47 protein-coding genes, 3 tRNA genes and 1 pseudogene (1 of these 51 running past the window's edge) are annotated in these 57671 nt (G+C 43.6%); 7 read left to right on the top strand and 44 right to left on the bottom strand.

Annotation, left to right across the window (positions count from 1 at the left end):
• Positions 1-15 precede the first annotated feature (15 nt).
• From GSF08_RS09060 to GSF08_RS09035, 6 genes are all read right to left on the bottom strand, one after another.
• The gene (locus GSF08_RS09060; RefSeq protein WP_160625480.1) at positions 16-483 is read right to left on the bottom strand and encodes a hypothetical protein; all 468 of its coding nucleotides are present in this window, start codon (positions 481-483) and stop codon (positions 16-18) included.
• 50 nt (positions 484-533) lie between these two features.
• Complete coding sequence (locus GSF08_RS09055; RefSeq protein ID WP_160625479.1) at positions 534-1301, bottom strand: HAD family hydrolase; 768 nt, start codon at positions 1299-1301, stop codon at positions 534-536.
• A 643-nt stretch (positions 1302-1944) separates the two neighbouring features.
• Complete coding sequence (locus GSF08_RS09050; protein ID WP_160625478.1) at positions 1945-3093, bottom strand: DHHW family protein; 1149 nt, start codon at positions 3091-3093, stop codon at positions 1945-1947.
• An 11-nt stretch (positions 3094-3104) separates the two neighbouring features.
• Complete coding sequence (locus tag GSF08_RS09045) at positions 3105-4502, bottom strand: MBOAT family O-acyltransferase (protein WP_160625477.1); 1398 nt, start codon at positions 4500-4502, stop codon at positions 3105-3107.
• 14 nt (positions 4503-4516) lie between these two features.
• Positions 4517-4993 (bottom strand): DUF4358 domain-containing protein, encoded by a 477-nt coding sequence (locus tag GSF08_RS09040; RefSeq protein WP_160625476.1) that lies wholly within the window; start codon positions 4991-4993, stop codon positions 4517-4519.
• Positions 4990-5754, bottom strand: coding sequence for a GDSL-type esterase/lipase family protein (locus GSF08_RS09035; protein WP_160625475.1), 765 nt, complete (start codon positions 5752-5754; stop codon positions 4990-4992). Before GSF08_RS09035 ends, GSF08_RS09040 begins: the two co-directional genes overlap by 4 nt.
• Before the next feature lie 164 nt (positions 5755-5918).
• On the opposite strand from GSF08_RS09035, the gene GSF08_RS09030 reads away from it, so the two are divergent.
• Positions 5919-6494, top strand: a complete 576-nt coding sequence (locus GSF08_RS09030) for an N-acetylmuramoyl-L-alanine amidase family protein (RefSeq protein ID WP_160625474.1) — start codon at positions 5919-5921, stop codon at positions 6492-6494.
• 12 nt (positions 6495-6506) lie between these two features.
• Here GSF08_RS09030 and GSF08_RS09025 read toward each other — a convergent pair whose 3' ends face one another.
• The 4 genes from GSF08_RS09025 to deoC all read right to left on the bottom strand — a co-directional run bounded on the left by GSF08_RS09025 (position 6507) and on the right by deoC (position 10298).
• Positions 6507-7844, bottom strand: a complete 1338-nt coding sequence (locus tag GSF08_RS09025) for a hemolysin family protein (RefSeq protein WP_160625473.1) — start codon at positions 7842-7844, stop codon at positions 6507-6509.
• Between the two features lie 73 nt (positions 7845-7917).
• Complete coding sequence (locus tag GSF08_RS09020) at positions 7918-9219, bottom strand: EAL domain-containing protein (protein ID WP_160625472.1); 1302 nt, start codon at positions 9217-9219, stop codon at positions 7918-7920.
• Positions 9220-9446: 227 nt separating this feature from the next.
• Positions 9447-9522: transfer RNA gene (locus GSF08_RS09015), tRNA-Asn, on the bottom strand.
• A 113-nt stretch (positions 9523-9635) separates the two neighbouring features.
• Positions 9636-10298: a deoxyribose-phosphate aldolase gene (gene deoC, locus GSF08_RS09010; RefSeq protein ID WP_160625471.1), complete on the bottom strand. Its 663-nt coding sequence runs from the start codon at positions 10296-10298 to the stop codon at positions 9636-9638.
• A 532-nt stretch (positions 10299-10830) separates the two neighbouring features.
• On the opposite strand from deoC, the gene GSF08_RS09005 reads away from it, so the two are divergent.
• Positions 10831-11790: a type II CAAX endopeptidase family protein gene (locus tag GSF08_RS09005; RefSeq protein ID WP_160625470.1), complete on the top strand. Its 960-nt coding sequence runs from the start codon at positions 10831-10833 to the stop codon at positions 11788-11790.
• A gap of 112 nt (positions 11791-11902) precedes the next feature.
• Here the strand turns inward: GSF08_RS09005 and GSF08_RS09000 are convergent, their stop codons facing one another.
• Genes GSF08_RS09000 through GSF08_RS08990 form a run of 3 tightly spaced genes read right to left on the bottom strand, consistent with a single transcriptional unit; the run spans position 11903 to position 14610 of the window.
• Complete coding sequence (locus GSF08_RS09000) at positions 11903-13135, bottom strand: hypothetical protein (protein ID WP_160625469.1); 1233 nt, start codon at positions 13133-13135, stop codon at positions 11903-11905.
• Positions 13128-13562 carry a hypothetical protein gene (locus GSF08_RS08995; protein WP_160625468.1) on the bottom strand — a complete coding sequence of 145 codons (435 nt, stop codon included), beginning with the start codon at positions 13560-13562 and terminating at the stop codon, positions 13128-13130. The genes GSF08_RS09000 and GSF08_RS08995 overlap by 8 nt, the downstream gene beginning before the upstream one ends.
• Position 13563: 1 nt before the next feature.
• Positions 13564-14610 carry a DUF6709 family protein gene (locus GSF08_RS08990; protein ID WP_160625467.1) on the bottom strand — a complete coding sequence of 349 codons (1047 nt, stop codon included), beginning with the start codon at positions 14608-14610 and terminating at the stop codon, positions 13564-13566.
• Between the two features lie 156 nt (positions 14611-14766).
• Between GSF08_RS08990 and GSF08_RS08985 the strand changes: the two genes are divergently transcribed.
• Positions 14767-15339, top strand: coding sequence for a hypothetical protein (locus GSF08_RS08985; protein WP_160625466.1), 573 nt, complete (start codon positions 14767-14769; stop codon positions 15337-15339).
• A gap of 353 nt (positions 15340-15692) precedes the next feature.
• On the opposite strand, the gene GSF08_RS08980 is transcribed toward GSF08_RS08985, so the two are convergent.
• The 3 genes from GSF08_RS08980 to GSF08_RS08970 all read right to left on the bottom strand — a co-directional run bounded on the left by GSF08_RS08980 (position 15693) and on the right by GSF08_RS08970 (position 16686).
• Positions 15693-15768: transfer RNA gene (locus tag GSF08_RS08980), tRNA-Ala, on the bottom strand.
• A 17-nt stretch (positions 15769-15785) separates the two neighbouring features.
• Positions 15786-15862, bottom strand: a tRNA-Ile gene (locus tag GSF08_RS08975).
• A gap of 134 nt (positions 15863-15996) precedes the next feature.
• Positions 15997-16686, bottom strand: coding sequence for an N-acetylmuramoyl-L-alanine amidase (locus tag GSF08_RS08970; RefSeq protein WP_160625465.1), 690 nt, complete (start codon positions 16684-16686; stop codon positions 15997-15999).
• 271 nt (positions 16687-16957) lie between these two features.
• Between GSF08_RS08970 and GSF08_RS08965 the strand changes: the two genes are divergently transcribed.
• A complete protein-coding gene (locus GSF08_RS08965) occupies positions 16958-17611 on the top strand; it encodes a putative ABC transporter permease (protein WP_160625464.1) in 654 nt (217 codons plus the stop codon).
• A gap of 374 nt (positions 17612-17985) precedes the next feature.
• Here the strand turns inward: GSF08_RS08965 and GSF08_RS08960 are convergent, their stop codons facing one another.
• The 13 genes and pseudogenes from GSF08_RS08960 to GSF08_RS08890 all read right to left on the bottom strand — a co-directional run bounded on the left by GSF08_RS08960 (position 17986) and on the right by GSF08_RS08890 (position 33667).
• On the bottom strand, positions 17986-18708 hold the full coding sequence (locus tag GSF08_RS08960; protein WP_160625463.1) for an ABC transporter permease: 723 nt from the start codon (positions 18706-18708) through the stop codon (positions 17986-17988).
• A complete protein-coding gene (locus GSF08_RS08955) occupies positions 18701-19414 on the bottom strand; it encodes an ABC transporter ATP-binding protein (protein ID WP_160625462.1) in 714 nt (237 codons plus the stop codon). Before GSF08_RS08955 ends, GSF08_RS08960 begins: the two co-directional genes overlap by 8 nt.
• A 299-nt stretch (positions 19415-19713) precedes the next feature.
• Positions 19714-21504, bottom strand: a complete 1791-nt coding sequence (locus GSF08_RS08950) for a putative bifunctional diguanylate cyclase/phosphodiesterase (protein WP_160625461.1) — start codon at positions 21502-21504, stop codon at positions 19714-19716.
• 195 nt (positions 21505-21699) lie between these two features.
• Positions 21700-23547 carry a tRNA guanosine(34) transglycosylase Tgt gene (gene tgt, locus GSF08_RS08945; protein ID WP_160625460.1) on the bottom strand — a complete coding sequence of 616 codons (1848 nt, stop codon included), beginning with the start codon at positions 23545-23547 and terminating at the stop codon, positions 21700-21702.
• A 405-nt stretch (positions 23548-23952) separates the two neighbouring features.
• Positions 23953-26193, bottom strand: a complete 2241-nt coding sequence (locus GSF08_RS08940; RefSeq protein ID WP_249806036.1) for a bifunctional diguanylate cyclase/phosphodiesterase — start codon at positions 26191-26193, stop codon at positions 23953-23955.
• 429 nt (positions 26194-26622) lie between these two features.
• Positions 26623-27549, bottom strand: coding sequence for a hypothetical protein (locus tag GSF08_RS08935; RefSeq protein ID WP_160625459.1), 927 nt, complete (start codon positions 27547-27549; stop codon positions 26623-26625).
• 389 nt (positions 27550-27938) lie between these two features.
• Positions 27939-28496: a GNAT family N-acetyltransferase gene (locus tag GSF08_RS08930; protein WP_249806034.1), complete on the bottom strand. Its 558-nt coding sequence runs from the start codon at positions 28494-28496 to the stop codon at positions 27939-27941.
• A gap of 75 nt (positions 28497-28571) precedes the next feature.
• Positions 28572-28946: a hypothetical protein gene (locus GSF08_RS08925; protein WP_160625457.1), complete on the bottom strand. Its 375-nt coding sequence runs from the start codon at positions 28944-28946 to the stop codon at positions 28572-28574.
• 96 nt (positions 28947-29042) lie between these two features.
• Positions 29043-29346, bottom strand: a pseudogene (locus tag GSF08_RS11770) (imm68 putative immunity domain-containing protein).
• Between the two features lie 478 nt (positions 29347-29824).
• Positions 29825-31036, bottom strand: a complete 1212-nt coding sequence (locus GSF08_RS08910; RefSeq protein WP_118482290.1) for a tyrosine-type recombinase/integrase — start codon at positions 31034-31036, stop codon at positions 29825-29827.
• Positions 31037-31184: 148 nt separating this feature from the next.
• The gene (locus GSF08_RS08905) at positions 31185-32402 is read right to left on the bottom strand and encodes a tyrosine-type recombinase/integrase (RefSeq protein WP_055224659.1); all 1218 of its coding nucleotides are present in this window, start codon (positions 32400-32402) and stop codon (positions 31185-31187) included.
• 84 nt (positions 32403-32486) lie between these two features.
• Positions 32487-32717, bottom strand: a complete 231-nt coding sequence (locus tag GSF08_RS08900; protein WP_008728422.1) for a helix-turn-helix domain-containing protein — start codon at positions 32715-32717, stop codon at positions 32487-32489.
• Between the two features lie 536 nt (positions 32718-33253).
• Positions 33254-33667, bottom strand: a complete 414-nt coding sequence (locus GSF08_RS08890) for a sigma-70 family RNA polymerase sigma factor (RefSeq protein WP_015518833.1) — start codon at positions 33665-33667, stop codon at positions 33254-33256.
• 218 nt (positions 33668-33885) lie between these two features.
• On the opposite strand from GSF08_RS08890, the gene GSF08_RS11560 reads away from it, so the two are divergent.
• Positions 33886-34047, top strand: a complete 162-nt coding sequence (locus GSF08_RS11560; protein ID WP_015529866.1) for a hypothetical protein — start codon at positions 33886-33888, stop codon at positions 34045-34047.
• Positions 34048-34153: 106 nt separating this feature from the next.
• Here GSF08_RS11560 and GSF08_RS08880 read toward each other — a convergent pair whose 3' ends face one another.
• The 7 genes from GSF08_RS08880 to GSF08_RS08845 all read right to left on the bottom strand — a co-directional run bounded on the left by GSF08_RS08880 (position 34154) and on the right by GSF08_RS08845 (position 41991).
• A complete protein-coding gene (locus GSF08_RS08880; RefSeq protein ID WP_110104174.1) occupies positions 34154-34519 on the bottom strand; it encodes a metal-dependent transcriptional regulator in 366 nt (121 codons plus the stop codon).
• Between the two features lie 17 nt (positions 34520-34536).
• Entirely contained in the window at positions 34537-36288 is a 1752-nt protein-coding gene (locus tag GSF08_RS08875) for an ABC transporter ATP-binding protein (RefSeq protein WP_015518830.1), read from the bottom strand.
• On the bottom strand, positions 36281-38062 hold the full coding sequence (locus tag GSF08_RS08870) for an ABC transporter ATP-binding protein (protein WP_160625455.1): 1782 nt from the start codon (positions 38060-38062) through the stop codon (positions 36281-36283). The genes GSF08_RS08875 and GSF08_RS08870 overlap by 8 nt, the downstream gene beginning before the upstream one ends.
• Positions 38063-38183: 121 nt before the next feature.
• Positions 38184-39041, bottom strand: a complete 858-nt coding sequence (locus tag GSF08_RS08865) for an AraC family transcriptional regulator (RefSeq protein WP_182429159.1) — start codon at positions 39039-39041, stop codon at positions 38184-38186.
• A gap of 94 nt (positions 39042-39135) precedes the next feature.
• The gene (locus tag GSF08_RS08855) at positions 39136-40671 is read right to left on the bottom strand and encodes an ABC transporter ATP-binding protein (RefSeq protein ID WP_044907623.1); all 1536 of its coding nucleotides are present in this window, start codon (positions 40669-40671) and stop codon (positions 39136-39138) included.
• 4 nt (positions 40672-40675) lie between these two features.
• Positions 40676-41413, bottom strand: a complete 738-nt coding sequence (locus GSF08_RS08850) for an energy-coupling factor transporter transmembrane component T (protein WP_015529861.1) — start codon at positions 41411-41413, stop codon at positions 40676-40678.
• On the bottom strand, positions 41413-41991 hold the full coding sequence (locus GSF08_RS08845; protein ID WP_008728410.1) for an MptD family putative ECF transporter S component: 579 nt from the start codon (positions 41989-41991) through the stop codon (positions 41413-41415). The genes GSF08_RS08850 and GSF08_RS08845 overlap by 1 nt, the downstream gene beginning before the upstream one ends.
• A gap of 710 nt (positions 41992-42701) precedes the next feature.
• Between GSF08_RS08845 and GSF08_RS08835 the strand changes: the two genes are divergently transcribed.
• Positions 42702-43058 carry a helix-turn-helix domain-containing protein gene (locus GSF08_RS08835; RefSeq protein ID WP_008728409.1) on the top strand — a complete coding sequence of 119 codons (357 nt, stop codon included), beginning with the start codon at positions 42702-42704 and terminating at the stop codon, positions 43056-43058.
• Between the two features lie 222 nt (positions 43059-43280).
• Here the strand turns inward: GSF08_RS08835 and GSF08_RS08825 are convergent, their stop codons facing one another.
• Positions 43281-44693 carry a relaxase/mobilization nuclease domain-containing protein gene (locus tag GSF08_RS08825; protein ID WP_118482291.1) on the bottom strand — a complete coding sequence of 471 codons (1413 nt, stop codon included), beginning with the start codon at positions 44691-44693 and terminating at the stop codon, positions 43281-43283.
• 126 nt (positions 44694-44819) lie between these two features.
• Between GSF08_RS08825 and GSF08_RS08820 the strand changes: the two genes are divergently transcribed.
• Positions 44820-46232, top strand: coding sequence for an ATP-binding protein (locus tag GSF08_RS08820; protein WP_117960373.1), 1413 nt, complete (start codon positions 44820-44822; stop codon positions 46230-46232).
• Between the two features lie 74 nt (positions 46233-46306).
• On the opposite strand, the gene GSF08_RS08815 is transcribed toward GSF08_RS08820, so the two are convergent.
• From GSF08_RS08815 to GSF08_RS08785, 7 genes are all read right to left on the bottom strand, one after another.
• A complete protein-coding gene (locus GSF08_RS08815; protein ID WP_008817075.1) occupies positions 46307-46606 on the bottom strand; it encodes a CD1845 family protein in 300 nt (99 codons plus the stop codon).
• Positions 46603-46905, bottom strand: a complete 303-nt coding sequence (locus tag GSF08_RS08810; RefSeq protein ID WP_117960375.1) for a hypothetical protein — start codon at positions 46903-46905, stop codon at positions 46603-46605. The genes GSF08_RS08815 and GSF08_RS08810 overlap by 4 nt, the downstream gene beginning before the upstream one ends.
• A gap of 151 nt (positions 46906-47056) precedes the next feature.
• Positions 47057-47395, bottom strand: coding sequence for a plasmid mobilization protein (locus GSF08_RS08805; RefSeq protein ID WP_160625454.1), 339 nt, complete (start codon positions 47393-47395; stop codon positions 47057-47059).
• Positions 47396-47397: 2 nt separating this feature from the next.
• Entirely contained in the window at positions 47398-48204 is an 807-nt protein-coding gene (locus GSF08_RS08800) for a DUF3848 domain-containing protein (RefSeq protein ID WP_117960377.1), read from the bottom strand.
• Between the two features lies 1 nt (position 48205).
• Entirely contained in the window at positions 48206-56995 is an 8790-nt protein-coding gene (locus GSF08_RS08795; RefSeq protein WP_160625453.1) for an SNF2-related protein, read from the bottom strand.
• A gap of 78 nt (positions 56996-57073) precedes the next feature.
• Positions 57074-57289, bottom strand: a complete 216-nt coding sequence (locus GSF08_RS08790) for a transposon-transfer assisting family protein (RefSeq protein WP_002576226.1) — start codon at positions 57287-57289, stop codon at positions 57074-57076.
• 1 nt (position 57290) lies between these two features.
• On the bottom strand, positions 57291-57671 hold the end of the coding sequence (locus tag GSF08_RS08785; protein WP_160625452.1) for an LPD28 domain-containing protein. Its footprint extends 2988 nt past the window's final position; 381 of the gene's 3369 nt are visible here — the last part of the coding sequence; its start codon lies off the right edge, out of view; its stop codon occupies positions 57291-57293.

Below are 57671 nucleotides of genomic sequence, written 5' to 3'. Positions count from 1 at the left end.
ACAAAAAAAGAAGGGTCATTTCCCTTCTGTCAGCTTACCGTTTGAAATCTTCAACGGAACCTTTACCTCAATGTCATAATGATTTTTCTGCGAGTTCTCTTTAATCAGCGCCTCAATCGAAACAGTAAGATTATTCTGATCCAACGTTGCATCATTCGCTGTGATTTTCACATCCTTATCTTTGGTGCTCACTTTAAAGATATCGTTGTATTCTTTCGTTTTTGTACCTGTAAACACAACTTTATCTGATTCTGTATTCACATCCAGGTTCATTGAAAAGGAAATACAGCGATCCTTCTTGGTTTTATAGCTCTTATTGATATGTACGCGATAACCGCTGCTCTGCTCCTTGATCTCAGTAACTGCTTTTACCGCACATTGCTGGGGAGCGGTTTTCCCTGAATAGATTTTCACATATGCAACACCCATGATTACACAAAGAACTGCGATCAATGCCGCCAATCCTAAATTTTCTTTTTTCATATCATCAGCCTCTTCTTTTTATTAGTATATCATACTTCAAACACGATGTATCAGATCCAACCAAAATGCCGGCAAGCTTTTTCAATTCCATCATTGTCACAGTCTGCAGTTACATAATCAGCAAGCTCTTTCAGCTCATCAATAGCATTTCCCATCGCGATCTTAAACGGTGCCTGCTGAAACATTTTGCGGTCGTTAAAGCCATCCCCAAATACTACAACATCACTTTCCGGTGCTTGGATCAGTTTCATCATTTTGCGGATACCGTGATATTTATTATCCGGTTCAATGATCAAAAATTGATTATTATAGCGCATGTATCCAATACCATTCATAGAAGACAAACGATATTCTTCTGATGGCGGCAAAGCAACAAAGATTCGCCGCAGCACTCCGCAGTGATGATAATCAAGTTCCGGTTTTACCTGCACCTCCATAAACATAGAAAAATCTCCTGCCTGCTTGATAAAAGCATCATTGGGGGTATAGCGAATACGGCTGTCCTGGTTGGAATAAGCAAAACCGATGCCCTTTTCCTGAGCTTCCTCACAGACACGGATCAGCGCTTTTTGATTCATGGGTTCATAATTCAATATTTCATTGTTCACACAAACTGCATTACCGCCCTCGCACACCATGTGGCTGATGCCGATTTCGTCAGCAAACTCCTGTGCTCGAAAGTGAGCGCGTCCGGTGGTGATTGCGATGAAATGACCATTGGCTTCAAGCTGTCGCAGCGTCCGCCGAGTGGAATCATAAATCCTACCCTGTTCACCGGTTAAGGTTCCATCAATATCAAAAAAAAGATATTTCTTCATAATTCCTCCAAAATTCTCATTCATTATACCATTCACCGATAAAAAGAAAAAGAGTGCGTACCCTCTTATCCGATTGATTCCTCTGTTAACCATTCGATCCTCCCCAAGTGCCTACCTAAAGCATCCTTAGAAAAAAAGAATCGTATCTTTTGGATACGGTTGTCAGAACACTGATAATAGTACATACTATGAGCACACCATCAATGTAATCATTACAGCTCTCAGAATGATCATTCCAACACCACATACTTGGCTCATTGAATAAACGAAGAGATATTTCACGATTTTCATCGGCCTGCATTACATGCGAAGCTATCCCTTCCTCATCTAATTTTCGGTTTTTCCCGATCCATCGAAGCCATTGATTGTCATCAACCACATACAAAATACACAGGATCATCATCTATGTATTAATATAAAACTTATCCTTTCTGCAAAAAGGTAATGCCCAACGCAATCAAAAGCAGCAGGATGATCAATTTCCAGATCCATGAACTATTGTCCTTCTTCATAATCCATTCTCCTTTCTGTAATCATAGCAAAAGAATCTTAAAAAAGACCGCTAACATTCATAAGAAAAACAAAAGATAAAAACATACTGCCTTTATATCAGCAGTATGTTTATTTTAATCAATTCCCGGCATTATTTACTTCTCAGCAATACATCCAGTGATGTATCCTGATAAAACGTATTCGCATTATAAAGAAACAATACCTCCTGTATTCCCTGATCCTTCATCAACTGATGAATATCACCGGCATAATAACGGGGATCAACCACTACAATACGGCTGTAATAAGGCGTTAGAAATGGAATAAAGCAATTCGCATACGAATCTTTAAAGATCAGCAGCGTTTTATCAACTGCCGATGTGGTATTGATTTCCATCAACGGATGATTCCCGCCGAAGAATACAGCGTACTGGTCTTTTGTCTTTAGCTTCTCCTGATCATAAAAGGTAGCGCTTTTCTGCTGTTCTTCCACATAAGCAATCGTACTTTTATCTTCGTTATTATTAGTGACGTACATATATATTTCATCTGGATCCTTGCTGTAATAGGAGCTTCGCGATGCCAGCGTTCCGTAAAAATTCCGACTGATCAAATAGGGTTCAAAGCTATGATTCTTTGTATCCAGTTTATTCTGTTTTGCAAATTCTTCAAATACATAATGTGCTGCCATGGATGTCCAGTGATGATCACTACGGTAATATAAATACTTATCATGCTGTTTTTGAAGCGGTGCGACTGCATCTATCCAAGTGTATCCTTTTAATTCTTGGCTAGTCTTTTTCATCATTTTCAACTGGTTTTGATCCGATAGATGAGCTGGCAGCTTTTCCGGCAGAATTGCCGCTGCATTTGGAATCAGCAGCATTTGGAATTTTACATCCGGATAAGCCGCCGCAAATTCATTCATCGCCCTTACAGTTTGATTACGCGATTTTGCAGGAAGCGGTTGAAATGGTTCAAACAGTGAACCATCTGATCCCTTATAGACATGATTCAATTCTTTTCGTCCAAGTGCGAGTTCTGCATCCGTTTTCAATTTCACCCAGCTGTCACGGGCGATAAATTGGTCATTCGCATATGAATTGTAATCTTTCATGAAGGATCCGTCCAAATAAGCATCCAGACTCCAGGAGGGCCGCTGTGCCAGATTGCGATTCTCGGTATCTGAGAAAACAGTATCCGCACGAAACAGCGATGCCAGCGAAGCGATGACAAGGATTGCGGCAAAGCTAATCGCCATCAGAATATTAAAGAAAAAGTGACTTTTCGTGTCTTTCATCGGCTCACCTCCTAAAACTGTGCATACAGAAATGTCTGATATGTCTGTCCCATCATATACGCTAAAGAGAGGGCAAACATCGCAAGATAAAGAATATTCAGGGCGATTGCTCCCCCATAGTTCTGTTTCAGACGCCGTGCAATATTTTCACCCAGCGGCAGCACAAACAGAACGCCCAGAATCAGAAGAATCAAGTTATTTGATAGCAACCACCAGGTCTGCTCATCAACAAGAAGATTTCCCTGCATGAAGAACATTGATTTCAAATATGCAAGCGCACTGCTTACATCCGGTGATGCAAAGATTACCCAGCTGATGATCACCAGGAATGCGGTGATCAGCCATTGTATTATTACCGGCAGTTTTTTCATCGCACTGCTGAAGACATATTTCTCAAGAATCAGCAGGACTCCGTAATAGAGGCCCCAGACAATAAAAGTCCAATTTGCTCCGTGCCAGAAGCCGGTCAGCATCCATACGATCATAATATTGCGAATATGCTTACCTTTTGATACGCGGTTGCCGCCAAGCGGAATATAGATATAATCCCGAAACCAGCTGCTCAAAGAAATATGCCAGCGCCGCCAGAACATCGTAATGCTGGTAGACAGATACGGTCTTTGAAAGTTTTCCATCAAGCGGATTCCCATCATTTTGGCCAGTCCAATCGCCATATCCGTATAACCGCTGAAGTCATAATAAATCTGCAGGGTATAGGCCAAAGCACCGATCCATGCTGTAACAAGCGAAAGATCAGACGGACTGCCGGACTGGACATTTGTCCATATGATTCCCAATGCATCAGCCAGTAAAACCTTTTTCGCAAGTCCTTTTAGAAATCGCTCTGCTCCCTCACCAAATGAAAATACATTCGGAGTCGGATGCTCCAGATCTTCAACCATGTTCGCATAGCGGTCAATCGGGCCCATTATTAATTTAGGAAAAAAGGTTGCATATGCAGAAAACGTAAGGATATTCGTGGATGCCTTCACCTTGCCCCAATACACATCCAACAGATAGGATAGCATCATAAAGGTATAGAATGAAATGCCCAACGGCATTGGCAAAGTTTTATATGTCCAGGAGGCATGCAGTAAGGATCGCAGCGTATCAAGGAAAAAGCCGTAATATTTCATATAGAGAAGTGCAAAGACATGAATTGCAATCGCTTGAAAAAGGATCCTGCGGCGTACTTTCGGCCGCTCGCTTTGGTCGATCTTTTTCGCTGCCCAATAACAATATCCAACGGAGACCATCAACAGTATCACATAAAGCGGTTCTCCCCATGCATAAAACAGTAAACTGCCGATTGTCAGAATCAGCAGCTTGCCCTTGCGGGGACAGATCAAATACCCAATTAAAAACAATGGCAGAAACAGAAAGAGAAATGGAATTGTTTGAAATGTCATCACATCATCCCTCCCTAAAGTGCATCCTGGAATATCTGCTTCCAGGTATCTGCCTGTTTGGATACCGCATAGAACAGGTATCCCTTTTTAATGACCAATTTATGTTTGTTTAGTAATTCAGTCTGATTCGTTCCATAACCGTTGAAGTTTTTCAGCTGTGTAGCCAGTCGGGCTTCTACGGCTTTGCGAAAAACAGCTCCGTCATCACCGGTTTTCAGTTTAATAATAAGGAGCTCATCTACATCCATCATCGACTTCGGCGTATATAGGATGAAGCCTTCCGTATCCTTTACACTGATGTCATAATATCGTTTCAGTCCATTGGCATCCTGCTTATTCATGGTTTCTGACTTGATCAGTTTGGTAATCGCCGCTTCCATCGTCTTACAGTCGGTACGGCTGTCACCACTGTAAAAAGGATAATACAGAAGCCCTAATATCAGCAGTACAAGCAGCACCTGTCGAATACGTCTCATAATTTCCTGATTCATAGCCCAGCCACCTCCGCCATATGATCCAGCCATAATGGGAAATATGCAAATAACGGATGAATGCCGTCAGGATTATAGCCAATCCCGTTTTCTGTTAGGATCGATGCATTATCAATATAAGTGACCCCAAGATCCGTACACATCTGCTTCAGAGCCGCATTAAAATTCGGCCAACCGGCATTTTCCGGTACTCGATTAATAGCATTCTGCATAATTGGCAATATCGCATTGACATAGATTTTTGTATTGGGAAGCGCGGTTTTCAGTTTTTGAATTGCCGCAGTATATTCTGAGATAAACAACGGAGTATTCTGACGAAAGTATTGTAAATCATTCATACCGTATTCCATGAAAATATAAGAAGGCGCCAAATTGATCACTTTTTGAATATCCTCATCAATCGTATCTACATTGCGTCCTCGTGAGGCAATCACCTGAATGTTGGTCAACAATTGATAGTCCACAAGTCCGGCTGCAATCGAATCGCCCATAATTACCGAATTAGAAAATACATCTACATAGTTGCGGGGCTGATTGGGATTTTTCGCTTCCTCGGCTTTGCGGCGCAGCCGCTTCAATTCCGCCTGCTGAGCATTAACCGCCTGGCTGACCGTATCCAGATTCTGGGTAGAAAGAGCCGCCAATTTTGCCCGCCCGGTTTTCAGCAGCTTCTCCTTTTTCTGATCGCCGCTATTTTGGCAGCCGCTTAATAGCATCACTGTACAGCAAATAATCAGAGCCTTTTTATATACTTTCTTCATCTTTTTCCTCGATTCATATTCCGTTATATCACATATATTTTATCATAACGTTTTACTTATAGAAATAATCATATATGTAAATTTTTCTAAAGATTTAATAATGGCTGTCAAATACCCATTCCATCCCATTCCAAGTGCATAGACTATTCCTGGGTGATAACATTATGGCAATACGCATATTTATCGATCAGGGACACAATCCCGGTACGATCAACGCCGGTGCTGAAGCAAATGGTCTTGAAGAACAGGATGTAACCTACTGGACCGGTTTTCTGCTGGCTAAATTTTTACGATTCGATCCTCGCTTTGAAGTACGGCTGTCCCGCAATGATCCAAACGAGGTCATCGGCACATCCGCAACAACCAGTTTGCAGCAGCGGGTGACAATGGCAAATCAATGGCCGGCCGACTACTTCATTAGTATCCACGCAAATTACAATGTTAATCCAAATGTCAACGGTTCCGAAGTTTATGTGTACCGGCGTGACAGTGATGCATTCTATCTGGGAGAGGATGTGCTGGACAGTATCGTACAGTATGTCGGTACCCGCGATAACTTCGTCCGCGTCAATCCTGCTCTGTACGTGCTGCGCGCGACAGCGATGCCAGCCATTCTGGTAGAGCTTGGATATCTGACAAATACCGCTGACGCACAGCTGCTTCGAGATGATAAATTCGGTTTTGCTTATGCGATCTATATCGGACTGCTGCGTTTCTTTGATTTACCTTGTCTCAACTAAAAAAACAGCGGATTAATCTGCTGTTTCTTTTGTTTGCGGTGATATATATAATTTGATACGGCCCACTCGCTTATCCTTGAATTCTTCGATCTTGAAGGTTAGATTATCCCATTCTACGAGTTTTTCCTCACCCTCTTCCGGCATTTCACCCAATTGATCAATCAAGAAGCCGCCGATCGTATCCAGATCGTCCAGCGGAATCTGGAGATGCAGCTCTTCATCAATATCATCAATCATCATCGAACCATCCAGAATATACGTATTCTCATCTATTCGCTTAATCTGGGGATCTTCACCATCATCGTATTCATCGGCTATCTCACCAACGATTTCTTCAATCAAATCCTCCAGCGTTACAATACCGGAAAAGCCTCCGTACTCATCCACCAAAATCGCAATATGCTGATGTTCCCGCTGCAAAGAGATAAAGAGCTCATCGACTTTTTTACTTTCCAGCGCGAAGTATGGTTTACGCAGAATTTTACGGATATCAACATGATCAAACCCATTTTCGCGAGCCTGAACCGTGAAGTCCTTCATATGCAGAATACCGATGATATGATCGATGGAATCCTGATAAACCGGAATACGGGTATAATGCATTTCCATTAATTCATCCATATAATCAGTAAGCGGATCATCAATATCGATACAGAACACTTCCGTTCGCGGTGTCATGACCGCTTCTGCCTGCGTATCGTCAAATTCAAAAATACTATTGATCATTTCCGTTTCTGTCTCATTGAAAACGCCCTTTTCCTGACCGGAGATCACCATGGAACGAATCTCCTCACGCGATAAGGATTCCTCAATATTTTCATCCTTGATGCCGATTAAGCGCAGCACAAATGCCGTTGACCAGGACAGCAGCTTGATAAAGGGTGATACGACCTTACTGATAAATACAATCGGACCGGCAACCGCCATAGCGATTCCCTCAGCTTTTTGAAGGGCAATTCGCTTCGGCACAAGCTCTCCGAGAATCAGCGTGATAAAGGATAACAATATCGTAACGACAACCATCGCTACCGATTCACCAAATGGAATGCCCCAGCTTTTCAGCATGGCACCTAACTGAATGGAAATACCGGTCGCAGCACTTGCCGAGTTAAAAAAACCAGCCAGCGTAATCGCTACCTGAATTGTCGACAAAAAGCTCGTAGGCTCCTGCAACAAACGCTCTACAAGTTTTGCTTTCTTATTACCCTCTTCACTTAAGTGATGGATCTTCGTCTTATTGACGGAAACGATCGCCATTTCACTTGCCGCAAAATATGCATTGATCATTATCAAAACAGCGATCAAAATAAATTGAAATATGATTGAAGTCTGACTGGGGCCAGCATCCATAAATTTAAACAACTCCTTTTTGTATTATAAATTGATTCACATTTTAGCAGATTATATGATATTTGTAAAGCTTTTAAGAGTTTTCATCAAGCAATGCTTCAAATTCGCCGATCGGCATTGGTTTATAGAAATAAAATCCCTGAATTTGATCACAGCCGCAAGCATCCAGAAAATCTGCATGCTCCTTCGTTTCCACACCCTCTGCAATGACCTTCATGCCCAATGATTTGATTAGCCGAACCACCGTTTGTATAATCAGCTTACTGTCACCATTCAGATTCGGAACGAAAAACTGCCGATCCAGCTTGACACTATCCAGATTAGCATTTAATAAAACTGTAAAGGAAGAATAGCCGTTTCCAAAATCATCGAGTGAACAGCTGAATCCGGCACTTCTCAGTTGAGCGACAACTTCCTTCATCTTAGCGGTATCGTCCAGTGTGATCGTCTCCATCAATTCGAAAACGATCAAATCACGAGGGATTTGATATTTATCCAAAATATCCGTATAATCCTTGATCAGATTTGAATCATAGAAGTGCGGCTTTGATAAATTAAAGCTGATCGGTACAACCGGCTTATTCGCTTTAATTCGTCCATCCAGCATACGGCACACCAAATCAAATACATCCATGTCGACTAATACGATATAGGCATTCTCATTCAGGATCGGTAAAAAATCAGCGACCGGCACCAGCTTTCCGTCTTGACCATACCATCGCACCAGAGCCTCCGCACCGACAATTTGATGTGTATGCGCATCTACCTTCGGCTGTAAAAACGAAATAAATTCATAATTCTTATAGGCCTCAGCGGTGCGGATCTCCAGATCACAGCGAGCTTGATAATCTTTCAGAAAATGCTGATCATACACTTCATAGCTAAAGCTTCGCCGATGCAGACCCTCACAGGATATCCGGCACAGATTCGCACATTCCACTGCTTCATCAAAGCTAGAATCCTCATAGTCCAAAGCGTAAATACCATAAGATGCGAAAATATTACGATAAATGCGCGGATCACGTTTGATCCGATAAATTATATCCGTCAATTCCTCGATCCGATCGTTTTCGAATTCCTGCAAATTACTATATTTCATCAGCAGCAGGAACGAATCGGCATAGACATGGCCAATCCATTCGTCCTTATCCAGGTATTCAGCAACTGCCTGATAGACTGTTTTCAGTATTTCATTTCCTGCCTTACGGCCATATAAAATATTAAAAAGCCGGAAGCTTTTTATATTCATGGCGATCAGCATATACTTCGATTCATGCGAGTGGCAGCGCAAATTTTCATATCGATCCTGAATCCATTTTTCATTATATCCGTTTACTAAGGAATCATAATAGGCATCGTTTATTTTCTCATACATATTGTTCGCTCCCTGCGTCTTTAGCTTTCTTGATTATACCATTGTGTAAACAATAAAGATAGGTGACTGCACTTCCGTTGTTACTGCGCTAAAATCATACATCATCTTATTTGGTTTGTCATTTTGCGAAGTACATCATGCATTCCCCTGCCTGCAATACCTTATCGCTATTTAATTGGTTTTAAATAATAAGAAAAAAGCCCGCTGAACGGGCTTGCTTCAATAAATGGCGCCTAAAACAGGACTCGAACCTGTGACCTGTCGGTTAACAGCCGAATGCTCTACCAACTGAGCTATTTAGGCAAGTGCTTAATTATACTATCATAAACTCTTTTTTTATTCAATATCTTTTCATGAAAAAAGTAGGAGAAATTTTAGATTGAAAAAAGTCCATCCCTCTGGAATGGACTAACTGTTTAATAGGTTCCTTCTGACTCCTCACGGTTCATGAGCTTTACCCCGGCACTGGTACCAATACGGTCAGCTCCTGCTTCTATCATCTTTTCCATATCTTCATATGTACGAACCCCACCGGCTGCTTTCACCAGGCAATGCCCCTTTACCGCTTCCTTCATCCGCTTTACATCTTCCGGATTAGCTCCCGATGTAGAAAAGCCGGTTGATGTTTTCACAAAGGTCGCTTTCGCTGCCGCGCACAATTCACACGCTTTTACGATCTCTTCCTTTGTTAACAGACAGTTTTCCAGAATTACCTTGACACAGACACCCTTTGCCGCTTCAACTACCGCCTCGACATCCTTTTGTACAGCATCATAATGTCCTGCTTTCATCTCACCGATGTTTAAGACCATATCCACTTCCTCAGCGCCATTCGCGATCGCATCCTTAGTTTCGAATGCTTTCACCGCAGAAGTGGCTGCTCCTAACGGAAAGCCAATGACCGTGCACACCTTTACCTCGGTTCCGCGCAATGCCTCTGCACATGTCTTCACCCAATAAGGATTGACACATACGGAAGCAAAGTCATATTCTTTTGCTTCTTCACAGAGCTTTAAAATCTGATCCTGCGTGGATTCAGGCTTCAACAGCGTATGATCGATATATTTTTCAAGTCTCATAAAATGCCTCCTGTTTATCTATTTCTAAGTATATCATATTTTCGTCATATGCAAGAATTGTTTCGAATACTTTAAATATTTTCAAATCGATCTGTTATCTAAAATAGATCATTCCTTTTGACGGTAATTGTAATTTATTTCCGTCATTTTACTTTAGTCTATTCATTCAAAATCAGCAGATGCTTCTGATGGATGTTTTCAGCTATGCAGCTCGGTGATGATATAATCTCATTCATCCTGTATTAATCCTGATAGAAATTATCAAAATCAGCCTTAATGAATGCGGAAATCTGCGGAATCTCGAATTTCGCTTGGATATTTATATAAATTCTATGTCACAGTAAAACCAGCCGTTTGATACAAGTTTTGATCATAGCTGTTTCACATACAACAGGAACACATCATTACCTAATTGAGATGTAATTTGTACGCTCTATAATTCTTCATAAAATCATTTCGTTTACAAAGCTTGTGCGTTATAATAGTACATAGGGCTTCATACCCATACATTTACCATAAAAGGAGCGAGAATATGCTTTCAGAATTTTTTAAACAGCCTTTCCCGATGATTGAAGAAGCAAAAAAAGCCAAGCGCAAACCGAATATATTTATGTTGATCATATTCTGTATCTTGATCTATCTGGTGTGTTCGCTAATCGGCTCATTATTTCTATTCATCTATGTTGCATTGGTTGCATCAAGTTCCGGACTTCCGGATTCTACGCTGCTGTCAGAGGACTTCAATATGCTGTCCCTGCTGTCAGCGGATGAGATAAATATCGTATCGTTAATGATTACAGCGGCTGTTATTGCGGGATTTTTGTTATTCTGCCGCTATTATGAAAAACGGTATTTTACATCAATGGGTTTCACCCGCAAACATGCGGTATCTCAATATTTAATCGGATTAGGTATCGGAGCTGCTTTGATGATTGTGGTGGTGGCGTTGCTTTCGGTAACCGGATCACTGACATTTGCCAGTATATCTTGGTCGGTTCTGCCGGTGGTTCTGCTTACTTTCATAGCGTATATGATTCAGGGAGCAAGTGAGGAGATCATGCTGAGAGGATTTCTCATGACCTCCATTGCGGCACGTACGAACAAAGTGATCATTGGCGTAGTAGTAAATACGGTGATCTTTGCACTGCTGCATCTCGGCAACCCCAATATTGGTCCGATTTCCTTCATCAATCTTCTGTTATTCGGTACATTTATGTCTCTGTATGTATTAAAAACCAAAAATTTATGGGGCGCTTGTGCGCTGCATACCATGTGGAATTTCATGCAAGGGTCTGTATTCGGCATTTCGGTTAGTGGAAATGATGTTGCCAGCAGCATTTTCCACTTTACCGCTAATAAGGATTTATGGTTCTTAAACGGCGGAGCGTTTGGAACAGAAGGCGGACTGATCGTTACAGTAATTCTGGGCGCAGCGTTAGCCGGTTTAATTGGGTGGATACAAAAAGATTCAAAACAATCATTCAGCAATTAACTGCATTTTTCAAGCATGTAAACAATAAGCAAAGCATATAAAAAAGACCGATTTTTGCATAATGTGAAGACCGGTCTTTTTGTATTTGATATGTATGAAGATTATGCTTATATTATTCTAAAACTGCATCCAATAGCTCCTTTAAATAGGATTCATCCTGTGAGGCACGCTTTCCTAGTTCACTGTTTGACCAAACATGACCGATTTTCTGTAAATACGCATAGTGAAGTGGCATCGCCTGTTCACATCGCTTAATGAACGCCGAAGAAAAGCGATGCGGTTTAGAGAGAACCGACAGATAGATCAGCAGCATACAGTTGTCGATGACCATGGTTTTTGTTCCTGCATCACAAGTTACATCATTCATCAGCTGTTCCGTATAGGAAAGCAGCTGACAGATCGGCTGATCCAGCAGTACATTCTCATCCAACATAGAGTAAAGGGTTTGATGATGGTGTTGATGATCCTCTTCAATATCCTGAAGATCATCACCTAACTGAAGCATAAATCCATACTGCATACAAAAGCGCAGCTGCTTCTGATCCATATCGCCGCAAACCAAATATCCGTCTGCAACCACGCTGGCCGCACCCTTTTCGATGCTGATACGGAGCAGCTCTGATTGAGACATGGAATCCGTTTGCTGAGTCAAGCTTTGAATTTGCCCTTCCATAATCAAATACAGGCTTTCATACACAACCGGATATCGATTGCGATCATATACACTTTCAATCGCACTAATAAGTCTGAACACCTTTTGTTCATATTCGTTAACAGCACAGATTTTTTCTCCTTTTAAGCGTGCGTAAAAATGTCGATTAAAGCTTTGCTTATCAGCTTGCGTAAGCATTTCATCATCCAGCAGATTATCGGTATAAGGATACAGCATACTATAACCAAAGATCGCTTTTGAATAACGTACTTCCTTACAAAACAGCAGCTGCAGCACCGCACAGATCCAAACGTTGCGCATTGCCTGACCAATATCGGAAAGCGACAGTAACGGATCAAATTCTCTGGCTGCTCGGATAAAGGCTATGCTGACCTGCAAAAGCTGATTCTTGATCTGATGATCCATATGTGATGTAACCAAGAGTGTATCGTTATCTAACAGTAACTGTATGAGTTTGTTCCGCTGCTTTTGCCAGCTTCGGCGAGGTATTTTATGATATTGATTTAAAAACTGATAGACTTTCTGAAGGCCTTGATCCATCAGCATTTCCTGTTTCAGCCGTTGCTCCTCACTTATTGAGGACATTCTCGGTATGTCTTTTGAACAAGCCTCCCAATCCGTTTTCAAATCTGCGGTCATCGCCATAAAGCGAGCACGCAGGTTATTATTCATGCCGAGGCTCCCCATGTTCCTTCAAAGCAGGATGAAGCAGATACATTAGACTGGTGATCACAAGCATGACATAAAACAAAATTAAGAAATAATAAGCAAACTGAAAACCGCTGCTGATTGCGCGCATAGTCGTATGAATCACACCGAAGGTCATCGCTCCATTTGCCAAAAACAGTATTGTAAAGCCATACAGAGCATAGCGGCCCCATTTTCTTTCGCGCCGTAAGCCATATAGGATAACTCCGGTAAACAGTGTTCGAACCAGTATTCCGGCTAGATAATATGTAATTGGCGAAGCCCAGCTGTCCAGCAGAAAGGAAATTTCAGCATAGACCTGATACAGACCATAGCACTCAAAGGCGGCATATAAGAGAAAGGAGATTCCAAGGGCACTTACAAGCAGCTGATTCCAATTTTTATTCTTCATGTTAATTCTCCTTTTTCTTTTCAAATTGCTTTCGCATCATAGTTTCCTGACGGTTTTGATTCACCTGTTTCATCAGATCATAGAAATTACGTCGTACTTTGCGAGCAATTTCACGCTGATACCCGCAGATCGCATACGGTGCTTTTTCAGCCAGACTCAGCATCACCTCATCAACCATTTTATTCATCAGCTTAATCTGGTAGCATCTCCGGTTACTGTCATACAAAACCAGCCGCGTTTTTTTAGACGACAACGGTTTTTGATAATACCAAATGATCTGTTCATATTTAATTGGGATAATAACTCGATGAAATTTGCCTCGCTGTACATAAAGACAATTCCGTCCAGCCAGCGCACCCGGTACCTGCCGATCATCCGTTATTTCATAATCCATAATTTCTTTTTCCCGACGGCTGCTTTCCTCATACAAAACCATACTGATACGCAAGCTGCTGTAACGATAAATACGGTATCCAATTCCAATCAGCATAAGCACCGCAAGTGCGATGAGGCCCAAGATGAGATACAGTGTTGATACTGAAATATCTCCCGCATAACCGATTTCCATTAAATAGGGTGAGATCACAGTTGTCATATGCCGTCCGCTCTGAACATAACCGGCGTTCTTCAGATATTGAAAAGATACTTCACGCAGCTTGGATGATATGGGGATCAAGCGGCCTTTTCCCCGATACAGCTGTTCATAGTCACCAGTTACTGTCACGAAGAAAGAATCGTCCAATCGTACCAGATAGGTTGTTCCTGCTGCATCTATCGGACCTAAGATATCATTTTGATCAACGATAAAGGTACGATTCCGCATACTATTACTGCGGATCCAGGAAGATATTCCCCATGCCTGAAAATCTCCGCCGGCCAGCGTACGAATTTCTGCATCTGCCTGTGACAGCGGTTCAGCATTCAGATATCCTTTCCCTTTATGATTGATAAACAGAAAAGATGGTATGCATATAAACAGTGCCGCAAGCAGATACCACAGCACGCAGAGCTGTAATCGATGCCGGTAATGTTTCATCAAACGCCCCATACAAACCGCTCCTTTCCGATAAATATGGTAATATTATAGCATATATTATTTAATTCTTACCGCTCGGCGAACGGTAAATGTTGCCTCCTTATCCATTCATTGACAATCTATTCCAGCTGCGCTATAGTGTAACCGTATGTCAGAAAGGATGATATCATGATACAGCTTTACAACCACCAGAAAGACGGCAAAGATATTACTATCGCCATATCCAAGAATCTTAATTTTTTACTTTACATATATCGATATTATGATTTGCGGCATAAAAAACCCAAGGAATTTAAACAGCTGAACTGCGATACCGAAGGACTCATTTCCACTGCGTTCTTTCATCTGCGCGGCATCACTTTGTGGAATCAAATACTATTCGCTTTAAGCGATGCGAGTCATCCTCTGGAAGCTGATGAAAACAATTGGTATGAGGAAAGCTATGATTTTAGCGCTCTCTTCTCCCAGTTAAACACCTATCAAGCTGTGAAAAAAGCATTTCAGCGGTGGTGGGAACAGGAGGGTGAAGCCGGCCTGTCTTCCATGGAAGAACAAATATCCTCCATGCTGGCGGATTTCCCTTTCCAAAATCTCGACCAGGATCATTTTCTGTTTCTGCCGGTCTATGAACAATATGCCGACTCTCTTACCTGGGGGAATGAACAACTCGCTATCATCAGTCCCGATGATATCAAAGATCCAAAAAAGATCATGGATCATTTAACCTTCATGAGTAAATAAAAACCAGAAGTACACTTTATCCGATATGAAATTACATTTGTTTTATAAGTATAGCAATTGGTTAATCCAACTATTTCATAATTAATGAAGTCTTAAAAGAGCGATGAATACAGAAAGATCACATCGCTCTTTTTATGCGTTTATAAGTAGGTTATAGCTATATTTAGTACATAATTGGGAATACATCAGGATCAAACTAGGGAATGTATCAAGTATTTTACACAATAGAATATAGGATTTCGAATATTGAGTATCCATTACTGCTTTGGGATGCAAATAAATTTTCTGAACCTTTCCAACAAAAAAACGAACCGTTTTATATTTCAATCAAAACAGTTCGTCTATTTGATATATGGTGGAGCTTATCGGGATCGAACCGATGACCTCCTGCGTGCAAAACAGGCGCTCTCCCAACTGAGCTAAAACCCCATGTATATTAAATTCGATGGTGGGCCTGAATGGACTTGAACCAACGACCTCACCCTTATCAGGGGTGCGCTCTAACCACCTGAGCTACAGGCCCATTTCCATCGAATGCCTACTTATAATACCATGAGGACAAAGCTCTGTCAACGATTTTTCATATGATTTTATTTACTTTTTTTAAATATTTCTACCTTTTCAATAACCATTCTTAATTCTCTAAAAAATAAGGCACTATTGATCAAGAATCTGAAGATATTCACGGATACTTACATACAAAACATTCGCTACTTTCTTCTGATACTCTTTCTGTAAAAGGTTCTTTCGATCAATAGGATTCGATAAGAAACCGCACTCAACCAATACCCCCAGTTTATCTGTTTCATTCAGGATATAATAATCTCCCGCTTTCGGTAACATCTTAGCTTTGGTTATCTCCTTAAAATGATTCTGAATCATATTAGCAAGCTTTTCACCTGCCTGATCGCCCTTACGAAAAAATACCTGCGTCCCGCGTACTGCCGAACTAGGATATGCGTTTAAATGGATGCTGACGAACAGGTCAATCTGCTTGTCATTGATCATATTGACTCGTTTCTTCATATCATCACGCTTGCGGTTTTTCACCCCATCACTGGCCAGATCATAAGCACCGTCCCGCGTCAATATCACTGAAGCTCCTGCTTCCTCCAGCATCTTCTTAGTCTGCTTGGCTATCGCTAAATTAATCGTCTGTTCCTTGGCATCTTCGGTACGCGCACCATCGTCTTTACCGCCATGCCCCGGATCTAATACGATACGAACTCCTGACAGCGGATGAAACAATTTTACTTCCAGAGAGTCTTTCATTTCAACTAGCTGCGGACGAAACAATAATCCCAATGCTATACATGAGCAGAAAACTGATGCCATTATCTTTTTCATATTATCACCAGTAAAGTATATGAATCAAAATTGAAAAAAAGCCATGATTCTAAAATCCGGTGCATTTCATCACTTCCCGAATCTCTCCCGTTAAACCCACCCCTTCATAATATCAATCATATACAAGCCAAGTCTATTATTTCTGCCTGCACTTTAGAAATATTTAAAAGAAACATCGGCTGTCGCGAATAATAATTATCATTTATGGATACTTCGATAGACACCCGTTTTTAAAATACTATATGTTATAATAAAATGGAAAGGAGAAGTTATGGAAAAGAAAATTTTCGCTAAGGGGTACTGCTTTTCAAAGATATTTATATTTTTTCTACTTGGCTGTTTGATTGGCACATATTATGAAGAAATGCTGTGGTTTTTTAAACATCATACATTTTCTACCCGTCAGGGTTTGATTTATGGACCCTTCAGTCCAATATATGGTGTCGGTACTGCCATATTCGTTATCTTGTTAGGAAAGCACAACGAAACTCGTTCCGTTTGGAAAACATTGCTGTATTCCTCTTTGATCGGAGGGTTAACTGAATTCATGACCAGTTGGATCGCCGAAGTTTGTTTTGGGGTTGAATTTTGGAATTATAATCATTACTTTTTAAATATTCTGGGCAGAACAACTATACCGTTTATGATTGGATGGGGAATTGGAGGAACAATCCTGATGAAAGGAATTTATCCATATCTTTCTAAATGGATCGAGAAGCTTCCTTATCGTTATGCACAGCCAGTATTTGTTATAGTATTTCTTTTCATTCTCGCCGATACAATTCTTACTTATACGGCCTTTGCACGGATGGCGCTGCGAGAGCAGAATATAAAGCCGTATACTTGGATAGGTGAATGGATAGATGATACATATGATAATGCTTTTATGGCAGATACATTCCCAGTAATGCAGGCAAACAAGTAACTGAGAGATCATAAAAATAACCATAGTAAGATAAACCCTATCGTTTTTGTCAGAAATGAAAAGGGTTCCTTTTTATTTTTTAAATAGATACAGGGTTCAAAGTTATTTTCAAAGATAATCATAAGGCATTTATAAGGAGCACTCAAAATACTTTTTAGAATAAACGAAATATTCATTTAAGTACAGAATTTATATATACACATTTCCTGCAAAGAACAAATATATGATATTTTATTGATGATGCTAATAAATAGATCAAATTATAAACGGGTAATAAAAAAGGATTGATATCTGTTAGCAACAGATCAATCCCCTACTCTTCATTTTTCAGGAAGAATGTTTTATTAAAATAAATTTACGCTCATAATGAAGTTTTATTTAATCTCTGATTTTTTAAATTTCATACAAGCAAACATCAGCAATAGCAGGGCCAACAATAATTGTCCGCATAGGATCAGATAATCATTACTGCTCATGGCAAAATTATTAATGTCATTCTCAACTGCAGATAAAGAAAGTCCATCTATGATTCTTATTTTGGTAAGTGAGGCTAGTCCCGCAAAAATTGCGCCATCTAAAAAATACAGGATCGTAGAAAGAATAATTGTTGACTTTGAACTTCTTAACAAGCTGGCAATTACAAATGAAAAAGTATTAAAAATTAATACTACAACTATCTGCAAGGCAATATTGATGAACAACTGCTGCATAACAACACCATTAGAACCAAAACCTTTGAAATAACCACAGATAATGATTGTAATAATGGCGTCCACTAATAAAAGCAGGATTGTCGTAAGCATCGATGTAATATATTTTCCAAAGAAAATTTGATTTCTTGAAACACCGCTAGATACAATATTTTTCATTGTTTTCAGTTGATAGTCATCACAAACGATTGACGCGGTTGCCACAGCCGCAAAGACTGGGATCAAAAAGGTAAAGCTTCCCATCTGTGTTAAAGCGCTCACTGCATCTGCCGAGGTTTCTGACATATAATTAAGTCCGCCATAGATTGCAACACTGATCAGCATCAACAAGATGAACCCCATATTATGCCGCAGTTTATATAACTCGGTTCGTATAATTTTACTCATTATCTTCACCTCCGACAAGCTCCACAAAATAACTTTCCAGATCGATATGTTTACTCTCAATTTCTTCCCGGGTCAAACGGTTTACCAATTTTCCTTCGACCAGAAAAGCATAATCTGTTGCGATTTTCTCCATCTCGCCCAATATGTGACTAGAAAGCAAGATGGTAGAACCCTGCTTATTCATTTCCACAAGGGTATTTCTCACTTCCTTGATTGCGATCGGATCAAGTCCGTTTATCGGTTCATCAAGAATCAGCAGTTCCGGATTGCCCAAAATAGCGCAGGCAATTCCCAACTTTTGACGCATGCCCAAAGACAGTGATTTTACTTTACTATTCTTCTTTGATTCCAAACCGACAGCTTTCAGTTTATGATTGATTTCATTATGCATATTCGACAATCCAATCAGCATACCGCGTATTTTCATGTTTTCATATACACTCATGTTTTCATAAAATGTTGGAGTCTCAATCAGTGAACCGGTTTTACAGCGCGCATTCGTAAGATTTATTGAAAGAAGCTCGATTTCTCCCTTTGTCGGCTCACACAACCCAAGCAGCTGACGCATAAGTGTAGTTTTCCCAGCGCCGTTTCTGCCGATCAAACCGCAAATAGCACCCTTTTTCACAATAAAATCAATGTTATCGTTCGCCTTGAAACCATGGTATTCCTTTGTTAAATGTTTTGTAATAATCGCATTTTCCATGTTTCTCATGATCTGTACTTGGTATTCATACAGATTCCTATCCTCCTTTTTTATCAATAAGATATATTAGTGATTAAATCCACATCTATATTATATCATAATTAATAATTATATATTGATGAAAGTGTTATTTTTATTATAATGTATTATTAATAATCGTTTTATCGCAATGACAATAGACTTTTCAGATTAGAAATGATATAAACTCAAAGCATATTTCTGAAATTCCAGTATCAATCTTCGGCATGATATCAGGTATGAAAAAACTATCTATTCTGTCCAAATAGATAGTTTACGTTTTAACCGGCCGTTTTGTGTTTTTGAAGATATTTTTCAGAAAAGGCTTCTGCCGGGATCGGTTTTGATATGTAATAGCCTTGTCCCAGCTGACAGCGTACCGCTCTTAATAATTCTACGTCTGCTTCTGTTTCTACACCTTCGCATATTACCCTCATATGCAGAGTAGCGGCCAACTCAACAATCAGTTTAATAATTTTCTTTTTCTTGTCATTTTGTTCTTCCAGGAATGCCCGGTCAATTTTCAAAATATCTACCTGCATCGCGGTCAACAGATTCAAAGAAGAATAACCGCTTCCAAAATCATCCATCGAAATTAGGAAACCATCATTGCTTAAACGTCTCAGGATGGTTAAAATCGTATGGGACAAACCATTGAACGCACTTTCCGTGATTTCAATTTCAATGCAGCTAACAGGTATTTGATAGGCGTTGATCACAGCGTGTAAATGTTCATAAAAATCCTTGTGATGAATAGATACTCGTGAAAAATTGACAGAAATTGTGAAATCAAAGCATTGGTTTCGCTGTAGAAATTCACAAGTGCGCTCCAGCATATAAAAATCTAAATCGTATATATAGCCGTTTTTCTCAAACAAAGAAATAAACGTATCCGGATATATAATACGTCCATCCTGCATGTGCCACCGCATCAAAGATTCCGCACCTGTGATCTTCAGTGTATCTATTTCAAATTTGGGCTGTAAGTAAAGCCGAAATTCATTTTGTTTCAGGGCTGTATGCATTTGCTTTATAAAGAGACTCTCCTGAAGCAGTCGGTTTAAGAGTTCTTGGTTATACCAAATAATATTACCTCTGCCAAGAGCTTTGGCATTTTTATGAGCTAATATTACGTTGTCAATCATATCCTGTATCGGTACCTCATTCTTTACTTCATAAGCTCCGAATGTAAAACTCAGATCATCGGCAATATCTAACTCAATTTTTTGCTTGACCATTTGTTTCATAATATTCTGAAGCTGATCCACAATGGTTTCTTCAAATTCAGCTAAAAGAAAGAAGCAGTCGCTGTTATCCCTTGCACAGACACCGCGATTCTGTATAAATTCAACCATTGCATCAGCTACTCCGATCAAAATTTGATCACCACACGTATATCCATAGGTACCATTCAGATACTTAAAATCATCAATATCAAAATAGAGCAGTACATACTTCTGCTTATGTGTTGCAATCAACCGTTGTACGCCGAGTTCAAAGGCGGTACGATTCGGCAGCCTTGTCAGTTTATCAATATACATGACTTTTCTGATTTCTTTCTGTTTAGAACGGTACCAGAAAATGAATGATGAACTTGTTATGATAATAAAAGAAAGAAATAGAAGCGTTGATTGAATTAATTTCTGATCCGATACATGCTGTGCGGTATTGACCATTTCATCGGCTTTGTCAAAATAATCCTGACTTAGCTCATAAAGTCTGAGCGCAGCCTGCGGATCATCCATTTTCTGAATATTCTGCTTCATTTCATTCCAAATAGCCGCCATCTCAGTCAGTTGATTCTGATATGCGGTATTATCAATTTTCATCAGTCCATTAGGTCCTTTGCCGGTTTGCAGTTCAATCATGATCGTATCCAAATGATCCAGCAGCTTTTCATCATGAACACCATGCAGCTCTTCTTTGACAAGCTTCTGAGTTCCGCCCCGCACGATTCCACTGTAATTAATAACCTTGGCATAGCCGGCATTTTGATTCAATGAAAAAACCAATAGAATGATTGCCACCGTCCAAATACACATATATATCATTATGCTGTATTTCTGCTTCATAAAATACCCCTTAATTACTATTTATCTGCAGATTGTAATTAAAATCATTTTACATCTTTTTCATAAAAATGTATAGGGCAGCTGATTCGGTAAAATTGCTTGCAATCACTTATTTATTGCGATCTGGTAAATTATTAAACAGAAAAAGAAAAAGTCCTTTCATTCAGGACTTAGATTGTCATGATTTTGGCAGGATTATGTTTCTGATTTCCTACCATAATAATTTAAAAGAAATTCGTCACGGTATGCTTCGAAATTACCTTGGATAACCGCTTCCCTTGCTTCCTCCGTTAATCGGATGATGAAGCGCAGGTTGTGCTGGGAAGCTAAATTATAATAAATCTGACGCTCGGCGTTGTCCTGCGATTTCATAAGAGCGCGCAGCTTGCCGCGCGTCCATCCAGCTCTGCAGGTCGGACAGTCACAAGTATCATCCAGCTTCTCACTACTGTCCGCAAATTTATTCAGATTGAAATTTCCATATTTCGTATAGATCTTGCCGTGCCTTGCTTCTCGCGTGGGCGCTACACAATCGAAGGTATCCGCTCCCATTTCTATACCGATTAAAATATCATCCGGGTGAGAAAGTCCCAGCAGATGACGCGGCTTATTTTCCGGAAGCTCTTCACAGCACCATTTTAAGATTTCACCGAGATTTTCCTTTAGGAAGGCTCCGCCAAGACCATAGCCGTCGAAATCCATCTTTGCCATCTTCTTGGCTGTTGAACGACGCAGATCTTCCCAGCGGCCACCTTGCAGAACACCGTATAGCGACTGGTGATAACCGAGCTTATCGCAGTGCTTTTTATGTTCCTTGATACTGCGTTCAGCCCAGCGTTCAGTACGCTCCAACGCTTCCACATTGTATTCATAGCTGTCTGCAAGTGAAGTCAATTCATCGTAAGCCATATGGATATCAGCACCGATTCGGCACTGAATCTGCATAGATTCTTCCGGACCGATAAAATCATCCTGATCCGTAAAGGGATCATGAAACTGAACACCGTCTTCACTTACATGGGCCAAACGATCCTTAGGATCAGCATTCACAACGTTCTTTTCCCGATCCATGCTTACGACTTTCCCGCATCCGGAACCAAGTGACATCACCTGAAATCCTCCTGAATCAGTGAGCGTTGGGCCATTCCATCCTGACCATTCCGCCAGACCGCCCTGCTTTTCGATTTCATAAGAGATATTACGAAGATGATAGCCATTGCTTAACATTGCCTGGGCATGAATATTCTTTAAATCATCCATAGGCACAAAACGGACTTCCCCTTTCGTCCCTACTGACATAAAGGCCGGGGTCTTGATATCACCATGGGGAGTGTGAATGATTCCCGCTCGCCCAAGCTTACCGGGAATACGTTTTGTTATTTCAAAAGAGAAGGTATTGTTATTCTTATAATCTTTCATTTTCAACCGCAGCTTTCTGGCAATGATAGCTTCTAGTGGAGACAGGACAATTTCAAATCCGATTCCCAATAGATAAGCAAATCCCGCTTGCGCCAAAAACTCATGAAAAGGCAATACCCCGATAAATGCAATCGTTTCAAAAATACCGGAATCGATAATATGGGCAAATGCTGATGAGCCGAGTGCCCGGGCTATAAAGCTCGAGGAAAAGATCCCCTTGCTGTTCTTCATTTTAGTGAAAATATAGTTATTAAACAGGTTGGAGCACACATAAGCAACCAAAGATCCAATGATAATACGCGGAGTAAATCCCAGAACACGAGCATAAGCACTCTGCATATCCCAGCCTGGGTATGCTGGTAAAGCAATCACTATGTAGAAGGCAAGAATAGCGATGATATTGACTAAAAAGCCTGCAAGAATGATATTATTGGCAGTTTTCTTACCATAAAATTCAACGATCAGATCTCCGACGATATAAGTTATGGCAAAAACAACAACACCGCCATCCACCGCTACACCAAAAAAGTCCCACAGCTTAACAGCTGCGAGATTTGAAATTAATAAGACTCCCGCTGATAAAGCGGTAAAGTAAATAAGCATTTTCTGTTTAAAATTTGTCATGGAGATATTATAACACAAATCATTATTCTATCCAGTACCTAGTTTTACATTTTTCTGCTGTCCTCTAGCAAAATCTTATAAAAAATTGAATGACCGATTTTTATGTCATAATTCTTCTTTTACAATTACAAACTTCATATTTAGCAGACAGGAATACTTAACCTATATTAAGCCGTACAAACCGCGCTTCAACAGGAGAAAAAACAAGAAACTATATTCAAGACTTCACATCAGCTTGATCGTTTATGTTAATAGCCTTTATATTATATTCTAAATGCTTCTGAATTTAAAAAGCCCTGTAAAACAGGGCATATTGGGAATTAAATTTTTATTAATTCATATAAACACCGCCTGATCAAACAGGCAATAAAGAATAAACAAAACCCATAGAAAATCATTGATACCTTAAAACAATTTAGGGTTATCTTTATATTTACTTTCAAAATCACTGATAGGCATCGGTTTATCAAATACATATCCTTGAACAATATCACACGCCATTTCTTTCAGCTGTTCGACTTGAGGGATTGTTTCAACACCTTCCGCAACCGTATCAATCGTCAGCTTTTTTGCTAATCCGATAACCGACTGAATGATTTTATCCCCTCGATCCGTCTGTTCACAATTAAAGAAAATGCGGTCAATTTTTAAAATATCAACAGGGATTTCTTTCAGAACGTTTAATGATGAATAACCACTTCCAAAATCATCCATGGAACAGCGATAGCCCATCGCATGTATTTCATCAATAACCCCTTTTAGAATTTGTAAATTCTCAAATACAACCGTTTCCGTGATTTCTAATTCTATATATTCACTCGGTATTCGATATTGTTCTTGTATTTTTTTATATTCCTTTAGAAAATCCTTAAAATGAAGATGATTTCTTGATAAATTAACCGATATTGGAATAATATATCGGTTTTCATCGATCCATTTACGTAAGGTTTGACAAACCTTCTCAAATACATACAAATCCAACTTTATTATAAAACCGGTTTTTTCAAATAACGGTATGAATTCATCCGGATAAATCATTTCTTTATTCGGTCTGATCCAACGTACCAAAGCCTCAGCACCAACTACATTTCCGTTTTCTAAACTTACTTTAGGTTGTAAGTAAACAGAGAATTCATCATTATTTAATGCACTTTCCATGGAATCCTTCATTTCTTTTTCTTTCCGCATTTTTACACGAATGACATCATTATAAAATACATTCGACCATAAGAAATGTTTTTCTTTTTCCTGATTGTTTTTACGCGCTGTATTTGCAAAATCTTTTAGTTTAACTATGGAGGTTTCCTGTTCTTCTGTGACATAGCAGCCGCATTCAATATTTATATAATACGGAGAGCTCTTTTTATCGTTAAATTGATTGATATCATTCGCAACAACAGAAATAAATCTGCTTATTTCTGTTTTATCGGCTCGCTTAATAAGAATATCAAAATTATCATCATTATCACGGCAGGCATATTCACCTTCATGAAGATTTTTCAGGATACAATCATAAACATGCTTGAGAACTTTATCACCTTGCTTACTGCCAAAAGAGTCATTTATGAGTTTAAATCCCTTTATATCTAAAATAAGAAATGAAAAGGGCTGACGAAGCGAGAAAATGTTTTTAGAATCCAGCATAAACTTTGCCCGTGTGCTCCCTTCTGTAACCGGGTCAACATAAGCAATTTTCGATATTTCTCGATTTTTATTATTAGAAATTCTAAGCGTAATTAGAAGATAAACTGCAGATAAAAAAATGGTTGTACCAGCAATCAAAAGGATCGCAAAATTAATTCCTTCTTTCAGCTGGGCAGTTTGTATATCCGGCGGTACGATTGAAATTAAATACCATGATGAATCTGGAATCGGCATATAGGTAATTGCCCTAGTCTCATTGCCTATTTCGAATTTCAAACTTCCTTTTTTTCCGTCCGCAATTTCCGCTTTGACTATCTCAATATTTTTACCTTTCTCTATTTTTGTATTTTTCTGCATATCTTGAAACAAATTATCATCTTTTAACAATGCATTTTTATTGCCGGAATGCAATATATAATTACCATCTTCATCAATGACGTGGGAAAATCCGATACCCTTAAAAGTATCTGTGTTTAATAATAATTTCATTTTAGAAACCGGAACATATCCGGCAATCGTCGTATAATTTGAATGACCTGAAATCGGTGAGGTATATAATACTCCTTCTTCATCGTCAAGTTTCAATAATTTCCCGCTCACACTTTTTTTGTTCATTCGCACATCATTAATAAAGGGTAATAAAGAAATATCTATGTCATCGTGATTTTTCACATGAAGGACTTCATTTTTATCAATAAACCCTATCCATTCAAACGGACTATCTGAAGTAACATTATCTATTACACCTTCAACATCGGATATTAAATCTAAGTTGTCCGCAATATACGAAAGAGAATTTTGGTTAAACAAAATTCTCTGGTTAATTTTATAGGAAGTTTGTAAAGAAATTTCCTCAAGGTAATTATCAACGTCATCCTCAAGCATATGATTACCTTGCACCCGAATGAATACAGAAACCGCCCCAATAATGATAATGATTGCAAATAAAAACACTAATAAAAACCGTTTTTGTTTTTTATTATTATAGATATGCTCCTTCATTTCTATCCTCCGGTATATCTGTTCGATATACAGACCTTAATTATATGTGATTACATTATAATATATTAAAAGGCTGAAAACAATTAACAAAATTTATATAAAGCATTTTTTTAATTATGATAATTTTTTTACTTACACATTATAAATAAAGATACGGTTTAGAAATAATGTTATGCTTACCTAAATAATGCAAATTTAACAAAGCACTACTATAAAAGGATGATGTGGAGATTACAAACAAGCTATCAGGAGTGTTATAAGTAACAGAAAACGGAAATAATTGATATACTATACAGATAATTTTATGGCATCCTTCATCAGATTAAGCGAATTTAAATCGTCAATTTCAGTCTGTAGTCTTACCTAGATATCATTACTTAGCCCTATACAAGTGTAGGACATGTTCTGACGTGTTCATCCTTTTGAATGTCATTCATGAATATTGATACTGTCTGAACAAAATTCCTGATAAAATTTTATATTCTTAATGATCCAATCAGATTTCCACCAGTTTTTACTGATGTGCCATTCTTCCGGATAACGATCCCATGTCCAATTGATATTCCACGTTCCATCACTATTTTGATTATTGGAAATGAATTCACACTCAAATTCACATATATCTTTATTCATCATATAAAACTCACTGCTTTTCGTCTTTATAAATTGTGACTGCTTACAGATATATTCTGTTTTCCATTTTTCTGTATCATATTCAATCATATATGTAATCTGCTGTTGTAATAATGAACAAAATTCCTGCATATCAATCAAATCCCGAATAGCTGCTTCTTTTAAATATTCATATAGATTTACAAAACAAGTAGCAGTAGACATCGAATCGGTAGGAAATATCTGTTTAAAATAAAGATATGCCTCTTTAGCAAGCCGGCAAGCCAACGAATAGAGCGGATCGCTTACCTCGGTGAATGTTAATAGAAAACCGATCAAGCTAGCAGTTGGGTTATAAGGCACGCTCTGGGTTGGCTGATAATCCCACCAAGCAGCATGCGGATAATCATTATTGGAAGTGATCGTATTAAACCATGTATGGCCATCAAAATTATCACCTGATCCTAAATATCGTAATATACCTTGTATAATCGGGTGATTCTTATTTTTTAATTTGATCTCACTGATGATTTCGGTGGCAACCCATGTTTGTATCGGGGAAGAATTGGGATTCCAACTGTCCGGTTCTAAAGCATGAGCAAAACCGCCATCTTCATTTTGATATTCAGCTAAAGCTTTTAAAACATCTTCCTGACTGCCATTTTCAAACAAAAATTTCCATCTGGCAATATCAAGTGGTCTGGCATTTCTATATACAAAATTTCTCGCTATTTGATAATTCATAATTTTCATCCCTTTATTTTCTTTTTCATAGGTCAAATTATATCAGCAAATCTATCGATACAAATATATCACAAAAACAGAAAATGGAACAGAATATTATAAGTTATCATCTTTGACCTTTTGGGATCAATGATCTGTGCACCGTTGTGCACCGTTTGGACATATCTTGTGTACTCCTATCTTATCAAAAGAACCATTTACCATGCGTATCTTTCATCATCAAAATACAAATAAAAAGCAAAAAACCCATAAAATGGGGCTTTCGTGAGTGTACGTGAGTGTAGAAAGTATGTTCTTTCTATCTCTTTGTTAATTTGCACTTGCATCATTTTACTAAGTTCAGACCATTCTTTATTCATATTCAATATCCTCACAAATTCTAAGTTTGTCTACAGTGTTCTGTATGTGTACACATCAACAGATACTAACTTTTGACCACCCCAATTTTTTTCTTGTATTGTATAATTCTCTTTAACAAATCCATTATTTAATAATATTTTTGATGAATATATATTATTTGGCATAACGAAAGCATTAAGTGTTGTAATTCCAATTTCATTTACTAAATAATCAACCATTAGTTTCAATGTATTTGTTGCTATTTTCTTGTTCCAATAATCTTCGTTCACTTTATAACCTATTGTTATTTTGTTTTCCCTTTTTTTGTAATCGAACATTTCTGCTAAGCCTATCAATCTATTAGGATCGTCCTTTAAATAAATCCCTGCAATTATTAGTTTTTTCTTTTCAAAATCTCTTTTGCCAAGATTTTTAATTGCAGTCTCTAATGCTTTGTTGCTTTTTCTATACAGAAATGGTGGTATAAATCTATATATATTGTCATTATTGCTAATCTGTGCTAACGCTTCAACATCACTTAATTCCATTTTTTTAATAATTATTTTATCATTTTCCAAATATGGAAATATTTCAAATAACTCTTTCATCATAACCTCCCTATAAATTTTTCCTGTTTAATAAACTGGGATTTGAAGCACTATAGAGTATCCTCAATTTACATACTACATCTGAAATGCCGTTATCCAAAAACATATTCCGGCCATAAGTGAAACCGGAGTCATAACATATTTTTCTTTCTTACTTTTTGAAATCATATTCATAATAGTATTCAAAGATAGGTAAGCTGCAAAGAAGAAGCAAATACATTTAGTAACCTCAAAAGACAACCATAAGGAAATAAAACCTCCGGCTTGCAAAACGATTATCATTGCAAAAATTTGGACAGCAAACGAAATGACTGCCATAACTCTAAATTTCTTAGGTAAGATTTTATGTTGTCCACCCATTGTAAATTCGCCCAAAGGCAAACCACAAGCAACAAGAACTGTCATAATTGCTATAACTCCAAATAAAACTGCACCTAATATTGAAATCATATATCAATATTCTCCCTTCACAAAATACAAGAAATTTCAGTTACAAACTCTGATCTGTTTAACTCCCTATTAAATAAAAATTTATTCACACAGTTCCTAGCAGATACTTTCATAGTCCTGTGCCATTTCTTGCATATCATCATCTTCTGGAATTATTTCATGGAGATCATAAGATAGCGGATTTTTAACAAAGTCATTCAGTATTTGTTTATGGCTTTTTTTCTTCTTTAGTGAAAGTAATACGGACAATATTTCCTTTTTCATCGTTCAACAGTTCCCCCAAAGACACACTGCCATTCACAGAACACTCCAACATTAAGGCAGCTAAATCGGTAAACAAGTTAATCGCAAAATCGAACTCATGTGTTCTGCCATCATGATCTTTGTACCCAAGTTCTATCTCTGATACTTCTCAATAAAATCATCCCTTTTATTCATAAAACCACCTTTTCTTATGGTCAAATTATATCATATCTACTTATCACTTTCAGTAACTATTTGTATCAAACCGATATTTAAATTTCATAAGTTTTTAGAAGTAAAAGTTACGCTAAAAATTACGCCAAATCCTGCGTAAAAATTCTAGATTTGCTACCTATTTGCTACCTAATTAGAACCACCGCATCACTTATGTTCACTCATCCGCACTCATGCAAACAACAAAAAACCCCATAAAATGGGGCTTTCGTGAGTGTACATAGTTGTACGTAAGTGCAGAAATCTGATGTTTTCTATCGTTTTGAGTACTGAGGAGCTCTACGAGCTGCTTTCAAGCCGTATTGCGCGAGTTTTTGAGCTGTTTTCCCTTGATACTCCGGGCTTTTCCGGCTTTCTGCCTCTCAGTTATCCGGTGTGCGGACCATAAAAAACGGCCTTTTTCATTCAGCAATAGCCTGATGAAACGCACCATTTACTACCCCAAATAACTCCTCTGGTTTATTATACTTCACTTTTGCATAGATGTCCATAGTTGTTTTGCTGTTTTCGTGTCCGGCAAGGTATTGTACTGTCTTTGGATCAACGCCCGCATAGAGAAGATTGGTAATGTAAGTGTGCCGCAGCTGATGCGGGGTTACATCAAAGTCCAGCGTATATTTGATTTTGGGTTGATTCTTCTGGGTCATACCCAGCGTTGGAGTAACCGTATATTTGATACTCTCCCCATTTACATACTTATAATAGTTCCGGGGCTTAGTGGAGCGGACAACGACATACTGCCACACTCTTTGGAACTGCGAGGCAGCCAGTGGCTCTCCTTTGCTGTCAGCGATCACATAATCTGATATGGAATTTTCTTTCGTTTCTCTCAGACAATCTACCAAACACTTCGGTATCGGAATATCCCTTTTTGCCGCTGGAGTCTTTAGCACCGTAGAAACCACGGGTCTGTTATGCTCTGTACGCCATGCCCGCCTCACCGATAGATAAGGTGTATCCTCGTCCAGAAATACACAATCCCATTGCAGTGCAAGAATTTCTTCCCGACGCAGACCGGAATACAAACCGAGCATAATAAACAAATATGGAGGAAGCCCCTTGACTGTATCCAGAAGCACGGCTACCTGCTGATCTGTCAATGCCTCCTTCTTTTTTGTCGGTTTTCCGCCTTTACCGGATATTCCCGCACAGGGATTGTGTTCAAGAATTTGGTTTCTCTCTGCCGCATAAAAAATGCACTTGAGCAGCATATTGACCTTATTGTATAAGCCTTCCGATTTCTTTGACAATGGAACAAGAGCCAGCCGAATATCGTCAGCAGTCACTTCTTCCATATACATCTCTCCCAAAGGTTTGATGATATAGTTTGTCATATCCCTCGTATAACCTCTGAGTGTAGACGCAGACACCTTTGCCGACTGCATCAGCAGCCACTTCTCGCCATACTCGGCTACTGTCGGGTGCTGCCGGTGAAAGATAATTTCTTCTACCTGCTTCCGGGCCTCTAACTGCTTCTCATACAATTCTTCACAAGTAGCGGCATACAAACTCAACTCTTTGCCATCTGCATCCGTAATCCTGGTTCTGTAATACTGAATTCCTTTCAATGTAATGGTCCCATACTTCGGGATCTGTGTTTTCTTTTTTGCCATCTTTGATCGTCCTTTCTTGATAATGTGTAGTTTCCGTATCTACACTCTCTTTTTATCAGAAAGCCTCGATTTAATCAAAGATACGGCTGATGTAAAACAAAGAGCGAGACATCCTTGCCTCGCTCCTGCTTTACTTCCTGTTTTATTATTACTGTGCTGCGTCCCAGCTTGCAAACGCGCAACTCATTGATCTGACCAGCTCATCTGGTCTGTTGTACTTAACCTTTGCATAAATGTCCATGGTAATCTTGCTGCTTTCATGGCCTGCCAGGTATTGAACCGTTTTGGGATCTACCGATGCATGAATGAGATTGGTAATGTAAGTATGCCGCAGCTGATGGGGTGTTACTTCAAAGTCCAGACTGTAAACCACTTTTCCGTTATGAGCAGCCTTTTCTCCCAAGACAGGTGTGACAGTATGCTTTACTCTTTTTCCATCTTCATACCGATAATAGCTCCGCTCCTTGACCGTCCTCGTAACAATATACTGCCAAAGTCGCTTAAACTGCGTGTAGGACAGCGGTTCGCCGTCCCGGTTTGAAACCACATACTCCGAAGTCGATGTTTCCTTTGCTGCTTTCAAACACTCAGCCAAGCAAACAGGAAGAGGGATATTTCTCTCCGCAGCCTTGGTTTTCAATTCGTCTGAGATTACCGGTCTGTTGTGTTCTGTGTGCCATGCCCGCCTTACCGTCAGATATGGAGTATCCGTATCCAGATATACTGAATCCCATTGCAGAGCAAGAATTTCTTCCCGGCGCAGCCCTGCATATAAACCAATCATGACAAAGACATAAGGCGGCAAATCTCGGATAGCATCCAAAAGGCGTGCTGCCTGTTCATCTGTCAAAGCCTGACGATCCTCTTGTGGAACACCGCCACCTTTTGTCGTGAGATAAATCGTCGGGTTATGGTCAATGATCCTGCTTTCCATCGCTGCGCGAAAGATAGATTTGTAAAGGATTACCACAGATTTATAAACCGATGCAGATTTCTTGGAAACCGGAACAAGGGCAAGCTGAATATCATCCAGGCTAACCTCACCCATCCGTTTATCTCCCAATTCCGCTATAATATGCCGCCTGACCTTTGAGGTGTAATCCGTCAAAGTAGTAGCTCGTACATGAACCGACTGCATCAGCAGCCACTTTTCACAATACTCTGCAACTGTGGGCGTTTTCCGATGAAAAGTGGCATTCTCAATCTGTTCCAACGCAAGCGTTTCTTTGTTGTATAGTTCTTCAGGTGTTTTTGCGTAGATAGCTACGAGCTTACCATTCGTGTCTTTGATTCTGGTCCTATAATATAGGACACCTCTTTTCATAACTGTGCCATATTGAGGAAGCATTATTTTCCTATTTGCCAATTCCTCCACCTCCTAAGAATATACTCCAGCGCTGTATCTATGTTTTATCAGACCATTATGATTTCGACAAGGATACGGACCGGCTCACACTCCAGCTCTGCGAGGTTTACGATAAGTTGCGTTCTTTTCTGCTGGCTTTGCTCTGTGGGTGCATTTTGCGATATACTCCTGAAGGCCCGCTGAGGTAAAGTACACACAGCCATTCTGCACATATTGCACATAAGAAATAAGACCATTGTTACGGGCCGCGTCCAGCGTTGCAATGCTGATACCCAAAATTTCTGCTGCTTCTTTTCGCGTAATAAGTTTTTCCATAAAGCATATTTCCTCCAATCCGTCAAGTTTGTCATCGTGTTTGTTCAAAATCACATGAATACGCTGGCAGCCGAAACCACCAGCGCATGGTATCTGATTTTGAACAGAAAGCGGCAAACGCTTCCTATTTATATTTCTCAGCTTTCGTCACATTTGCCACGCCCCCTGACGATGGGAACACAACAGGTCTCCGCTGGCGCGGATGTCATAACTCCGCAGCATCGTTCGTATCGTGTGCCGCAGGGTTCCCCCCAAGTCTTTGGCGGGCCGTGAGGAAGTATCTTTAAGCCCCCATGTAGTCATCGCGCCAAATCTGCCACCATTCTTTTATGAAATCGTAGATCGCTCCGAAGCAGTGCTTTCATCACCTCCCTGACTGCTCCATCCTCGCGGCGTTTCATATTCGCTCGTACATGGGTTATGTACCTGTTGTGCTGTCTATTCGATTGTCAATGTGCAGATGAAGGAGGAAAACTTGTCCTTCTTATTAACACTGACAAAAAAGGCAAAAAACAGGCGCATCAAACGAAACTTTATCAAAAATATTTTCCGAGCTGCTTTAAGCCGCGCCGGATACTGTCTCGGACACGGCTTGGGTCTACACCTTCTACCCCGGCAATTTCATTTACCGTCATTCCCAGGTAATATCGGGCATAAATCCTCTTTGCCTGTTTTTCCGGTAAATTCATCACAGCAGAATAGACCTGCTCCTGAAGCTGTTTTTCCTCCAGAAGCATCTCCGGTGTTTTCGGCTTCAACAGCACCGCATTTTCAATGCCATTCTCGCAATCCAGAGAATACTGTGCTTTATAACGATACATCTTTCGCTCATACGCAGCCTCCGCACGTTCAGCTGCTCGAATAGTCTCCATTACTTCCTCTGTCACATCTACAAAAAAGTCTGTTGTATAAACATCAGGATAAAGTTCCCGAAGGTTAATTTTCTTCATTATGTACCTCCATTTCGATTCACGGGTGATTGACGAGTGAATCGAATGGAGGTGGGGAACGACACCGGTATACAGCCGGATTATCTCCGAAAAAAAGGCAACAAAAAACGCCAGATTCCCGCAATGGGAAACTGGCGCACCAAGAACAGTCATTATTATGCTGAATCACATGGAACGATAATGCCGATGCAATGCTATACTTGCCCGGAGGAGGGGCAATGCTTTTTTTAATTGATGTAGATCATGGGAGCTTTGAAAAAGCAAAAGAGACACGGCAAATTAACCTCCAAGCGGCTACCGTGTCCCTGCAAGTCGTCATTAGTTTGTGTAAACGCAAAGAAACGGCGGCTCTGAAATTGTCCTTCAAAACCGCCGATTGAGTTCAAATCTTAAAATAGCGCACGAAATTATCTGCCCCAGTCAACGGTTTTTTTCTTTCCCCGGACGGGGCAGATAACTTATTATGCAGAGCGGAGCCGATGTGCGCTAATCGGTTCCTTGTACTTTCTCCTTCAGCTTTCGGAAAGATGTATCACTGATGGCGTGTTCAATCCGGCAGGCGTCTTGTTCCGCTGTTTCCTGATCGACGCCAGCAGCGATAAACTGCTCCATAAAAAACAAATGGCGTTCATAGATTTTCTCGGCAATCTCCCGACCTATGACGGTCAGATGAAGGAACCCATCATCCACGGTCAGAAAACCTCCATTTTTCAAAACGCCTACCGCATGGCTGATACTCGGTTTGCTAAAGCCCATGTGCCGGGCAAGGTCAATGGAGCGGACCATGCCCATTTTCTTTTGTAGAACAAGGATAGCCTCCAGATAATCCTCCCCAGACGCATGAATCTTCATCAGTTCCTCCTTTATGCTTATTGTTGAATCCTCCAGCCCTCAGCCTGTTCCCGAATCTTAATAAATTCCTGATAGGTTCCCCTTTGAGCCAGCAATTCCTTATGGGTTCCTTTCTGCACGACGGTTCCACCATCAATGACAAGAATTTGATCCGCATTTTCAATCGTCGCCAGTCTATGGGCAATCGTTATGATTGTTTTACCATGTGTCAGTGCGGAAATAGCCTCTTGAATCAAATGCTCATTCTCTGGGTCAATGCTGGCCGTGGCCTCGTCCAAAATGACAATCGGCGCATCTTTCAGCATGGCTCTGGCAATCGAAATCCGCTGCTTTTCACCGCCGGAAAGAGAAGAACCGCCCTCCCCAATGACGGTATCATATCCATCTGGCAAGGCCATAATAAAGTCATGGCAGCGCGCTTCTTTTGCAGCGGCAATCATCTGTTCCTCCGAAGCGTCCGGGCTGCCGAATTTGATATTGTTACGGATTGTATCCCGGAACAGATATACATTCTGGAACACCATACTGATATTTTTTAGTAAGCTGTCACAGGTAAATTCTCGAATATCTGTTTCTCCTAAAGTGATTTTTCCGGCGTCAACATCATAAAAGCGTGCAATCAGGCTGCACAGGGTAGACTTGCCGCTCCCGGAGGGACCTACAATCGCTGTTGTGGTATTCTGCGGAATCGTGAAATTCACATCATGCAATACAGTCCGTTTATCGTAACCAAAGGATACATCCTGAAAAGTAATGTCATACGAGGTCGGTGTAATATCTTTTCCGTCTTGGTCGATATATTCTGCATTTTCCAGAGCTTCCAGCTTATTCATAGCGGAATCTATAAGACCCAGCATATGAGCCGCGTCGTTAATGTTTTCCACACTTCCAAAGATTACGAAAGAAAACAGAACAAACATCAGGAAATAAGCAAGACTCATTTGCCCGTTAAGTGTCTGCCATGCACAGATAAACACAATCCCCATAGATGCCAGTTTTAAGGAGAACAGATGCAAGCAGTTAAATGGCGTATAGCCTTTTTCTACTTTGATATGAATATTTTTCAAATCCGTATTTGCCTTGCGGAAACTTTCGATAGAAGCCCCTTCCTGTCCGAACGATTTAACGATGGACAGCCCGCGGATATATTCAATCGCAGAGCCAGACATATCCTCCATGGCCTGGTGCGTGATAGCAGCGGTCTTTTCACTATGCCTGCTGATACCATGTAAGGCCAATGAGGAAAAGGCAACGCCGACAACAGAAATCACTGCTGCGGCTGGACTCAGGAAAAGGAAACACAGGAGAATTGCAATAAACTTTGCATATCCGTTGATGATGATGTCGACCATCTTCATTCCCTGCAATTCAAGTGTGGATAGCTCCGTGGTAACACCTGTCAGAATATCGCCTACGCTGTTTTTAGAAAAATATCCCAGAGGAACCCTTTTCAGCACATCGCCTAAATGGATTCGCTGCCCTGCGGCTACTTCATAACCAATGCTTTCCTGCAACACCGCCCGCAAATAAGAGAGTAGAAAGTTAAGCGCAATCGAGCCAACAATAATCCAAAGCGTCTGCCAGATCAGGGAGGATTCTATTGTGTTGCCTGCCCAATAAGCTGCGATTGCTTTATCAAGGGCATAAGCGGCAGCCATTGTAGGGATCGCCGTAGACAGGCTGCTGAAAAAGGAAAAAACAGAGCCAAGATAGAGGCGTCCCTTATATTTCCCCGCCCATTTAATGATCCGTTTCATAGACTTAAACATGAGCGGCCACCTCCTTCTTTTCACTCACAGACCAATTCTTCGCCCCGATGTGGGCTTTCCACATATCCGCATAAAGCGGACACCGCTTCAACAATTCTTTCTGCTTTCCGCAATCCACAATCCGGCCTTTTTTCAACACGACAATCTGATCTGCGTTCTGAATGGTGGAAAGGCGGTGGGCGATCACAAGAAGAGTTTTACCCTTTGATAACGCCATGATAGATTTCTGAATTTTATCTTCGTTCTGCGGGTCAGTAAATGCTGTCGCTTCATCCAAAATAACAATCGGGGCATTTTTGAGGATCGCCCTCGCAATCGCAATTCGCTGTTTTTCGCCGCCGGACAGCCTCTTTCCGGCATCACCGGCAGGGGTATCATATCCTTTGTCCAAACGCACAATAAATTCATCACAGCAGGCCGCTTTCGCCGCCGCATATACTTCTTCATCTGTGGCATTTGGATTTCCAAGACGGATGTTTTCTTTCAGGGAGCAATTAAACAGGAAGTTATCCTGCGTCACAAAACTGACCAGTTCGGAAAGCTGGCGTATAGACAACTCTTTGATATTCTTCCCCCCAATGGTAATGTTGCCGCCTGTCACGTCCCAAAACCTTGCAATCAGACGGGCAATCGTTGATTTACCGCCGCCAGACGGTCCTACAAGTGCCGTAAAACTTCCCTCTGGCAATTCCAGGTTCACATCATGCAACACTTCATTTTGCTCGGAACCGTCATAGGAAAAGGTTACATGCTTCAACGCAATATCATTGTGAGGAATAGATACGATTTTCCCTGAATCCGGCAGTACAGGCAGGTTCAAAAGTTCATTTGCCGCCTCTACTGCATATTCCATAGACTTTGCTTCGTTAATGAAAGTGGTTGCTTTCATCAACGGTCCAACAATGCTGAGGGAAAGGATAATCCCCATTGCAAGCTCCGCAGGGGAGATACTTCCATTCTGCACCAGCAAAAGGCCGACAGGAAGAACCCCCAGGAGCGTTGTGGGCATAATCGCCATCATAAGGTTCATCGATTTCCATGTACTCTTAAACCATGCCAAGGTAAACTCTTTGAACGACTGGACAGCATTAACAAATTTTTCATAGGAGCTTGTGCTTTGGTTAAAGGCCTTTACAACCTCGATACCTTCCACATACTCGATAATAATACTGTTGACGTGGTTATTTGCCTCCATATAAGCGGCGTACTGGCTGTTATAGTTCCTCATAAGGAAAAACATAGGAATCATGGCCAGCACCGGAGCAATCAGAACCGCCAATCCCATGCGCCAGTCGATAACCAGTATCCAGATAAAAATTGCAACAGGGAGTAGGAGGTTAGAGGTCAATTCCGGGATCATGTGTGCCAAAGGCGGCTCTAAGTCCTCAACCTTATCCATGATGATATTTTTCAGATAGCCGATCCGCCGCCCCATCACTTCGCCAAGGGGAGCTTTCATCAGCCGGTCTGCAATTTTAAGCCGGATTCCTTCCAAAATGGTATAGGCTGAAATATGCGCCAGGATCGTAGAGATTCCATGGCAGGCAACCCGCAGCAGGTAGCCCGCTGCTCCAACCAGACACCAAATCAGAATGCCATTCAGGGTCACATTCTGATTGATAAATGCCAGCAGGATTTCATATACAGCCCAAAAAGGAATAAACCCTCCTGCAACGCTCAGAATGGCGCAGAATACCGAAAGAGCCATTTTCCCCTTGCATGGTGCGGCGAAGGAAAACAGAATTTTCACCCAATTATCTTTTTGCTGCTTCATTACAATCACCTTCCTTCTTTTTAGTCAGCAAAGAAAAAAGGATGGGTAGTCTTTGCTAACCATCCTCATTGTAGCAGTATTCAATTCTTCTTTCCTCTCCAAAACGGCATTTATGCACCGTTTAGAAAAAAGATTTTCGATATTCCATCGGCGTCTGCCCTATCACCTGCCGGAAAGCTGTTGCAAATTTACTGGGGCTTTCATATCCCACAACTCCTGCAATTTCCGCAATCCCTTTTTTGGAATCCTGTCGGAGCATTGTGGCAGCAACGTTCATCCGATAACGGCGAATATAGGAATACATGGAATCTCCGTATATTTCCTTAAAGCAGGTTTTCATCCCCGTCAATGAAATCTGGAATCGTTCAGCTAATTCATCCATCGTGTAATGCTCCTGCAAATTTGCCGTAATAAGATCATGGATCGCTTTGATTTTTTCTACCTGCCCTTTATAGAAATAAGGGCGATCTTCTTTGGAATCAGAAAACTGCAAAGCGTCCAGATATAAAAGCAGCTCCAGGGCTTTTACTTTATAGTAGTCACCTTTGATCTGCTGCGGGACAAAGTAAAGCTCTGAAAAAATATGTTCAATTCCTGGCTCATTATGAATCACAAACGGTTTCTTGTCATTGCAATATTTTTTTTGAAGCTCGTACAAATCAACAGAAAATCCGCCAAAAAAGTCTTTCAGCGCCGGCACAGCAATGTCCAAATCAAATCCCAGGGTCACCCCATGATAGTGGCAGAGTGGAAAGCAGAACCGTCCCGAATGGGAACGCCGGTCATCCACACGCATCTCATGCTCTTGCAAATAGCTATACGCATGATTGCCAATCTCGCTTTCGATCCGTCCCTCCCTGCAATGGTCTATATAGAGAAGCGAACTGTCCGTACTACTCTGAAAGTAGGAGGTACATTCTTTCAGGTGCATATCGCTATACATCACAAAAGCGCCATCAAAAATTTTGTGGGCTGTCATGGTTCCCTCGCCGCTCTCGTCAAAAAGCTGCAGGACAACGCAATCCTCAGTTTCAATGACATTTTTAACATTTGAGCCGCAGTTTATTTTACCATCAAACAGTTTGATTTCCGCCGCCTCCTTCCATCATAAAGAAATTAAATAACCGTTCTCGTCCTTCCGTATCCTGGAGGAAATAGTTTTCTTCCAATCTGCCGTTTTCCAGATGGATCACATAATTGCAGCACCTGAGTATAAATTCAGGATCATGGGTCACAATCACAATGGTTTTTCCTGAATCGGCAAGTCCTTTGACCGAATCGGCCACCTGCCTCATGTGAAAGAGATCAAGGCCGCTGGTAGGTTCGTCAAATAGTATAACCGGACGTTCAGAGGCAATCGCAGAAGCAATCGCCACACGTTGTTTTTGCCCTCCCGAAAGCCCCATCGGATGGCAGGCTTTGTACGGGAGCAAATCCATTTCTGTCAAGATAGCCTCTGCCTTTGCCACATTTTCAGGCGATTCATCGGAATCTTTCCCCGGCATACTTAACAGGACTTCCTCTAAAACGCTCTCCGTAAAAAGCTGATGATTTACATCCTGCATGACCATATAGCATAGCTTCAGCCGCTGTTTGCTTGAATAGGAAGTACCATCTTTTTCGAGGATACCTTTACATCTTTTTTCCAATCCGCATAAGCAACGGGATAGTGTCGTTTTTCCGGCTCCATTGTGCCCGATGACCGCCGTTACATTTCCGGCAGGAAGCTCTATATTTTCCAGAGAAAGCGTTTCCGGCTGTTTCTTGTATGCGAAATGGAAGTGGTTCAGTTTCCATATCCCCTGCCCTGAATGTAGACTGGCAGGCTCAATGTCTGCAAACTCACCCAGGCCAAGAGGCCGTAATCCCATTTTAGCTTTTTCCGCCGCCGGAATCAACTGAAATTCCGGCAAAGTATAATCCCCTTGTATTTCCCCGTCGCTTAAATATATGATCCTGTCTGCCAGATCATAAAGATAGTAGAGCCGGTGCTCCGCAATAATAATTGTTTTGCCCTGTGACTTCAATATTTTTAACAGTTTCCGAAAATCAGCGATGGAATAGGCGTCAAGGTTGGAAGATGGCTCGTCCAAAACAAATACATCCGGTTCCACAGCGGCGGCAGATCCACAGGCGATTTTTTGCTTTTCCCCACCGGAAAGGGAGAAAACACTTCTGTCCAGCAGATTTGTAAGGTTCAACTGCTCTGAGACCAGCTTTACCCGCTTTCGGATTTCTGCTTCTTCCAATCCATGGTTTTCACATCCAAAGGCAATTTCGCTGGTCGTATCCACATTAAAAAATTGAGAACGTGGATTCTGAAAAACAGAACCCACTTTTTTTGATATATCAAACAGGGAAAGCCCGCTCATATCTTCTCCATCAAGCATGACAGTGCCTTCCAGCTTTCCATCGTAATAATGAGGAATCAGTCCGTTAAACAGCCGTGTCAGTGTGGTTTTACCGCAGCCCGATGTTCCGCAGAGCAGTACAAAATCCCCGTCGTTAATAGACAGGTCAATATTTCTTAATGTTCCGTGTCCTTTCCTGTCCCCAATGTCAGTTTCATTTGGAGGGTAGGAAAAAGAAACTTTTTTACATTCGATCATAGGCCTACCTCCCTGTAATCATCGTGACAATAGGAATTGCAAAAGCCACCACACATAGCAGCAGGAAAAAAACATCCTGCACATGAAAGCCGATTTCGCAGATGTTTGTCCTCTTGACCGGACCGCCCAATCCTCTTGTCAGGGCTGCCGCATTTAATTCTTCCCCGATCTTGACGGAACACATGATAACAGGGACAAGCCTGTATTCCAGCATTGCACTGGCTTTGCCCCCGCCAAAACGGATTCCTCTCATTTTCATAGCGTCCCCTATGGCATTATATTCTTCTACAACCGTAGGGAAAAATCGGAATATCACGGACATAGGAATGATGATCTGCTCCGGTAAATGCAGCTTCTTCATAGAGGCAACAAACTCGCTGACCGTCGTTGTCCTGACCGTGATGTATCCCATCATAATCCCCGGCACAAACCGCATAAAGAAACCGCAGATTGCAACAACAAGAAAGTTAGGAAGGCCGGACAGGTGGGGGAGCGCCCATAGTTGCAATATATAGCTGCCGCCATATAAAACAAAATAGATAACCGATCCCTTCCACGATTTTTCCGTGAGCAGCAGGATCAATGGAACAGCAGCCAAAATAGGAGCAAACTGTTTAGAAGCAGCCCCACCTCCGCCGCTCAAGACAAAGAGGGCAATCGTGACAAGCAATGCCAACTTTGTCCGAGGGTCTAACGACAGGCCGGTTTCCTTTTTTTTGCTTGCTAACAATTCACGGCGCATTATGCAATACCCGCACGCTTAAAGTGCTTTTTGAAAATTTTCTGGCCGATCACCCCGCCGATCACGCCGCAAACGAACCCGGCAATCAAAAGAAGGGGGAGCGTATATGCCGAGATATAGCTCATAATGGAATCTGCATACTCTTGTCCATAACCGCTGATTAGCTGCTGATAGTAGCTGTCCCGTGTTGCAACAATGGGGATGTAGTTTCCGATGATCCACATAGAAAAAACACCATGCGATATGATTCCTTTTTTTGCACTCTTATAATCGCCGGATTTCAAAACAAGATCAGCCAGGACACCGAACACGGCACCGGTAATAATGCTCCAATACCCCATGCCGGTCAGCAACATTAAAATACCGCAGATCAGTCCTGTCAGCGATACCATTCCAAACTTCTGGACTTTAGAATAATACAGCATCATTACGATTCCGCCAATCAGCGGAACCAGCACGATCAGAAGCGGAAGAAAAATAGGGATAAATCCCAGCATGGCAATCGCCATCATCACCACAAAATAGATCGCAGTGAAGATTCCAACATTGATAAGGTCTTTTCCTTGTAGTTTATTCATTATTTGGTCCTCCTGTTTGCTTTTGTGTTAGCACGAACTAACCGCATTTCAGTATAGCAGATATGCCTGTATGTTTCTTCTCCAAAAAGGCATTTTCGCTCCAAATAGACAATTACTTTGCTTTTGCTATCTTTACGGGGAGTGATTGCCTGCGTGTGTGCGTGAATATAGAACTATTCAACATTGAACAGAGGCGGTTCTTGCATAATTTGAAATGGAAACAGCCAAAATCTCCGCTCCAAATTGTAGTATTAGTAGAGGGAGAAATAGAAGGTAGGGTTTCGATAGCAAGCACAGCAAGCGAGTACCCGCTTGCGATTTTTCGGATTTTCAGGTCCCTTGCCCGAAAATGAAAAATGTTTGTTGGGATAATCTCAAACTCTTATGAAGAATGGAGGCAGCGCATGGCGAACCGAAAACGGAATATCCAGATGAATTTTTATGTCACAGAGAATAAAAAACGGCTCATAGATGAGCGAATAAAACTGATAGCCTCCCTACCGCATTCTATATCATTCTCGTTTGGCAACGAACTAAAAGCTGAAATCTGCAATTCATCCTCATAGTTCAATTAGCAGCCGGAAACGCCATAATCATGGAGCAACCATGTTATCAAAAAGGAATCAGCATAATCAGTCCTGTTCTCAAGCACAATAAGGTTATTCCTTTGTGCAAATCGGAACGATAAAATATATTTGAGGTGAACGATTATGCCGATTGATGATTTAACTGCTTTAGGGCAAAAAATGCGGGAAGCCAGAAAGAATAAAGAACTGACACAACAGGAACTTTCCGATCTAAGCCATGTTTCTGTAAAGCAAATTGCCAATATCGAAAAAGGGAAAATGAACCCGTCCTATTTGATTTTGAGAGCATTGGCAAAGGTCCTGCACATCTCTTTAGATACGCTTATAAATCCAGATATTTCTCTGGAGGATGAGGGTGTCAATCAGATGAAAATGCTTTATTCCAGCTGTCCGCCAGAAATGCGCGACACCCTGTTGCATCACACACAGGAAACGGTGAAAGAGCTAACAGAATTGTCCGAGAAATTTGAAATGAATTGAGCCAGTGAGTGAAATTTAACGATTTTCTCACTGGTTCTTTTTATTTCCAGAGAAAAGAGGCAAGCAATGCCTGTGTTAATACACACAGGCCCGCAGAGAAGAAAATCCCTCCGTGATTTTCCTCTCCGCTTGCTTGTTGAGGGCAGCGCCCCCAAGCCCCTTTGAACACAGAATTTCATTCTGTGGCTACGCGTTCTGCGAACGCTTTTGACCAGGACCAGCTTACCGCTGGCCGTGGTCTTTTTCTTTTTCAACATCCTGTTCTACCTCCATTTTCAGGACCCGATCCACATTGGCCTTTGCCGTTAAAAGTTCTCGCATTTCCTCACGGGAATGCCGATACTCGGCATAGGTCTTTTTCTTTTCTTCCAACAATTTCGCGTACTCTGTCTGCAACTCTTTGACCTTGGGCAGCTTCTTGACGCCCATCTCATCAAAGGCATTCTTAGCAGCCTGGTGGAGCAGAATTTCTTCCTCATGTTCTTCCCTGAATTTCTTAGAGTAACCCGCCTTGCGGTATGCCACATAGACCTCACGGGTCTTGGCATAATTTACGATGTGAGTACGCAGAACAGCGATCTCTGCCATGCGCTTTTCAGCCGCTTTGATCTGCGCCGAAAGTTCATTGTGATGTGCCGTGGCAGCCGCAGCCTTTTCTTCCAAAACCGCATACTCCAGCAGGTTGTGCTCTGACAGGTAATTCATGGTCTGCGCCATCTGCTTGAGGTTGAACACCTTAGCCCATCGAGCATAGCCAGCGCCTTTTCCAGCCTGCAATTTTGCCTGAATGTCCACCAGCAGATTGATCTTTGGCGGCTCTGCCTGTGTGACTGTTTTCTTTCGCGGGGTATGTGCTTTCTTCCCTAAGAGAACTGCCCGCAAATCTTCCAATCCATATCCTTCGCCCAGACTGTCCATGCGGGCGGCTTTCTCCCAACCAGAGAGTTTCAGTCGATACGATTTTCCGCGCTTTGAGACTTCACAACCATACTCTTGCAACAGCTTCAGCAGTTCTTCAAAGTCAGCAGGACTTTGTGATAATGCGTTATCAATCATCACACGCAGCTGTTCCCGATGGGAGGGCTTGGCCTGTTCGCCCAGCCACTTGTTGTAGCTTTTTCCGTGGGGTTTTGGGTCCTCCACAATGGACAATCCGTTCTCGATACAGATGGTATCGCTCAAGCGCCGGACGGCTCTGGTGCTGCCCCAAAAGTTGCGGAATTTTCGGTCACAATCTGCATTGACCGCCGACCAGATGATGTGATTATGAACGTGCGATTTGTCTATGTGGGTGCAGACCACAAAGGCGTGATTGCCCTTGGTAAACCGCTTGGCAAATTCCACGCCCAGGCGGTTTGCTTCCTCCGGCGTGATTTCACCGGGTTTGAATGACTGGCGCACATGGTAAGCGATCACATCATCCGCGCCGCGCACTCGTCCGGTAGCGGCAATGTATTGCCTCTTTGCCAGAAGAAACTCTGCATCCGCAGTCCGACTGTCACACGCATAGCCGGTAATGAGCCTGCCGTTATCTGTTTTCTTTGGATTGGCCACATAGTCGATGATGTCACTGATCGCCCGACTCTCTGTGCGGCCTTTGCCGACATGAAGCGGCATAATTCTTGTAGTTGCCATAATAGAAGGCCCTCCTCTCATAAATATTTTTGTTTTCGCTGAACTCTTTGCTTCTATCGTTGCAATAACTTTCTCCGCTGGGTATAATAAAAAAGAACTTTCTACAACCTCAAAGGAGGGATTTCTATGATAGAACAGCTCATTGCTGAAGCAACAGAATGTGATTTCAAAGTTGCTCTCGAAATAAAAAAGCCAAAAAGCTGGTTAAAAAGTGTCAGTGCCTTTTCCAATGGAATCGGCGGCACTCTGTTTTTCGGAATCTCTGATGACCGGAAACCTATCGGCTTGTCCGATGTTCAAAAGGATGCTGAGGCGATCAGCCGCTTAATTAAAGAACGTATCACACCATTACCTCAGTTTATCTTAAAACCATTACAGGAAGATGGTAAAAATCTATTAGCTCTGGAGGTTTCTCCTGGCCGTAGCACCCCATATTATTACAAGGCAGACGGCGTGATGGAGGCATATATCCGTGTTGGAAATGAAAGCGTAATTGCCCCTGATTACATTGTGAATGAATTGATCTTAAAGGGAACCAATCAGTCCTTTGATACCCTAACAACAGACGCGGTAAAAAAGGATTACAGCTTTACACTTCTGGAAGCAACCTATCTGGAACGGACCGGTCTCCGCTTTGAGCCATCCGATTATGTTTCCTTTGGTTTGACTGATAAAAATGGACTCCTGACCAATGCCGGAAAACTCATGACCGATCAGCACACGGTTTATAACTCCCGTATGTTCTGTACCCGGTGGAATGGCTTGGAAAAAGGCTCTATCTTTGATGATGCGCTGGACGATAAAGAATACGAGGGAAATTTAATTTATTTACTGAACAGCGGCAGTGAATTTATTCGCAATAATTCCAAAGTCCGTTTTGTCAAAAAGGCACAGTATCGTGTAGACAAACCGGATTATGCTGAACGAGCTGTGACAGAGGCTCTTGTCAATGCGCTTATCCATCGTGATTATATTGTGCTTGGCAGCGAAATCCATATTGATATGTTTGATGATCGGGTGGAAATCACATCTCCGGGCGGTATGTTTGGCGGTGGATCAATTCAGGAATATGATATTTACAGTATCCGTTCCATGCGGCGAAACCCTGTGATTGCTGACCTGTTCCATCGCATGAAGTACATGGAACGCCGTGGAAGTGGCCTACGCAAAATCGTCAGTGAAACCGAAAAGCTACCTGGATATACAGCGGCATATAAGCCTGAATTTTCCTCAACAGCAACAGATTTCAGGGTCATCTTGAAAAATGTAAACTACAACTTAGAGGATGACACCCACCAAGTTATCCACCAAGTTACCCACCAAGATATTGAACTATCAACGGTGTCCAAACAGATTTTGGCTTTTTGCACAACACCAAAATCCAAGAAAGAGCTTGCAGTATTTTGCGGCTTCAAAGATTTAAGAAACTTCACTTTGAAACATATCAATCCGCTTTTAGAATCCGGGCAATTAGAAATGACTATTCCCGATAAACCTAAAAGTCGCAATCAAAAATATATTACAGTTCGTTCCGAATAAACAGAGAAGCAGGGCATTGGGTCTCATCTCCCATTGTCCTGCTTCTTTTTCATTCCAAATTATATTCACATCATTTACCCATACACCCAATCCTGTATCGCAAATTTCAAACTCTGCACCTTTCCCAGTAGCCAGATTGCAGCCAGCGGCAGCCCCATCGGGCTAATCAAAAATGCCATAACCAGCAAAATCACACCATTCTGCGGGGAATAGGTAATCAGCACAGCCACGCCAAGCAGAGCAATTACCGTGCTTAGTAGACCAAGCACCAGACCGGATATGTAGATCAGCCCCGTGCAGAGCCAGACAAAAAGCGTCAACACCAAAACGACCGGTGCAGTTACGATCATCAGCAGACATTTCAAAATCTTCATTCCTGTTCCTCCTTCCAACGCTCCAGATGCCGTTTGCACAGGGCATCCGCTTCTCTCTCATCCTCTTCCGTCACTTCCCGTTTTCCTTTGGTCAGTTCAATCTCCAGATAAGTCCGGTAATCATCGGCTAAGAGGTCGAACAGTTCCTTGGGAGTATGGCACACCTCGCCAGAGCAATAGTGAAAATCTTGGTCAAATTCAACTCTTACACATCCATGGCGGCTGATATAAACTTCTATGGTCTCGTCTGCGGTCAGGTAATCCGCAAAAATCTCCAGCACCCTTTCAAAGGTCAGCATCTGTTTTCACTCCTTTGCTACGCTTCTTATTCTACTCATATTATCCGGTACGGACAGGCAAAAGACAAGGATACAGACAAAAAGAAAAAGCGGAGGAAGGTGCGGCGAAGAAACGCCGTTCCTCCCTCCGCAAATGGAGTATCTATCCCTGTTATGAAAGTTTGGAGAGTTGGGTAAGGATTTCCTTCACACCCTCCCACAGTTGTTCCTGCCGCTGGGATATATCCTCCAAGTCAGCATTATAAACCCGCCCGGTCTCATGCACTTTGCGGGTCAGCTGATTCAAGTTGTTGCTGCTTCGACGCATCAGAGAGACCAACTCCTTCAGCTCCGGCAGTTCCAGCTTGACCACATAACCATCCAGCGCCATTTTCCGCAGATAAGCACTCAAATTCTCTGTCCCGTATTGCTGCATCTTTTGATGGATCAGCTCCTGTTCTTCTGCGGACACCCAAAACAAAACCGGAACATCCCGCTTGCGCTTTGCCATGGTTATCGCTCCGGCTCCCGTTTTTTCGGGGCGGCAGACTTATGGGCGGGCAACTCCTGTTTGAGCTTTTGCAGGACAGAACTTTTCTGCTGTTCTTGAGCGACTTTTCGGAACTGTCTGGTGAACAGGTCGGTCAAACCGGGATTGACCTGATCTACCACCAGATAGGCACAGTGGCGGGAAGCGCCGCTGTCCTCCAGCGTAGGAATGTTTTTTGCCCATGCTTTATTGTCCTGAGAGATACGCCCGTCATAGTTCTTGCGCTGGATGGTGTTGGCAAGAATAAACTGTACCCGTTCCGTCCCGAACTTTTCCAGCACATCTTTGACCGCCGCCTCCGTATCCAGCCGATTCTCTGCATAGTGGGCGCTGATGGTCTGCTCAATGGCTTCTTTGCAGGCGCTGTTCGCCTGATATGAGAGGTTGTACTGTGCCATTTCCCCATGCTCGGACGCATAGGCAGCAGAATGTGGATAGACCGGTGTTGTTCGCAGTTCCTCTTTGGCTCTGCATACATCGTCGGCACGGCTTTCAATGCTGTCCCGGATCACATCCATGTAGCCGGTCTCCAGCTTTTCAAAGTAGCGGTACACATCCGCCAGCGGCGAAGAAGATTCCAAAAGTGCCTGGGCCTGGGCGTCGGTCAGATCCGGCTCCTCCATTGCCATCACGATGTCCTCGCGGACAGTATATTCATAGGTGTGGTGCAGGATTTCTTCCGGGGGCTGGCTTTTCAGCCAGTCCCGGAACTTGTCCTGTTCGGCAGCCATCTTTTCATAAAGAGCTGTATTCAGATCGTTAGTATTCATGTTATCGCACCTCCTCATGCTGTTTTGGTTTCTTGTCTGTACTGCGGGGTTGCACCGGGCGTTTTAGGTTATCCAGCACCGAAGGCCGTGTGCTTTTGGCAACAACAGACTCGGTGTGTGCCTGCCCCTTTCCGTCGATGTTGAGCAGGGTATCCAACTCCACCAGACGGGCGTTTTTGCTTGTCAGTTCTTCTTCATAAAGGAATGGCTTTCCGACTTCCTCTTTTGCGGCAGCCTGCTGCTGATAGAGGTTATCCAGCTGGGCCTTTGCCGCCTCCAGACGCTGGGGCATCTGGGCGAGGGCATTGTCGATACGGGTAAGATTTCCGCGAGGGTCTGTACCAAGGGTTGCCCGGTGGGTCATCTGTCCTTTCAGCAGGAGCGTATACTCCTGTTTCCAAGCGGAAAATTCCACGGACATGGCATAACCCCGGTAGCTGCCGATCTGCACCGGATCGGAGGTTTTGACCTCCTTGCAGGCATCCAAAAGGGCTGCACCGGCGTTCTCCTTATCGGTCAGCAGGTCTCCACGAATCTCCATACCAGCAAAACCGTCCTCCGGGTGCGGGTGAGCTGTCAAAACCTCCAGATCGGATTCAAAGCCCTTGATAAAGCCTTTGTGCTTTTCAATCTCCTCCGGGAAGTATTTGAGCAGCTGGTCCTCCAGACGATATTGCTTGCTCTGGTGGTCGGCTTTCATCAGCTTCAGGCGGGATACCTCCACATCCAAATCCATACGCTCTTTGATACGGGGGTCTCCGGCACACAAAGCCTTGATCTCTGCAAAACTGAGGGCGGTTTCATCCACATCATCGCAGGAGCGCACCGGCGATTTAGAAGTCATGATCTGGCTGATGAATTTTTGCTTATTCTCCACCGTCTGCCAGAGGTATGCGTCAAAGGTTCCTTCGGTCACATAGCGGTACACATGGACAAGAGGATTCTGGTTGCCCTGGCGCTCGATACGGCCCTTGCGCTGGGCAAGGTCTCCCGGTCTCCACGGACAGTCCAGGTCATGAAGTGCCACCAGACGGTCCTGCACATTGGTGCCTGCGCCCATCTTGGCGGTGCTGCCCAAAAGGACACGCACCTGACCGGTACGGACTTTAGCGAACAGCTCCTTTTTCCGCACTTCGGTGTTGGCTTCATGGATAAAAGCGATCTGGTCGGCAGGCATTCCCTGAGCAATGAGTTTCTGACGAATATCGTCATATACCGTAAAGACCGGTTCCTGCTCCGGCAGAGGCACAGCGCCTTCCAATGCGTGAAGCAGTGGATTATCCAGCGTTTTCGCCGCTTTGCTTGCAGGAGCTTTTGCCTGCGGTGTAGAAATGTCGCAGAACACCAGCTGGGTCAGCTTGTCAGCTTTGCCGTCCCGCCAGATCTGCATGATGTTGTCCACACACTGATTGACCTTTGTGCCAGGTTCGTCCGGCAGCATCTGGTTGACGATCCTCTGGTCAAGCCCCAACTTACGGCCATCCGAGGTAATCTTGAGCATGTTATCCTGGGACGGGTCAACAGTTCCGCTGTGTACCAGCGATGCACGCTCCGAAAGAGCTTTGACCATTTCCTGCTGATGTTCGGTGGGCTGCGCCACGATGTTGTGGTACTCCACTTCCGGGGTAGGGAGATTTAACTGGTCGGCAGTCTTAATGTCCGCCACTTCTTTGAACAGGTTCATCAGCTCCGGCAGATTAAAGAACTTGCTGAATCTCGTTCTTGCCCGGTAGCCGGTGCCTTCCGGTGCCAGCTCCAATGCTGTGACGGTCTCCCCAAAGCGGGAAGCCCAGCAGTCGAAGTGGGTCATGTTCAGCTCTTGCAAGCGTTCATACTGAAGGTAACGCTGCATGGTGTAAAGCTCGGTCATGGAGTTGCTGACCGGGGTGCCGGTGGCGAAAATCACGCCACGGTTTCCGGTGATCTCATCCATATAGCGGCACTTGGCAAACATATCGGAGGATTTCTGCGCGTCCGATGTGGAAAGACCAGCCACATTCCGCATTTTTGTGTATAGAAACAGGTTTTTATAGTTGTGGGCCTCGTCCACAAACAAACGGTCCACACCCAGCTGCTCGAAGGTTACCACATCGTCTTTTCGCCCCTCGGCTTGCAGCTTTTCCAGTCTGGCTTCCAGAGACTTTCTGGTACGCTCCAGCTGCTTGACGGTAAAACGCTCGCCGCCGCTGGCCTGCACCTCTGCGATGCCCTCGGTGATCTCGTCGATCTGTTCATAGAGAAGCCGTTCCTGACGCTCCCGGCTGATGGGGATACGCTCAAACTGGCTGTGTCCCATGATGATGGCGTCGTAGTTACCGGTGGCAATACGGGCGCAGAACTTTTTGCGGTTATGGGTCTCAAAGTCCTTTTTGGTTGTGACTAAGATGTTGGCAGAAGGATAGAGGCGCAGAAACTCCGACGCCCACTGCTCGGTCAGGTGGTTTGGAACCACAAAGAGAGATTTCTGGCATAAGCCCAGGCGTTTAGCCTCCATCGCAGAGGCCACCATCTCAAATGTTTTGCCTGCGCCCACTTCGTGTGCCAGCAGAGTATTACCGCCATACAGCACATGGGCAATGGCATTCAGCTGATGTTCCCGCAGGGTAATGGCCGGGTTCATGCCCCCAAAAGTGATGTGGCTGCCATCATACTCGCGGGGACGGGTGGAGTTCATTTCCTCGTTGTACTGGCGCACCAGAGTCTGTCGGCGCTCCGGGTCTCTCCAGATCCAGTCCTTGAAGGCTTCCCGGATAGCCTGCTGCTTTTGGGCAGCCAGGGTGGTCTCCTTGGCGTTCAGCACGCGGCGCTCTTTTCCGTCTGCGTCCTCTATGGTGTCATAGATACGGACATCCCGCAGGTTCAGGCTGTCCTCCAAAATCTTGTAGGCATTGGCACGGCTGGTTCCGTAGGTGGTGTAGGCTGCCACATCGTTGTAGGATACGGAAGATTTCCCCTTGATCTGCCATTCAGCGGTAAAGGACGAATAGTTGACCTCGATACTGCGCTGGAGATAAAACGGGGTGTTGAAGGTTTCGTACATAAACTGCTGGATGTACTCTTTGTCGATCCAGGTAGCGCCCAGACGCACCTCGATCTCCGACGCATCCAGGTCTTTGGGCTGGGCGGCGCTAAGAGCTTCCACATTGACTGCATAAACCGGGTCCTGCTGTGCGGCCCGCTGCGCCTGACGCAGTTTGCGGCGTACATTGCCGGAAAGGTATTCATCGGCGGTCACATAATGGGGCGTTCCGTCCTGCTCCAACTGTCCCGGTACACGGAAGATTACGCCTTGCAGCTCTCCGGCCAGTTCTTCTTTTGTTTTTCCGGTAAGCTGGCTCATATAGTCCATATCCACGCAGGCTTTTTCCGAGATGGACACCGCCAGTGCTTCACTTGCCGTATCCACCACAGCCACCGCCTGATGGGGCTTGATGGTCCGCTTGGTGAACATATCTGCCTTGCGCTCCAGCTTTCCGTCCTCGTCGATGACTTCCATCGCACAGAGCAGGTAATAGGAAGAATCGTCTGCATAGGCCAGACGGTTTGCACGGTCATTGATGAGACCGTATTTGGCAGAAAAGCTGTCATAGAGGCTGTTCAGTTCCGCCTGCTTTTGGGTAATGGTGCTGTCTGGAACCGCTGCATCCATCTGAAGGTCGATCAGTTCCTGCACACAATCACGCAGTCCCACAAGACCTTTTACGCGGGCTTCTGCGGTGGTGTTGAGGTCAGGGCGCACCATACGGCTGTTTTCCCGGTAGTACACCTGCCCGTCTACAATGGCATAAGAATAGTTCTTCACATTAGGATCGGCAGGAATGGAGGTGCCAATGGCTTCGCCTTCGCCCAGCTCCGGCAGCTCTGCCTCCTGATAAGTGCCATGAATGTACTTCACAGCATCATGCAGCTGGTCGGAAAGCTTCAGTCCCTCGATGGGGTTCACGGTGTAGTCCATACCATGTGCAGTGCTTACCGGCTCCTGTCTGCCCAGCACCATTTCCGGGTGGTCGATAAAATACCGGTTGATGGCAAACCCGTCCTCCGTCTGTCCGGTCTGGGTCCATTCCGGCACGATGTCCAACGGGCGGTCCCGTTTTTGGAGGAAGATGATGTCCGATACCACCTCGGCACCGGCATTCTTTTTGAACGCGTCATTAGGCAGACGGATAGCTCCCAGCAGCTCAGCACGCTGGGCAAGATAGCGGCGCACGGTGGAATCCTTGGCGTCCATGGTATATCGAGAGGTCACAAAAGCTACCACACCGCCGGGACGCACCTGGTCGAGTGCTTTGGCAAAAAAATAGTTATGAATACTGAAATTCAGCTTGTTGTAGGCTTTGTCATTGACCTGATACTGACCGAACGGCACATTGCCGATGGCAAGGTCAAAGAAGTCACGCCTGTCTGTGGTCTCAAAGCCGCCTACTGTGATGTCCGCCTTGGGATAGAGCTGCTTTGCGATGCGCCCGGAAACCGGGTCCAGCTCCACACCGTACAAATGGCTGTTTCGCATTTTCTCCGGCAGCATACCAAAGAAATTGCCCACACCCATAGACGGCTCCAGAATATTTCCGGTCTCAAATCCCATACGGTCCACCGCTTCATAGATGGCCTGAATGACCGTAGGGCTGGTGTAATGGGCGTTTAAGGTGGAGCCTCTGGCGGCGGCATATTCCTCCGTGGTCAGCAGCTCTTTCAGCTGGGCATACTCTAAAGCCCATGCCGGTTTCTCCGGGTCAAAGGCATCAGAGAGACCGCCCCAGCCCACGTATCGAGAAAGAACCTCCTGCTGTTCGGGGCTTGCCTGCTGTCCGGCAGCTTCCAGCTCTTTCAGCAAACGAATCGCATTGACATTTGCCTGGAACTTGGCTTTCGGACCGCCTTCGCCCAAATGCTCATCGGTAATGCGGAAGTTTTTTGCATTGCGGCGCAGGTTAGCCTTGTATTCCTCATAAGATGCTTCCTCGGCAGCTTTGGCATTGGGAAAGGTCTGCCACTGGCCATTGACCTGAATGGAAACCGGGTGTTCATCCAACACTTCCTCAAAGGTTTTCTCCGGCTCAGTCACAGGGGCTGGCGGCTCCGGCTCCTCGATATGCAGTCGTTCCACCACCACATCATAAGGCAGATTGTTCTTATCGCCCGGATAGACGGCCACAGTCTCGGAATGGAAGGCCGGGGATTCGGCAGCCGGTTGGGGCTGTTCCTGTCCAAAACCGTCCTGCTGACGGGCATACATCCCGCGCAGCAAAGGCGCAACCTCATCCCAGCGGAAATACAGCATAGCCAGACGCTTTTCCTCTGCATCCATGACTTCCAGTTCTATGCCCTGTGCCGTGGTACGGTAATCGGCAATATCGCCGGTCTCCAGATTCAGTGTCTCGATCTCACCGGAATAGGCTCTGCTCAGCCAGTAGGCGATCTCGCTGTTGCTCCTGCCGGATTGCAGCAGCGTGGAAATCTGCTTTTTATCCGCTTCATCCATCAGTCCATGAGCCAATACATCCCGCAAGTCCTGATCTGCCTTGTCCGGGTCAGTAGGAAGAAACTCGGTATAGTAAGCATTGCGGCGGTCTGCCCGAAGCAGCTGCTCGAACTGTTCTTTGCGCTCTGCCCGGTAGATGGGATATACCATCCCGGTGGGCAGAAGCTGTACGGTGTCCTCCCGCAGCTCGGTGATCTGATAGGCGTCATCCTCGATATACACGGTATCGCCCACGGCATAGACCGGGGCAGCTGGGTCATAGGATGTTCTTTGCGGAATTGGGCGGCGAACTGCATCATATTCCTCATCGGAAATAGCAACTTCGGAAGTCTGCTCTGTCTCAGCAGCTGCGATCTGCTCTACATCCGACATCACCTGTTGGATAAACGGATCATTGTCCAGTTTTTCCGGGTCTGCCACCTGGCCGTTGACGATCCCTCTTTCCTCCAGAGCTTCCCGGATGGCGATGGGGTCGATGTCGTCAAAACGGTCCTGTTCTTCTTCGGTATAGAACCGGTCCTCCTGAATGAGCTGGGCAAGCCTGCGCTGTACCTTCGTCCAGGGCAGCTGCGTTTCCTCCGGGCTGCCGGCACGGACAACGAACAGGCTGTTGCTGTTACTGCCGCCGTATTCCTGAGCCAGCCATGCGGCGGTATCTTTTTCTCTTGCATGGTCTTTCATATAGCGGACAACAGCGTGTTTACTCTCGATATTGCCGTTCCATGCACAAAGGGCAGTATCAATATCTTCCTGAGAAAGAGGGCGCAGAAGTTCATGGAGCTTTGGATAGGTCTCGTCGATCACTTCCCGGTGCAGACGCTGACGGAACTCCGGCACATCCGAATAGAGTCGGATCAGCTCCATATCCTTAGAACCAAGAACCGCACGGCGCACAGCGGCATTGCCCTCGATGACAGCATTTTCACGGTCAGAATGCCCGCAGGCATTGCGGTATGCGGCATCCTCGGAAATAGCGGCAGTCACCACAGGCTTATACTGCTCAAACTGCTCCCGAAGGATAGGCTTTGGCGTTTCTTTCTCCACCTCCGGCTGCTGTGTTTGAATGACATCTTCTTCTGCCAGTTCCTTTTCAGCCTGGATTTTGTCATACTGCGCCTGTTCCTGTTCGGTAAGATAGCGGTCTTTCTGGACAAGTGAGGTAATGCGCTTGGCAACCTTTTCCCAGTTCAAGTGAACATCCGGGCAGTCCTGCTTTTTATAGTGCAGTCCTTTCCCATCGTGATCTTCGCCGCTGTGTGTTGCGCCGGACAAGGCATGAGAGCGTCCGCCAATGCCATACTCGTCTTTGAGGAATCTCACTTTCTCCTTATCCGTATGGTTTGCCATGAAGAACGCATAGATACGGCCTTTTCCTCCGGCGAAACTGCTTCCGCCGGTCATGGCGGCGTCGATCTCATCCTCGGTAATAAAGTGCTGGACGATTGGCACTTGGGAAAGGTCCGAAGAAAAAGTTCTGCGTGGCAGGTCAAGATCCTTCAGGTTCTCCCAAATTTCCCTTGGCCTATGGTAATGAAAGCGCAACAGGTCACGGTCCTGCTGATAGGCAGTCCAGAAGGCGGCGTATTCTTCCTTGAGGGTCTGGCGGAAAGCCGGGTCACTCAGCTGCTCGGCAAGCCATGCAGTTTCTTCCGGGAACCCGGTTCTCTGAATACCGGACAGACAGGACAGATACCCGGAATCTCTGGCTTTATCGCTGAAATCGTGGTACAGATGCCAAAGTTTTTCTGCAAGGAGGGAGCGTTCATAGCCTGCCGCTTCTGCAAGCTCCACATTGGAGGCAAACTGGCCACTTTCCAAAAGTTCCCCGATGCGCTCTGCGGCACTCTCCCAGGAAATGACCTGGGCAGACCTGTCATAACGGACAGACTTCCCGTGGGAAAGATGGATACCATCCTCGGCATACCATGCACTCACACTGCCAAGGCCGTTGCCGCCGTGGTACAGCGTTTTCAGTATCTCGGCAATCTCAGCGGTGGTTTTCTGCTTTTCAAATGCTGCAACCACACGCTCCCTCTGACGATCTGTATTGCCGCCCAAACGCAGCACATGGTCAATATCATTTTGGGCAAAAGAAAAAGCAGAGGATGTATGCGCTACATTCTCTGCTTCATCTATGGATTGGATCTGCTCCGCTTCGGAAAGGAACAGGTTTAGGGTCAGCTGTTGATAAGCTCCGCCATCAGGATTTCCTCGGCCTGAGCTTTGCAGGTGTTCATCAGCCCCACCCACTTCATGGGATCGCTGGCTTTCAGTTCCTCGGTGGCTCCCGCTTCCTTCGCCAGCTGGGGCATCATCTGCTCCAGTCTGCTCTGGGCGGTCTCGTCGATCTCCAGAAGGTGCGGGTACAGCTTCTCGCTCAGCAGCATCTGGTTGTAGAGGATGGGACGGTGTTCCTTCAGGTAGGTTTTCCTCATCCTTCCGTACTTGCCCAAGGGTTTCTCCGGCTGCTGGCTCAGCTTCAGGTCGGGAATCAGATAGTCTCCGTTCTGGATATAGGTCATGGGATTGTTCATCTTGTTTGCTCCTTTCTTGGTTGGCTTCGCGCTCTGCATTTCGGACGGTAACGCCGATCTGCCTCAGCACCTGCTGGTTGATCTGGCTGACCGCTGTTCCCAGCGCCCCGATGGTGGACGGGGTGTTGAAATCAAAGATCGCCATGAAATCTTCGTGGTCGAAGTAGCGTTCCGGCTCCAGTCCACAGCGGGACATCAAAGCGTAAGTGATGCTGACGGTGGCGGCTGCCTTGAACTGCACTCCGATGTTATACTCATCATATTCCTCCAAAAAGGAACCGTCAACGATATAGAAGAAGTCCTGCTGATGCTCCGTCCAGTATTTCTCAGCCAGTTTTCCGGCTACCTCGGTGAGCTGTCCGGCAAGGTCATCACCGGAAACATCATAGGTGCGCTCAAGCATGGCCTGCACCGAATCCAAATGGCTCTCCTCCAGCTGCCACAGCCAGGGAGTGCGGGAATGTTCACGGGTTCCGGTGTCGGAAATATCAAAAACATAGCGCAGGCGGGGCCTGTCCCCGGAATCGTCCACCAGAGCAATTCCCTTGGAGCCGCGCCTTACATACCGGCCCATCTTTTCATTCCACAAATCGTACTCTGCACAGGCGGTGGCGTCCGGACGCTGGGCGTAGATCATCAACTGCTCATGGAACGGGTACTTGTAAAGTCGGGAAGCAGTGGTGAGAAACCCTGCCCATTCCTGCCAGCTCCCCGTGAGCTGCGTTGTTACCTTCTCCGCCATCTGTGCATATAGTTCAGCTTTGGTTGGCATAGTGTTCTGTCCTCCTTTCAGTTTTGGGGTAAAAAGGTGGGGTGGCATATTGCCACCCCATCCCTGCGATTATAGTGTTTACTGGTCAAAATCCGGATACAACTCCAGCTCGGCAAACTCGGCATCACTCATGGCCTGGAGCTTGCCCAGTGCGCTGTCTGTCAACTCCCGCAGCTCGGTTTCCTCCGGGGCCAGCTCGCCGCGCATCTCACGCAGGCTGTCGATCAGTCCGGTGCGGCTACCGGTATTGTAAATGCACATCAGGTTCATTTCCTCAAAAGTAAAGTTTCCCATATCAAATCTCCCTTTCCGCACTCTTTTTGGGCGCTGTCTTTTTGTGTTCTGCCTTGGGCTGGCTTTTCAGCTGCTCCATGACGGACTTTTTCTTTTCCCGTTCCTCCCGATGGGCAGCGGCAGCCAGATCCATCAGGGAAATGGGCTGACCGCTGCGGGCCTGCTGTTCCAGCTCTGCCACCGTAGGTTCCTTTACGCCATTATTGATGATACCGTCGATCATGCCGTAATCATCCTCCACGGCCATCTCCGCATTTTTCAGCGGATTTTCCGGCAGAAATCCGGGGATCTGGGTAAAGCCAACACTGTCACAGTAATGACAGGATACCTTACCGTCCTGTCTGATCGCAACGATGTCACTGACACTCATGGAGGGACTGCG

Origin of the sequence: Copranaerobaculum intestinale, from assembly GCF_009831105.1 — a bacterium.
GTDB classification, from domain to species: domain Bacteria; phylum Bacillota_I; class Bacilli_A; order Erysipelotrichales; family Erysipelotrichaceae; genus Copranaerobaculum; species Copranaerobaculum intestinale.
Note: the sequence above shows the minus strand (reverse complement) of the source record. Positions and strands in the feature narration are given on the sequence as shown.

Coding starts and splice junctions, on each gene's coding strand:
- GSF08_RS08800 (WP_117960377.1), bottom strand. CDS start 48,204: ATGAATACTAACGATCTGAATACAGCTCTTTATGAAAAGATGGCTGCC.
- GSF08_RS08935 (WP_160625459.1), bottom strand. CDS start 27,549: ATGAATTATCAAATAGCGAGAAATTTTGTATATAGAAATGCCAGACCA.
- GSF08_RS08850 (WP_015529861.1), bottom strand. CDS start 41,413: ATGCGCCGTGAATTGTTAGCAAGCAAAAAAAAGGAAACCGGCCTGTCG.
- GSF08_RS08865 (WP_182429159.1), bottom strand. CDS start 39,041: ATGACAGCCCACAAAATTTTTGATGGCGCTTTTGTGATGTATAGCGAT.
- GSF08_RS08870 (WP_160625455.1), bottom strand. CDS start 38,062: ATGAAGCAGCAAAAAGATAATTGGGTGAAAATTCTGTTTTCCTTCGCC.
- GSF08_RS09035 (WP_160625475.1), bottom strand. CDS start 5,754: ATGAAGAAAGTATATAAAAAGGCTCTGATTATTTGCTGTACAGTGATG.
- GSF08_RS08930 (WP_249806034.1), bottom strand. CDS start 28,496: ATGAAAGAGTTATTTGAAATATTTCCATATTTGGAAAATGATAAAATA.
- GSF08_RS08965 (WP_160625464.1), top strand. CDS start 16,958: ATGGAAAAGAAAATTTTCGCTAAGGGGTACTGCTTTTCAAAGATATTT.
- GSF08_RS08795 (WP_160625453.1), bottom strand. CDS start 56,995: ATGCCAACCAAAGCTGAACTATATGCACAGATGGCGGAGAAGGTAACA.
- GSF08_RS09020 (WP_160625472.1), bottom strand. CDS start 9,219: ATGTATGAGAAAATAAACGATGCCTATTATGATTCCTTAGTAAACGGA.
- tgt (WP_160625460.1), bottom strand. CDS start 23,547: ATGACAAATTTTAAACAGAAAATGCTTATTTACTTTACCGCTTTATCA.
- GSF08_RS08820 (WP_117960373.1), top strand. CDS start 44,820: ATGATAGAACAGCTCATTGCTGAAGCAACAGAATGTGATTTCAAAGTT.
- GSF08_RS08955 (WP_160625462.1), bottom strand. CDS start 19,414: ATGGAAAATGCGATTATTACAAAACATTTAACAAAGGAATACCATGGT.
- GSF08_RS08970 (WP_160625465.1), bottom strand. CDS start 16,686: ATGAAAAAGATAATGGCATCAGTTTTCTGCTCATGTATAGCATTGGGA.
- GSF08_RS08890 (WP_015518833.1), bottom strand. CDS start 33,667: ATGAAGAAAATTAACCTTCGGGAACTTTATCCTGATGTTTATACAACA.
- GSF08_RS09005 (WP_160625470.1), top strand. CDS start 10,831: ATGCTTTCAGAATTTTTTAAACAGCCTTTCCCGATGATTGAAGAAGCA.
- GSF08_RS08880 (WP_110104174.1), bottom strand. CDS start 34,519: ATGAAGATTCATGCGTCTGGGGAGGATTATCTGGAGGCTATCCTTGTT.
- GSF08_RS09055 (WP_160625479.1), bottom strand. CDS start 1,301: ATGAAGAAATATCTTTTTTTTGATATTGATGGAACCTTAACCGGTGAA.
- GSF08_RS09045 (WP_160625477.1), bottom strand. CDS start 4,502: ATGACATTTCAAACAATTCCATTTCTCTTTCTGTTTCTGCCATTGTTT.
- GSF08_RS08995 (WP_160625468.1), bottom strand. CDS start 13,562: ATGAAGAATAAAAATTGGAATCAGCTGCTTGTAAGTGCCCTTGGAATC.
- GSF08_RS08875 (WP_015518830.1), bottom strand. CDS start 36,288: ATGTTTAAGTCTATGAAACGGATCATTAAATGGGCGGGGAAATATAAG.
- GSF08_RS09050 (WP_160625478.1), bottom strand. CDS start 3,093: ATGAAAGACACGAAAAGTCACTTTTTCTTTAATATTCTGATGGCGATT.
- GSF08_RS08790 (WP_002576226.1), bottom strand. CDS start 57,289: ATGGGAAACTTTACTTTTGAGGAAATGAACCTGATGTGCATTTACAAT.
- GSF08_RS11560 (WP_015529866.1), top strand. CDS start 33,886: ATGCTTTTTTTAATTGATGTAGATCATGGGAGCTTTGAAAAAGCAAAA.
- GSF08_RS08815 (WP_008817075.1), bottom strand. CDS start 46,606: ATGAAGATTTTGAAATGTCTGCTGATGATCGTAACTGCACCGGTCGTT.
- GSF08_RS08960 (WP_160625463.1), bottom strand. CDS start 18,708: ATGAGTAAAATTATACGAACCGAGTTATATAAACTGCGGCATAATATG.
- GSF08_RS09025 (WP_160625473.1), bottom strand. CDS start 7,844: ATGGATGCTGGCCCCAGTCAGACTTCAATCATATTTCAATTTATTTTG.
- GSF08_RS08855 (WP_044907623.1), bottom strand. CDS start 40,671: ATGATCGAATGTAAAAAAGTTTCTTTTTCCTACCCTCCAAATGAAACT.
- GSF08_RS09040 (WP_160625476.1), bottom strand. CDS start 4,993: ATGAATCAGGAAATTATGAGACGTATTCGACAGGTGCTGCTTGTACTG.
- GSF08_RS08835 (WP_008728409.1), top strand. CDS start 42,702: ATGCCGATTGATGATTTAACTGCTTTAGGGCAAAAAATGCGGGAAGCC.
- GSF08_RS08825 (WP_118482291.1), bottom strand. CDS start 44,693: ATGGCAACTACAAGAATTATGCCGCTTCATGTCGGCAAAGGCCGCACA.
- GSF08_RS08900 (WP_008728422.1), bottom strand. CDS start 32,717: ATGGAAAAACTTATTACGCGAAAAGAAGCAGCAGAAATTTTGGGTATC.
- GSF08_RS08845 (WP_008728410.1), bottom strand. CDS start 41,991: ATGAATAAACTACAAGGAAAAGACCTTATCAATGTTGGAATCTTCACT.
- GSF08_RS08985 (WP_160625466.1), top strand. CDS start 14,767: ATGATACAGCTTTACAACCACCAGAAAGACGGCAAAGATATTACTATC.
- GSF08_RS09060 (WP_160625480.1), bottom strand. CDS start 483: ATGAAAAAAGAAAATTTAGGATTGGCGGCATTGATCGCAGTTCTTTGT.
- GSF08_RS08950 (WP_160625461.1), bottom strand. CDS start 21,504: ATGAAGCAGAAATACAGCATAATGATATATATGTGTATTTGGACGGTG.
- GSF08_RS08925 (WP_160625457.1), bottom strand. CDS start 28,946: ATGATTTCAATATTAGGTGCAGTTTTATTTGGAGTTATAGCAATTATG.
- GSF08_RS08990 (WP_160625467.1), bottom strand. CDS start 14,610: ATGGGGCGTTTGATGAAACATTACCGGCATCGATTACAGCTCTGCGTG.
- GSF08_RS08805 (WP_160625454.1), bottom strand. CDS start 47,395: ATGGCAAAGCGCAAGCGGGATGTTCCGGTTTTGTTTTGGGTGTCCGCA.
- GSF08_RS08910 (WP_118482290.1), bottom strand. CDS start 31,036: ATGGCAAAAAAGAAAACACAGATCCCGAAGTATGGGACCATTACATTG.
- GSF08_RS08810 (WP_117960375.1), bottom strand. CDS start 46,905: ATGCTGACCTTTGAAAGGGTGCTGGAGATTTTTGCGGATTACCTGACC.
- GSF08_RS09000 (WP_160625469.1), bottom strand. CDS start 13,135: ATGAATAATAACCTGCGTGCTCGCTTTATGGCGATGACCGCAGATTTG.
- GSF08_RS09030 (WP_160625474.1), top strand. CDS start 5,919: ATGGCAATACGCATATTTATCGATCAGGGACACAATCCCGGTACGATC.
- deoC (WP_160625471.1), bottom strand. CDS start 10,298: ATGAGACTTGAAAAATATATCGATCATACGCTGTTGAAGCCTGAATCC.
- GSF08_RS08940 (WP_249806036.1), bottom strand. CDS start 26,193: ATGAAGGAGCATATCTATAATAATAAAAAACAAAAACGGTTTTTATTA.